Source organism: Halomonas sp. G11, assembly GCF_001663515.1.
In the GTDB taxonomy this organism is placed as follows: domain Bacteria; phylum Pseudomonadota; class Gammaproteobacteria; order Pseudomonadales; family Halomonadaceae; genus Vreelandella.
Window position 1 is genome coordinate 1 of sequence record NZ_LYXG01000043.1, and the last position, 56947, is coordinate 56947.

The 56947-nt window shown below is 58.9% G+C and carries 52 protein-coding genes and 4 tRNA genes (1 of these 56 cut by a window edge); 31 read left to right on the top strand and 25 right to left on the bottom strand.

Features of this window, described 5'->3' with window-relative positions; genetic code table 11:
* A partial coding sequence (gene dnaX / locus ADS46_RS17020; RefSeq protein ID WP_066322049.1) for a DNA polymerase III subunit gamma/tau occupies positions 1 to 1368 on the bottom strand: 1368 nt, incomplete at its 3' end.
* Positions 1369 to 1476: 108 nt separating this feature from the next.
* Complete coding sequence (gene grxD / locus ADS46_RS17025; RefSeq protein ID WP_066322052.1) at positions 1477 to 1827, bottom strand: Grx4 family monothiol glutaredoxin; 351 nt, start codon at positions 1825 to 1827, stop codon at positions 1477 to 1479.
* A 222-nt stretch (positions 1828 to 2049) separates the two neighbouring features.
* Here grxD and argF point away from each other — a divergent pair, with 222 nt between their 5' ends.
* Complete coding sequence (gene argF, locus ADS46_RS17030; protein ID WP_066322054.1) at positions 2050 to 2970, top strand: ornithine carbamoyltransferase; 921 nt, start codon at positions 2050 to 2052, stop codon at positions 2968 to 2970.
* A gap of 82 nt (positions 2971 to 3052) precedes the next feature.
* On the opposite strand, the gene ADS46_RS17035 is transcribed toward argF, so the two are convergent.
* A tRNA-Ala gene (locus tag ADS46_RS17035) sits at positions 3053 to 3128 on the bottom strand.
* Between the two features lie 243 nt (positions 3129 to 3371).
* Between ADS46_RS17035 and uvrY the strand changes: the two genes are divergently transcribed.
* The 7 genes from uvrY to nadB all read left to right on the top strand — a co-directional run bounded on the left by uvrY (position 3372) and on the right by nadB (position 8682).
* A complete protein-coding gene (uvrY, locus tag ADS46_RS17040; RefSeq protein WP_066322056.1) occupies positions 3372 to 4022 on the top strand; it encodes a UvrY/SirA/GacA family response regulator transcription factor in 651 nt (216 codons plus the stop codon).
* Positions 4023 to 4088: 66 nt separating this feature from the next.
* Complete coding sequence (gene uvrC / locus ADS46_RS17045; protein ID WP_066322359.1) at positions 4089 to 5903, top strand: excinuclease ABC subunit UvrC; 1815 nt, start codon at positions 4089 to 4091, stop codon at positions 5901 to 5903.
* A 96-nt stretch (positions 5904 to 5999) separates the two neighbouring features.
* Positions 6000 to 6548, top strand: coding sequence for a CDP-diacylglycerol--glycerol-3-phosphate 3-phosphatidyltransferase (gene pgsA, locus ADS46_RS17050; RefSeq protein ID WP_066322061.1), 549 nt, complete (start codon positions 6000 to 6002; stop codon positions 6546 to 6548).
* Positions 6549 to 6624: 76 nt separating this feature from the next.
* Positions 6625 to 6699, top strand: a tRNA-Gly gene (locus tag ADS46_RS17055).
* 12 nt (positions 6700 to 6711) lie between these two features.
* Positions 6712 to 6785: transfer RNA gene (locus ADS46_RS17060), tRNA-Cys, on the top strand.
* Positions 6786 to 6818: 33 nt separating this feature from the next.
* Positions 6819 to 6905: transfer RNA gene (locus tag ADS46_RS17065), tRNA-Leu, on the top strand.
* 196 nt (positions 6906 to 7101) lie between these two features.
* Positions 7102 to 8682, top strand: coding sequence for an L-aspartate oxidase (nadB, locus tag ADS46_RS17070; RefSeq protein WP_066322064.1), 1581 nt, complete (start codon positions 7102 to 7104; stop codon positions 8680 to 8682).
* Positions 8683 to 8691: 9 nt separating this feature from the next.
* Here nadB and ADS46_RS17075 read toward each other — a convergent pair whose 3' ends face one another.
* Positions 8692 to 9003, bottom strand: a complete 312-nt coding sequence (locus ADS46_RS17075; protein ID WP_082926136.1) for a hypothetical protein — start codon at positions 9001 to 9003, stop codon at positions 8692 to 8694.
* A 46-nt stretch (positions 9004 to 9049) separates the two neighbouring features.
* Positions 9050 to 9343, bottom strand: coding sequence for a succinate dehydrogenase assembly factor 2 (locus ADS46_RS17080; RefSeq protein ID WP_066322066.1), 294 nt, complete (start codon positions 9341 to 9343; stop codon positions 9050 to 9052).
* 205 nt (positions 9344 to 9548) lie between these two features.
* Between ADS46_RS17080 and ADS46_RS17085 the strand changes: the two genes are divergently transcribed.
* From ADS46_RS17085 to lapB, 3 genes are all read left to right on the top strand, one after another.
* Positions 9549 to 9845, top strand: coding sequence for an integration host factor subunit beta (locus ADS46_RS17085; RefSeq protein WP_066322076.1), 297 nt, complete (start codon positions 9549 to 9551; stop codon positions 9843 to 9845).
* A 125-nt stretch (positions 9846 to 9970) separates the two neighbouring features.
* On the top strand, positions 9971 to 10276 hold the full coding sequence (locus ADS46_RS17090; RefSeq protein WP_066322077.1) for a lipopolysaccharide assembly protein LapA domain-containing protein: 306 nt from the start codon (positions 9971 to 9973) through the stop codon (positions 10274 to 10276).
* Positions 10277 to 11476: a lipopolysaccharide assembly protein LapB gene (gene lapB, locus ADS46_RS17095; protein WP_066322080.1), complete on the top strand. Its 1200-nt coding sequence runs from the start codon at positions 10277 to 10279 to the stop codon at positions 11474 to 11476. It abuts the gene before it with no gap.
* Positions 11477 to 11483: 7 nt separating this feature from the next.
* On the opposite strand, the gene pyrF is transcribed toward lapB, so the two are convergent.
* The gene (gene pyrF / locus ADS46_RS17100) at positions 11484 to 12182 is read right to left on the bottom strand and encodes an orotidine-5'-phosphate decarboxylase (protein ID WP_066322086.1); all 699 of its coding nucleotides are present in this window, start codon (positions 12180 to 12182) and stop codon (positions 11484 to 11486) included.
* A 218-nt stretch (positions 12183 to 12400) separates the two neighbouring features.
* Here pyrF and ADS46_RS17105 point away from each other — a divergent pair, with 218 nt between their 5' ends.
* Complete coding sequence (locus ADS46_RS17105; protein ID WP_066322089.1) at positions 12401 to 12685, top strand: ComEA family DNA-binding protein; 285 nt, start codon at positions 12401 to 12403, stop codon at positions 12683 to 12685.
* Between the two features lie 54 nt (positions 12686 to 12739).
* Here ADS46_RS17105 and ADS46_RS17110 read toward each other — a convergent pair whose 3' ends face one another.
* The 6 genes from ADS46_RS17110 to ADS46_RS17135 are packed head-to-tail and all read right to left on the bottom strand — an operon-like array spanning position 12740 to position 20930.
* Positions 12740 to 14227: a bifunctional 2-methylcitrate dehydratase/aconitate hydratase gene (locus ADS46_RS17110; protein ID WP_066322090.1), complete on the bottom strand. Its 1488-nt coding sequence runs from the start codon at positions 14225 to 14227 to the stop codon at positions 12740 to 12742.
* An 11-nt stretch (positions 14228 to 14238) separates the two neighbouring features.
* Entirely contained in the window at positions 14239 to 15423 is a 1185-nt protein-coding gene (gene prpF / locus ADS46_RS17115; RefSeq protein ID WP_066322093.1) for a 2-methylaconitate cis-trans isomerase PrpF, read from the bottom strand.
* A 15-nt stretch (positions 15424 to 15438) separates the two neighbouring features.
* Complete coding sequence (gene acnD, locus ADS46_RS17120; protein ID WP_066322094.1) at positions 15439 to 18063, bottom strand: Fe/S-dependent 2-methylisocitrate dehydratase AcnD; 2625 nt, start codon at positions 18061 to 18063, stop codon at positions 15439 to 15441.
* Between the two features lie 11 nt (positions 18064 to 18074).
* The gene (gene prpC, locus ADS46_RS17125; RefSeq protein ID WP_066322096.1) at positions 18075 to 19202 is read right to left on the bottom strand and encodes a bifunctional 2-methylcitrate synthase/citrate synthase; all 1128 of its coding nucleotides are present in this window, start codon (positions 19200 to 19202) and stop codon (positions 18075 to 18077) included.
* A gap of 39 nt (positions 19203 to 19241) precedes the next feature.
* Positions 19242 to 20147: a methylisocitrate lyase gene (gene prpB / locus ADS46_RS17130; RefSeq protein WP_066322099.1), complete on the bottom strand. Its 906-nt coding sequence runs from the start codon at positions 20145 to 20147 to the stop codon at positions 19242 to 19244.
* 42 nt (positions 20148 to 20189) lie between these two features.
* Complete coding sequence (locus tag ADS46_RS17135) at positions 20190 to 20930, bottom strand: GntR family transcriptional regulator (RefSeq protein ID WP_066322101.1); 741 nt, start codon at positions 20928 to 20930, stop codon at positions 20190 to 20192.
* A gap of 272 nt (positions 20931 to 21202) precedes the next feature.
* Here ADS46_RS17135 and pabB point away from each other — a divergent pair, with 272 nt between their 5' ends.
* Both pabB and ADS46_RS17145 read left to right on the top strand, forming a co-directional pair.
* Positions 21203 to 22558 (top strand): aminodeoxychorismate synthase component I, encoded by a 1356-nt coding sequence (gene pabB / locus ADS46_RS17140; RefSeq protein WP_066322107.1) that lies wholly within the window; start codon positions 21203 to 21205, stop codon positions 22556 to 22558.
* Between the two features lie 117 nt (positions 22559 to 22675).
* Complete coding sequence (locus tag ADS46_RS17145) at positions 22676 to 23296, top strand: phosphoadenosine phosphosulfate reductase family protein (RefSeq protein WP_066322109.1); 621 nt, start codon at positions 22676 to 22678, stop codon at positions 23294 to 23296.
* Between the two features lie 19 nt (positions 23297 to 23315).
* On the opposite strand, the gene cysB is transcribed toward ADS46_RS17145, so the two are convergent.
* Positions 23316 to 24290 (bottom strand): HTH-type transcriptional regulator CysB, encoded by a 975-nt coding sequence (gene cysB, locus ADS46_RS17150; RefSeq protein WP_066322110.1) that lies wholly within the window; start codon positions 24288 to 24290, stop codon positions 23316 to 23318.
* A 255-nt stretch (positions 24291 to 24545) separates the two neighbouring features.
* On the opposite strand from cysB, the gene trxA reads away from it, so the two are divergent.
* Positions 24546 to 24929, top strand: a complete 384-nt coding sequence (gene trxA, locus ADS46_RS17155; RefSeq protein ID WP_139839338.1) for a thioredoxin — start codon at positions 24546 to 24548, stop codon at positions 24927 to 24929.
* Positions 24930 to 24973: 44 nt separating this feature from the next.
* Here the strand turns inward: trxA and ADS46_RS17160 are convergent, their stop codons facing one another.
* On the bottom strand, positions 24974 to 26077 hold the full coding sequence (locus ADS46_RS17160) for an AI-2E family transporter (protein ID WP_066322115.1): 1104 nt from the start codon (positions 26075 to 26077) through the stop codon (positions 24974 to 24976).
* Positions 26078 to 26282: 205 nt separating this feature from the next.
* Here ADS46_RS17160 and ADS46_RS17165 point away from each other — a divergent pair, with 205 nt between their 5' ends.
* Positions 26283 to 27116, top strand: a complete 834-nt coding sequence (locus ADS46_RS17165) for an SIMPL domain-containing protein (RefSeq protein WP_156524537.1) — start codon at positions 26283 to 26285, stop codon at positions 27114 to 27116.
* Here ADS46_RS17165 and serS read toward each other — a convergent pair.
* Complete coding sequence (serS, locus tag ADS46_RS17170; protein WP_066322119.1) at positions 27061 to 28338, bottom strand: serine--tRNA ligase; 1278 nt, start codon at positions 28336 to 28338, stop codon at positions 27061 to 27063. The two genes, ADS46_RS17165 and serS, sit on opposite strands and share 56 nt — an antisense overlap.
* A gap of 191 nt (positions 28339 to 28529) precedes the next feature.
* Here serS and ADS46_RS17175 point away from each other — a divergent pair, with 191 nt between their 5' ends.
* From ADS46_RS17175 to ADS46_RS17200, 6 genes are all read left to right on the top strand, one after another.
* Complete coding sequence (locus ADS46_RS17175; RefSeq protein ID WP_066322121.1) at positions 28530 to 28814, top strand: type II toxin-antitoxin system RelB/DinJ family antitoxin; 285 nt, start codon at positions 28530 to 28532, stop codon at positions 28812 to 28814.
* Positions 28811 to 29089: a type II toxin-antitoxin system mRNA interferase toxin, RelE/StbE family gene (locus ADS46_RS17180; protein ID WP_066322123.1), complete on the top strand. Its 279-nt coding sequence runs from the start codon at positions 28811 to 28813 to the stop codon at positions 29087 to 29089. Before ADS46_RS17175 ends, ADS46_RS17180 begins: the two co-directional genes overlap by 4 nt.
* 149 nt (positions 29090 to 29238) lie before the next feature.
* The gene (locus ADS46_RS17185; protein ID WP_066322125.1) at positions 29239 to 29829 is read left to right on the top strand and encodes a DUF4202 domain-containing protein; all 591 of its coding nucleotides are present in this window, start codon (positions 29239 to 29241) and stop codon (positions 29827 to 29829) included.
* A gap of 89 nt (positions 29830 to 29918) precedes the next feature.
* Complete coding sequence (locus ADS46_RS17190) at positions 29919 to 33017, top strand: FAD-binding and (Fe-S)-binding domain-containing protein (protein WP_066322127.1); 3099 nt, start codon at positions 29919 to 29921, stop codon at positions 33015 to 33017.
* Between the two features lie 77 nt (positions 33018 to 33094).
* Positions 33095 to 34174 (top strand): efflux RND transporter periplasmic adaptor subunit, encoded by a 1080-nt coding sequence (locus tag ADS46_RS17195; RefSeq protein ID WP_234346874.1) that lies wholly within the window; start codon positions 33095 to 33097, stop codon positions 34172 to 34174.
* A gap of 9 nt (positions 34175 to 34183) precedes the next feature.
* Positions 34184 to 37327 (top strand): efflux RND transporter permease subunit, encoded by a 3144-nt coding sequence (locus ADS46_RS17200; protein WP_066322129.1) that lies wholly within the window; start codon positions 34184 to 34186, stop codon positions 37325 to 37327.
* Here ADS46_RS17200 and trpC read toward each other — a convergent pair.
* From trpC to ADS46_RS17215, 3 genes are read right to left on the bottom strand one after another with little or no spacing between them, the layout of a single operon-like run.
* Complete coding sequence (gene trpC, locus ADS46_RS17205) at positions 37324 to 38127, bottom strand: indole-3-glycerol phosphate synthase TrpC (protein ID WP_066322131.1); 804 nt, start codon at positions 38125 to 38127, stop codon at positions 37324 to 37326. The two genes, ADS46_RS17200 and trpC, sit on opposite strands and share 4 nt — an antisense overlap.
* Positions 38128 to 38167: 40 nt before the next feature.
* Entirely contained in the window at positions 38168 to 39187 is a 1020-nt protein-coding gene (trpD, locus tag ADS46_RS17210; protein WP_066322133.1) for an anthranilate phosphoribosyltransferase, read from the bottom strand.
* Between the two features lie 35 nt (positions 39188 to 39222).
* Positions 39223 to 39795 (bottom strand): anthranilate synthase component II, encoded by a 573-nt coding sequence (locus ADS46_RS17215; protein WP_199825261.1) that lies wholly within the window; start codon positions 39793 to 39795, stop codon positions 39223 to 39225.
* A 304-nt stretch (positions 39796 to 40099) separates the two neighbouring features.
* Here ADS46_RS17215 and ADS46_RS17220 point away from each other — a divergent pair, with 304 nt between their 5' ends.
* Positions 40100 to 41017, top strand: a complete 918-nt coding sequence (locus ADS46_RS17220; RefSeq protein WP_066322137.1) for a metal ABC transporter solute-binding protein, Zn/Mn family — start codon at positions 40100 to 40102, stop codon at positions 41015 to 41017.
* 10 nt (positions 41018 to 41027) lie between these two features.
* Here ADS46_RS17220 and ADS46_RS17225 read toward each other — a convergent pair whose 3' ends face one another.
* Positions 41028 to 41696 (bottom strand): phosphoglycolate phosphatase, encoded by a 669-nt coding sequence (locus tag ADS46_RS17225; protein WP_066322139.1) that lies wholly within the window; start codon positions 41694 to 41696, stop codon positions 41028 to 41030.
* 149 nt (positions 41697 to 41845) lie between these two features.
* Between ADS46_RS17225 and ADS46_RS17230 the strand changes: the two genes are divergently transcribed.
* Positions 41846 to 43144: an NAD(P)/FAD-dependent oxidoreductase gene (locus ADS46_RS17230; protein WP_066322140.1), complete on the top strand. Its 1299-nt coding sequence runs from the start codon at positions 41846 to 41848 to the stop codon at positions 43142 to 43144.
* 22 nt (positions 43145 to 43166) lie between these two features.
* On the opposite strand, the gene rpe is transcribed toward ADS46_RS17230, so the two are convergent.
* Positions 43167 to 43862 carry a ribulose-phosphate 3-epimerase gene (gene rpe / locus ADS46_RS17235; protein WP_066322142.1) on the bottom strand — a complete coding sequence of 232 codons (696 nt, stop codon included), beginning with the start codon at positions 43860 to 43862 and terminating at the stop codon, positions 43167 to 43169.
* A 229-nt stretch (positions 43863 to 44091) separates the two neighbouring features.
* Here rpe and cysP point away from each other — a divergent pair, with 229 nt between their 5' ends.
* From cysP to ADS46_RS17255, 4 genes are read left to right on the top strand one after another with little or no spacing between them, the layout of a single operon-like run.
* Entirely contained in the window at positions 44092 to 45099 is a 1008-nt protein-coding gene (gene cysP / locus ADS46_RS17240) for a thiosulfate ABC transporter substrate-binding protein CysP (protein WP_199825262.1), read from the top strand.
* A 23-nt stretch (positions 45100 to 45122) separates the two neighbouring features.
* Complete coding sequence (gene cysT / locus ADS46_RS17245) at positions 45123 to 45977, top strand: sulfate ABC transporter permease subunit CysT (RefSeq protein WP_066322146.1); 855 nt, start codon at positions 45123 to 45125, stop codon at positions 45975 to 45977.
* Positions 45977 to 46804 carry a sulfate ABC transporter permease subunit CysW gene (cysW, locus tag ADS46_RS17250; RefSeq protein WP_066322148.1) on the top strand — a complete coding sequence of 276 codons (828 nt, stop codon included), beginning with the start codon at positions 45977 to 45979 and terminating at the stop codon, positions 46802 to 46804. Before cysT ends, cysW begins: the two co-directional genes overlap by 1 nt.
* Entirely contained in the window at positions 46801 to 47895 is a 1095-nt protein-coding gene (locus tag ADS46_RS17255) for a sulfate/molybdate ABC transporter ATP-binding protein (RefSeq protein ID WP_066322150.1), read from the top strand. Before cysW ends, ADS46_RS17255 begins: the two co-directional genes overlap by 4 nt.
* A 48-nt stretch (positions 47896 to 47943) precedes the next feature.
* Here ADS46_RS17255 and ADS46_RS17260 read toward each other — a convergent pair whose 3' ends face one another.
* Positions 47944 to 48561, bottom strand: coding sequence for an alpha-ketoglutarate-dependent dioxygenase AlkB family protein (locus ADS46_RS17260; RefSeq protein WP_066322152.1), 618 nt, complete (start codon positions 48559 to 48561; stop codon positions 47944 to 47946).
* 177 nt (positions 48562 to 48738) lie between these two features.
* Between ADS46_RS17260 and ADS46_RS17265 the strand changes: the two genes are divergently transcribed.
* On the top strand, positions 48739 to 49332 hold the full coding sequence (locus tag ADS46_RS17265) for a YajG family lipoprotein (RefSeq protein ID WP_066322154.1): 594 nt from the start codon (positions 48739 to 48741) through the stop codon (positions 49330 to 49332).
* 33 nt (positions 49333 to 49365) lie between these two features.
* Here ADS46_RS17265 and ADS46_RS17270 read toward each other — a convergent pair whose 3' ends face one another.
* From ADS46_RS17270 to ADS46_RS17280, 3 genes are read right to left on the bottom strand one after another with little or no spacing between them, the layout of a single operon-like run.
* Entirely contained in the window at positions 49366 to 50001 is a 636-nt protein-coding gene (locus ADS46_RS17270; protein ID WP_066322160.1) for a thiopurine S-methyltransferase, read from the bottom strand.
* Between the two features lie 21 nt (positions 50002 to 50022).
* On the bottom strand, positions 50023 to 50658 hold the full coding sequence (locus ADS46_RS17275) for a TIGR04211 family SH3 domain-containing protein (protein WP_066322163.1): 636 nt from the start codon (positions 50656 to 50658) through the stop codon (positions 50023 to 50025).
* Positions 50659 to 50706: 48 nt separating this feature from the next.
* Positions 50707 to 51033, bottom strand: coding sequence for a DUF1820 family protein (locus tag ADS46_RS17280; RefSeq protein WP_066322166.1), 327 nt, complete (start codon positions 51031 to 51033; stop codon positions 50707 to 50709).
* A gap of 370 nt (positions 51034 to 51403) precedes the next feature.
* Here ADS46_RS17280 and ADS46_RS17285 point away from each other — a divergent pair, with 370 nt between their 5' ends.
* Complete coding sequence (locus tag ADS46_RS17285) at positions 51404 to 53446, top strand: hypothetical protein (RefSeq protein WP_066322173.1); 2043 nt, start codon at positions 51404 to 51406, stop codon at positions 53444 to 53446.
* Entirely contained in the window at positions 53443 to 54201 is a 759-nt protein-coding gene (locus tag ADS46_RS17290) for a TlyA family RNA methyltransferase (protein ID WP_066322176.1), read from the top strand. Before ADS46_RS17285 ends, ADS46_RS17290 begins: the two co-directional genes overlap by 4 nt.
* On the opposite strand, the gene mscK is transcribed toward ADS46_RS17290, so the two are convergent.
* Positions 54198 to 56947: the 3' portion of a mechanosensitive channel MscK gene (gene mscK, locus ADS46_RS17295; protein WP_082926139.1), read on the bottom strand. The gene runs 556 nt beyond the window's last position; 2750 of the gene's 3306 nt are visible here — the last part of the coding sequence; its start codon lies beyond the right edge, outside the window; the stop codon is at positions 54198 to 54200. The two genes, ADS46_RS17290 and mscK, sit on opposite strands and share 4 nt — an antisense overlap.

Below are 56947 nucleotides of genomic sequence, written 5' to 3' on the forward strand. Positions count from 1 at the left end.
CTCTGGCTCTGGCTCTGGCTCTGGCTCTGGCTCTGGCTCTGGCTCTGGCTCTGGCTCTGAGGTCAGCGTTGGCTCATCCCGGGACGCGTCAAGCGCCCAGGGGGGCGCGGCTGACGTTTCTTCATCGTTGACCGACGCCGGAGGCGGCGGCGAATCTTCTGGCGTTGCTTCTGGCCGCTCGGTGACAGGTGCCTCTTCAGGCGCTTCGGGTGCCACAGGCGCTTCAGGCTGAAGCGGCAGCTTGGTTGTCGGCGGCTTGGGCACGCCCTGGGGGCGGAACGCCAGCATTCTCAGCAGGGTCATTTCCAGCGCACTGCGCAAATCGGGGGCGTGTTGCATATCACCACGCCCCTGGATACCGATTTGATAGTACAGCTGAATATCCTCGGCACTGAAACGCGATGCCAATTGCAGGATAATATCGCGGTCGCCGTGGCTGTTATCCACGGCGTCGGGCACCATCTGCGCCACTGCCAAGCGGTGCAATACCCCGGTCACATCATCCAGCACTGCGGCAAAGTCAGGGCTCTGCTCGGCTAGCTGACCGATTTCCGACAGCAAGCGGGCAACGTTAACCTCCGCCAACGCCTCTATCAGCGCAATCACGTGGCGGTGATCCAGGGTGCCCAGCATCGCCGCCACATCCGCATGCCTGACGGCGCCCTGACCAAAGGCAATCGCCTGGTCAGTCAGGCTCATGGCATCGCGCATGGAGCCTTCAGCCGCTTTACCCAACAGCCAAAGCGCGCTTTCGTCAAACGCGACGCCTTCACTGTTCAGTATGTGCGTCAGGTGCGTCACCACGCGTTCCGGCGGCATGTGCTTGAGGGTGAATTGCAGGCAGCGCGAGAGCACCGTCGCGGGAAGCTTTTGCGGATCGGTGGTCGCCAGCAGGAACTTGACGTGAGGGGGAGGCTCTTCAAGTGTCTTCAACAGCGCGTTAAAGCTGCTTGTGGAGAGCATGTGCACCTCATCGATGAGGTACACCTTATAGCGCCCTTGGGTCGGGGCGTATTGAACGTTGTCGAGCAGTTCACGGGTGTCTTCGACCTTGGTGCGCGAAGCGGCGTCCACTTCGATCAAGTCGACAAAACGCCCTTCGTCTATGGCCTGGCAGCTATCGCACTGCCCACAAGGGGTTGAGGTAACCCCCTCGTCGCCGCGACCATTGGCGGTGCAGTTCAGGCACTTGGCCAGTATTCGTGCGAGCGTGGTCTTGCCCACGCCCCGCGTGCCGGTAAACAGGTACGCATGGTGCAGACGACCCTGGTCAAGCGCATTGACCAGGGCGCGCTGCACATGGGCTTGGCCCACAAGCTCGTGAAAAGTACGCGGCCGCCATTTACGGGCCAGAACCTGATAGCTCATTGAGCATGACATCCTTGGGCGGTGTGGCTTCAGAGCCAAGACAAAAGGTTATTCTAGCGACTGCGCCACGACCCGCCAACCGTCTACCCAACGGGCCAGGCAAACCCCTCAGGCATTATCACCGCTTTCATTGGCAGCGGCGCGCTGCCCTGCCGCTTTAACCAGCGTTTCCAGCTCGCCGTTCTGGTGCATCTCGATCACGATATCGCAGCCGCCGACCAGCTCACCTTCGACCCATAGCTGGGGAAATGTCGGCCAGTTGGCAATTTTCGGCAGCTCGGCACGAATGTCTGGATTATCCAGCACGTTGACAAACGCGAAGCGCTCGCCGCAGCTCATCAGTGCCTGAACGGTTTGCGCCGAGAAGCCGCATTGCGGCAACTGTGGCGTGCCTTTCATGTAAATCAGGATCGGGTTTTCACTGATTTGACGCTGAATATTGTCGGCTGTGGTGCTCATACAGTCTCCTATAGAGATGGGCCTCGATGGTCGATTCGGCGGCGCACCGCCGGGCGACCTCAAGGCGATCGATAGATAATGCAGCATGCTTGAGGCATGGCGTTTTAATACCCGAGCATACTACTCAACCTTATGCGGTACTTGCCATTCTACGCGTGCCAACCACGTTGCGCATCCCCCAGGGCATCGCTAGGATAGGGTTTTTGCGCGGAGACTACCTTCATGGCGACACGCCATTTTCTGACGTTACTGGACTTAACGCCCGACGAACTGAACTATTTGATTCAGCGCGCCATCACTGTCAAGAGCAACTTGAAGGCACAGGGGCCACGCTATACGCCGTTGCCAAACCGCACGCTGGCGATGATTTTCGAGAAATCGTCAACGCGTACACGCGTTTCGTTCGAAACCGCCATGGCGCAATTCGGCGGCCACGCCCTGTTTCTCTCTCCCCGTGACACCCAACTGGGACGCGGCGAACCCATCGAGGACACCGCCCGCGTGCTGGCCGAGATGGTCGATGCCGTGATGATTCGTACCTTTTCCCACGCCGGCCTTGAAACCTACGCCAGCGCCAGCAGCGTACCGGTCATCAACGCGCTAAGCGATGACTATCACCCCTGCCAGTTGCTTGCGGATATCATGACCTGGACCGAGCTCCGCGGCAGTGTCAAGGGACGAACGGCGGTATGGATTGGCGATGGCAATAACATGTGCCATTCCTGGATCAACGCCGCACGTCAGTTCGACTTCCACCTGCGGATTTGCTGCCCCAAGGGGTATGAACCACGCGCCGACATCATGGCGGCCGCTGGCGACCAGGTGACGCTCCTGCACGACCCGCAAGCCGCCGCCGAGGGTGCCGACCTGATCACCACGGATGTCTGGGCCTCCATGGGCCAGGAAGAGGAACAGGCCAAGCGCGAGGCGGATTTCGCAGGGTTTCAGGTCACCGAGGCGTTACTTGATAAAGCCAGGCCTGACGCCCTGTTTCTACACTGCCTGCCCGCTCATCGCGGCGAGGAAATCAGCCACACCTTACTGGACGACCCGCGCGCCGTGGTTTGGCAGGAAGCAGGTAACCGCCTCCACGCCCAGAAGGCGCTGATCGAGTTCCTGCTACTCGGCAAGGTAAGTTCTTAGCAGCTCGGTAATTGTCATCCTGGGACAGGCCGCAAAAAAAACGCCCCATCGCTAAACCGATGGGGCGTTTTTAGAACATTAATGGTGGAGCCTAGCGGGATCGAACCGCTGACCTCAACACTGCCAGTGTTGCGCTCTCCCAGCTGAGCTAAGGCCCCACAGGCTGTCGTTGCAACAGCGAGGCGCATACTACGATGCCAGCTGTCGTTGGTCAAGGTTTTACGCATTTCACCGTTTACTAATTCTCCTTTGCTGACAGCTGTGGCACTCTATAGGGCGTACAGGGTCACATCGTCGAGTTAGCCTGCTTGTTCTGCGGCTGATGGGCGAAAGCGACACCGACCCAGCTTCTGGAATCCACCGCATGCAAGATGTGCCCTCTCAATGCAGGAGCTTGTCCTTTGATCAACGTTTTAATCGCCGATGATCACCACTTGGTGAGAACAAGTATTGCCCACCTACTGAACGATGAAACCGATATTCATATCGTTGGTGAGGCAGATGACGGTGAAAGCGCCGTTTCCAAGTGCCGCCAGTTGAGACCCGACATTGTGCTGATGGATATCCGCATGCCGGGGATCGGCGGCCTGGAAGCCACACGCCGTATTCATCGTGGGATGAAAGATATCAAGGTCTTGATTCTTACTGGACATTTAGAGGATAACGTCGCCCGGCGCATGCTGGAAGCGGGCGCTTCCGGCTTCTTGAGCAAGGGCACCAACGCCACTGAAATGGTTAGCGCCATTCGTGACGTCTTTCATGGTCGACGCTATCTCAGCCAAGAGATTGCCCAGCGCCTCGCCATGTTACACTTCCATACCGAAGACAGCCCATTCGCCCACCTGTCGCACCGCGAGCTGCAAATAGCGCTGATGATTGTCAACTGCCAGCGGGTTCAGGACATTTCCGACCGTCTCCATCTAAGCCCTAAAACAGTCAACACCTACCGCTACCGGCTGTTTGAAAAGCTTGAGGTGGCAACCGATGTGGAGCTAACCCACCTTGCGCTACGCCATAATCTGGTCGAAGGGTTTGATCAGGCAGAAGGTTAATCTCCCCGACCATTGTGCGGCAATAAAGGCAGCAACGCGGTTCGCGATAAACTGTCAAAAGACACTATGACCTTTGATGCGAAAAAGTTTTTAAGCACGGTAAGCACATCTCCCGGGGTTTACCGGATGCTCGACACAGAGGGCAACACCCTTTATGTCGGCAAGGCGAAGCGCCTGAACGCTCGCCTGGCCAGCTACTTCCGCGGCCAGCTCAACGCCAAAACCCAGGCCATGGTAGGGCGTATTGCGGATGTCCAGGTCACCGTCACACGCAGCGAAACCGAAGCCCTGTTGCTCGAACAGACGCTGATCAAGGAACTGCGGCCTCCGTACAACATACTGCTGCGTGACGATAAATCGTACCCATTCATCTTTGTCAGTGACCGCCACCCCTACCCTGCGCTTGAATACAAGCGTGCGCGCCAACGGCGTGGCGATGGACGCTACCTTGGGCCTTACCCCAGCAGTGGCGCCGTCAGGGAAAGCCTTGCCCTGATGCAAAAGATTTTCCGCATCCGTAACTGCGAAGATAGCGTCTTCGCGCACCGGTCGCGCCCGTGCTTGCAGTATCAGATCCAGCGCTGCAGCGCCCCCTGCGTGGACTACATCTCGGCCGAAGATTACCAGCGGGACGTTGAACACGCCGTGATGTGCCTGGAAGGTAAAAGCGAACATGTCACCCAGGAGCTGACCGCCTCGATGGAAGCGGCAAGCCAGGCACTGGATTTTGAAGAAGCCGCGCGCTTTCGCGACCAGATACAGCAATTGCGTCAGCTCCAGCAGCGCCAGTTTGTCGACACCGAAAGCGGCAATGCCGATATTTTTGCCCTGGCCCAGCGCCCGGGCGCCCTGGGTATTTCGGTACTGAGCGTGCGCGATGGCCGTTTGCTTGGTGCCCGCCATCACATGCCCAAAAACGATCTCGACCTGTCCCCGGAGATGCTGTTGACCGAGGTGGTGAGCCAGTACTACCTGGGCCAGCCGCATAATATCCCCAGCGAGGTGATCACCAGCCATCCGCTTGAAGATGCTCAGTTATTGTCGGATGCACTCTCCCAGCACGCTGGAAAACGCATCCGGGTCACCAGCCAGGTGCGTGGCCACCGCGCCCAATGGCAACATCTGGCCATGACCAACGCCGAGCAGCAACTCGCTTCCCAGCTCGCCAACCAGAGCCAACTGAGTGAGCGTTTTAGCGCCCTGCAACAGGCACTCGGGCTTGAGGAAACACCTCAACGACTGGAATGCTTCGACATCAGCCACAGCCACGGTGAAGCCACCGTGGCCTCGTGCGTGGTGTTTGACCAGCAAGGGCCTCGCAAGAGCGATTACCGCCATTTCCGTATAGAAGGCGTGGCGGCGGGCGACGATTATGCGGCCATGCAACAGGCGTTAACTCGGCGTCTCAAGCGGATCAAAAATGGCGAAGGCATAGCGCCGGATATTTTAATCGTCGACGGTGGTAAAGGGCAGTTGAACATGGCGCGCGAGGTATTGGGTACGCTGGACATCAGCTCGATCACTCTGGTGGGCGTGGCGAAAGGCACCACGCGAAAAGCGGGCCTGGAAAGCGTTTTTCTGGATACGCCTGACCACCCATTACCGTTAGACCCCGCATCCCCGGCATTGCACCTTATTCAGCACATTCGCGACGAATCGCATCGCTTTGCCATTGCGGGCCACCGCGCTCAGCGCGATAAAACACGTCGCACGTCGACACTGCAGGATATCCCCAAGGTCGGACCTAAACGGCGCCGTGAACTACTGCGTTTTTTTGGTGGTTTACAAGGGGTGCAAAAAGCCAGCCGCGCCGAACTCGCCCGTGTTCCCGGCATCAGCGAAGCGCTGGCCGAGAGTATTTATCGCGCACTCCACGGATAAAACGCATCGTGGACATGGATGCCTCAGGCCAAGGCAGATAGAATAGCGACGGACACCTTTGTTTTCATGACTCCACGGCAAGGATCGCTCTCCGCGATGAATATACCCAACATACTCACGCTCGCAAGAATCGCGTTTATTCCCCTGCTGGTGGTGCTGTTTTACCTGCCTTTCAGCTGGAGCATGCCCATCGCCGCCGGGATGTTCGCCCTGGCGTCCGTCACCGACTGGCTTGACGGCTACCTGGCGCGCCGCTGGAACCAGTCCACGCCGTTCGGGGCATTTCTTGACCCTGTCGCCGATAAGCTGATGGTCGCCGTTGCCCTGGCACTGCTGATCGAGCGTTTTGATACGGCGCTACTTACGCTCCCCGCACTGGTCATCATCGGGCGCGAAATTGTCATTTCAGCGCTACGCGAATGGATGGCGGAAATGGGCAAGCGTGGCATGGTCGCCGTATCCTGGGTAGGCAAGCTGAAAACCACCCTGCAGATGGTCGCCATACTGGTGCTGCTTGCCTTCCCTCCCGCGCATCCGCTGGCGCAGGTCGGCGTGCTTATTCTTTACGTCGCCGCCATGTTGACGCTCTGGTCGATGATCCAGTATCTGAAATCCGCCTGGCCTCATCTCAGTCGCTCAATGTAGGTCTCAACGCGAACCGGTAGCGGAAATGTTTGATTGACAAGCTAAACGCGTTGCGTATAATTCGCCCTCGAGTCGAGCGGGAATAGCTCAGTGGTAGAGCATCGCCTTGCCAAGGCGAGGGTCGGGAGTTCGAATCTCCTTTCCCGCTCCAACGACTCACCGAGGCTGGATGGCAGAGTGGTTATGCAGCGGACTGCAACTCCGTGTACGCCGGTTCGATTCCGACTCCAGCCTCCATCTTTCTGGTGCACCGATTCCCATCGCTGCGCTGCCCGGATGGCGAAATTGGTAGACGCAAGAGACTTAAAATCTCTCGGGGGCAACCCCGTGCCGGTTCAAGTCCGGCTCCGGGCACCACCCTGAAATCCCTCAAGTGCTTCCTCTTGTCAACGTCCTGATTTGGCTGTAATTGGCCGCGCTGGAAAATCCAGTACCTGCGTTATCGCCATCTGCCTGACACCGCGCTATGATACCTGCCGCCACCCCAAACGCTATCAGTCATTGCTGATCACGTTGACGCAAAGCCCAGGTCAAGCCCGCTAAGGAGTACCCCATGACGACGCCCACCTCAGAGATATTGATCATCGGTGGCGGCGTTGCCGGTTTAACCCTTGCCTTGACCCTTGCTGAAACGCACCGCGTTGCGTTGATACGCCCGGCTCAGGACGACAAGGGCGCCAGCCGCTGGGCACAAGGCGGTATTGCCGCGGTGCTTTCACCCGACGATCATGTGGATGCCCACGTCAATGACACCCTGATTGCCGGGGACGGTCTTTGTGACGAGCAGGCCGTTCGCTTCACGGTTGAGCACGGCCCGGCAGCCATCGAGTGGCTCATCGACATCGGCGTCCCTTTTACGCCCGATCATTCCTCCGGTGCGCGCTACCCCTTTCACTTGACCCGCGAAGGCGGGCACAACGCACGACGCATCATTCACGCTGACGATGCGACCGGGCGCGCCGTGGTCGATACCCTGCTGCAACGAGTCAAGGCACATGCCAATATCCAGCAGCACCATCACCTGAGCGTGGTGGGACTGCTACAAGACACCCAAGGGGCATGTATCGGCGCTTATGCGCTTGACGAGCACCAAGGGTGGCACGCCCTGACCGCACCGAACACGGTACTTGCCACCGGGGGCGCCAGCGGCCTCTACCAGCACACCACCACCCCCGCCCCCAGCAGCGGTGAAGGCATGATCATGGCCGCTGAGCTGGGAGCCACTCTGATGAACCTGGAGTTTCAACAGTTTCATCCCACCTGCCTGTACGACCCGGACGGCCCGGCCTTTCTGATTAGCGAAGCCGTGCGTGGCGAAGGCGGCCACCTGCTCAATTCGGCCGGCAAGCGCTTTATGCCGACCGTGGACGCCAGAGCCGAGCTTGCCCCTCGCGATGTTGTGGCGCGCGCCATCGACGCCGAGATACAGGCTCAGGCACTCCCCCATGTATGGCTGGATATACGCCATTTGGGGGTAGACGCTATCCAGCACCACTTCCCGACGATCAAGACGCACTGCGCATCGCGGGGGATCGACATCACCCAACAACCCATCCCCGTGGTTCCCGCCGCGCATTACAGCTGCGGCGGCGTGGCCACCGACCTCACCGGGGCTACTGGCGTGCCGGGGCTGTTCGCCATCGGCGAAACAGCCTGCACCGGGCTGCACGGCGCCAACCGCATGGCCAGCAACTCACTGCTGGAGTGCCTGGTGTTTGCCCGGAGTTGCGCCCACGCCCTTCAAAACACCGCCTCTGCCGCCAGGCAATACGACGTGAGGCTGCCGTCGCTTCTCGGCGCCGATGCGTTTATCGATACCCAGATCGCCGCATTGCGTAAACAGCTACGTGCCACCATGAGCCAGCACGTCGCCATTGTGAGAAGTAATGCTGGCCTTGCCGCCGCCAGCAAGGATCTCAACGAGATAGCCACGGCACTCGGCGAGCTAAGCACTGGCCAGATGACGGTCGAGGCACAGCGTTTGCAGCAGTTGGTCAACCTTGCACGGCTAACGGTCACCGCGGCACAGCAACGCCATGAATCGAGAGGCTTGCACTTCACAACGGACTGGCCCGGGCACGCTGAACATAGCCAACCGTCCCGCCTCACCCTCGAGCACCTACCCAAGGGTTAGCTGTCGCGTTTAACGACCGGGAGAGTGAAATAGGCGGCGCACTGCCCGGTGCGCCTCCCGAGGAACGCTATCGGGCCATAGCCAGACGCGCTGCTGCCCCACCTTCAGGCCCACCAGCCAGGGCGTCAGGTAGTCACAACTGACAGCCAATGATGCGTCAAGCTCGCCTTGCGGCAGCAACCAGCGGCCAAGAGGCCCTTGCGCGCGGGGCAGGAGATAAAGCGTGCCATGGGGCAGGCAATGAGTGCTGCGCCATAAGCACCCACCCCCCACTAATACCACCGCAGCGGCCATCAGCCACCCCACGATCGCCTGGCACATTAATGCAAGCCCAATCAGCAGGGTGCTGTGTAGCCCAACCCATAGCCTAGAGCGTGCGATAGGCAGAATTATCGGTGCTTTCGGCATGCTCGACGATCATCTTCACGATATGGCGCAGGACGGGATCGCCCGGCCATTCCCGGCGCATCAGCCAGACAAACAGATCCTGGTCTTCTTCATCAATCAGTTGCTGAAAGGCACGCTGATCACCCTCCTCCAGTTGGTCGTAACGCTGTTCCAAAAAGGGGATCAACAGTAAATCCAGCTCCCACATACCTCGACGTGAGTGCCAGTAAAGCCGCTTGCGGGCGATAGCGGCTGGGGATGTGTCGTCGCTCAACGTTGGCCTCTCTTGGGAAAAATGGAATGTGGGGTCAGTATACCTAAGCCACAGGGTCGCGCCAGGGCCGCGCTTGGCCTATGCTGATATTGATTGTAGTACCTTGTTTTATCTAAATTGTTTTATCTCCGATTGCGCAGTATGCTGAATGAGGTGACAGAAAGGCCGTATTGTTCGACCTTAAACGTCTGCAGGGAGCCAACCAATGACCAAATCTGAATTAATCGAACAAATTGCCATGCACCAGCCCGAGCTGTCGACCAAAGAAGTTGAGACCGCCGTTCGGATTATTCTTGACGACATGACCGACGCACTGGCGAATGGTGGGCGGGTGGAAATTCGTGGTTTTGGGAGTTTTTCACTTCATTACCGCGAGCCACGCACCGGTCGTAACCCGAAAACCGGCGAACCTGTCGAGCTTGACGGGAAGCACGTTCCCCATTTCAAGCCGGGCAAGGAACTACGCGAACAGGTCGATGCGAGCCGTGCATTGGGGTATTGACATAGCAAGGCATCATTGCCGTTTGCCAGGCATTAAAAGCGGATTCATGCCGTCTTTGGGATGACGTCGGGCAGCGACTCGTACACAATGGCACTACCGTGAAAGCTACTGACTAGGAACTTCTCATGCGTTGGATAAAAGGGCTGATTCTGGCCATCATTTTGCTGGTCGTACTGCTGGTGGGCATTTTGTTTGCAGTCAATAACCAGCAAGCCATTGCGCTGAACCTGATTTGGCTGGAGCTACCCGCCGTCTCATTATCCGTCTGGCTATTGGCAACGTTAACGTTTGGCGTACTGATGGGCATGCTGGCCATGCTTGGCGTGTATATTCGCCTCAAAGCCAGGTTGGCACGTAGCGAACGGCAGAACAAACAACAAAGCAAGGAACTCGACCAGCTACGCACGCAGGAGTTTAAGGAACTGGCTTAAATGCTGGACATACCGCTGCTGGGCGTTTTATTCGTCGCTATTGCGATTGGCTACGGGCTCGGGTTTCGCCAGGCGTCCCGACGGTCACGCGAGCGCTCGGGTTCTTCCCACAGTGGTCTCTCCCGGGATTACTTTGTCGGGCTCAACTATCTGCTCAACGAGCAGCCTGATGAGGCCATCAATACCTTTATCAATGCCCTGGATGTCAATAGCGATACGGTTGAGACCCACATTACGCTGGGTCGTTTATTTCGCTCGCGGGGCGAAGCCGACAAAGCGGTCAGCATTCACCAGAATCTTCTGGCGCGCCCGGCACTTTCCGATGCCACAAACGCGAAAGTTCAACTGGAGCTCGCGCGCGACTTTGTGGCGCTGGGTGTCCATGACCGGGCACAGCGGCTGCTCAGAACGCTGCTCGATCAGGACCACGACAGTGAGTTGCGCTACCCTGCCAAGCGGCTACTGATCGATCTGTTAGAGCGCGAAAAAGACTGGCAAGGCGCCTTGGACACCGCCGCTCCGTTGGTTAAACAGCAACCCAACATCCGCCGTGCAGCGGCCCACTGGCAGTGCGAACTGGCCGAGATAGAGACCGCCAATGCCAGCCGTGCGCTTGCCAAACGCCATTTGAAAAAAGCCCTGCAGCTTGACTCCCAGTGCGTCCGCGCCAACCTGTTGCTTGCCGGGCTTGAAATGGAAAATGCCCATTATCCGCAGGCAATCGGCTACTTGACGCGCATTCTTGATCAGGACAGCGCCCATCTTCCAACCATGCTGCCGGCGTTAAAGCGCGCCTACCTGCGCAATAACGATGAGGTGGGACTGGAAACCCACCTCCGCCAGCTGATTACCATCGTGCCCTACACCAGCTTAATCATCGAACTGGGAGAACTGATCCATCATCGGGATGGGGTCGATGCCGCGATTGGCGTTACCGGCGAACTACTCAGCCAGGCCCCCAGCTTGCGGGGACTCAACTATCTAGTTGATCTATATATCGAGAGCCAGCGCCTGCAGGGTAGAGACGCACCTGACACGCGGCTGGTTCTGCTCAAGCATCACACCGAAGCCCTGCTGAAGGATCGCCCCCGCCACCGCTGCCAACGCTGCGGCTTTACCAGCGATGCCTTGCAATGGCAGTGCCCCACTTGCCGTTACTGGGGCACAATCAAACCGATTATCGGCGTCGAGGGCGAATAACGGCTCTCTATACCAACTCTTGCTCGATAGCCTTCAGCGCGTCCATGGGATGTTCTGCCTGGGTAACCGGCCGCCCCACAACCAGGTGCGTGCTTCCCGCTTGTATCGCGTCCCTGGGCGTCATGATCCGCTGCTGGTCATTGGCCGCAGCGAAGGCAGGTCGAATGCCTGGCGTCACTTTCAAGAACTCGTCACCATATAGCGACGCCAGTTGCGTCGCTTCCTGAGCCGAACACACGACACCATGCAAGCCACTTTGCCTGGCGAGCTGAGCCAGCCGCGTCACCTGGTCACTAACCGATGAAGACACGCCGACATCCTCAAGGTCGCTGGCCTGCATGCTGGTCAGCACCGTCACCGCGATCAGATGGGTGGCGAGACGCTGTTGCGCCAGACGCGTTGCGGCAGCTTCCATCATTGCCCGACCGCCGCTGGCATGCAGGTTGACCATCCAGACACCCTGCTCTGCTGCCGCTTCTACTGCGCTGGCCACCGTATTGGGAATGTCATGGAATTTAAGGTCCAGAAATACCTCAAAGCCACGCCCGTGCAATGCTTCCAGCACGGCCGGGCCGCTGCGGGTGAATAGCTCTTTACCGACCTTGACCCGACACCGGGACGGATCCAACTGGTCGGCCATGCATAGCGCCGCGTCCAGCGAAGGGTAATCGAGTGCGATAATCAGCGGTGATTCAGTGACAGCCATACCAAGCTCCCCAGGTGTTTCGGCGCATTATATCAGTCCCTTCGGCTTGCTATGTAAGCCTTTTGCCATGCGTGTATAGCAAAAATCTTACATAACGTATGGCTAATTTCCGACAGCATCTTTCTGGCATCCGTTTATGGTGAAAGAGCGGGGCTTCCCCGTTAACGATGGGACTTATAACCACCACTAGAACTGAAACCGCCATAAAGGGGCTTACGATGAAGCTATCATTGAAAGGATTATTCGCCGCGTTACTCTTCAGCATCGGCATTGGGGTTGCCAGCACCGGCTTGGCTCAGGACATTGCGCCGATCAACGTCAACAGCGCCGATCCCGAATTACTCGATGAGCTGCCGGGTATCGGCCCCAGCCGAGCCGAAGCCATCATCGAAGAGCGTGAGGCAAACGGCGACTTCGAAAATGTCGATGACCTGACCCGCGTCAGCGGTATTGGACCGGCAACAGTTGACCGCATGCGCGATCAGGTAGCCGTTGAAGACTAAGATGACACCGCTAACCATCGCCCGATTGCGCCAGGGAATCGGGCGATTCGTCGTTTACGGCGTCATTTCCCATAGCGTCATAAAGCGGTTAACCGGCATGGACGCAAGCGATGCATGGTCTTCGCAGGCCTGGATAATCTGCTCGCAGCGATGCCCGGGAAACCGCGTGGCAAGGTGGCGCTGAAACTTCTCGAGTAACAGCGGCATGCCTTCGTCGCGACGCCGCCGATGCCCCAGCGGGTATTCCACAACGACCTTTTCCGTCGCCGTCCCATCATCAAAAAACACCTGTACGGCATTGGCAATCGAGCGCTTTTCATGATCCAGGTAGGCGTTTGAATAATCAGGGTTCTCTTCCACCACCATCTTTTCGCGCAGCTGATCAATCAGCGGGTGCGCGGCATGAAAGTCATCTTCATAGTGATCAGCGGTTAATGCCCCCTGCATCAGCGGGACGGCCACCATGTACTGCAGGCAGTGGTCGCGGTCGGCAGGGTTGGCGAGTTGGCCGGTTTTGGAAATGATCCGAATGGCCGCTTCGTGCGTCGTGATCACAATGCGCTCGATGGACGCCAGGCGATCTTTGACCTGCGGGTGCAGCGTCACCGCCGCCTCGCAGGCGGTCTGGGCATGAAACTCAGCGGGGAACGCCACCTTGAAGAGAATATTTTCCATCACGTAGCAGCCCAGCTCACGCTGGAAGCGCAGTCGACGCTCGCCTTCGGGCTTAAGACTGAGGTCTTTATTGCTATGGCTGAAGGCGATGTCGTAAAACCCCCATTGCGGCGCCGTCAATGCACTGGGAATGCCCATTTCGCCGCGCATGGCGATATCCGCCAGACGCACGGCCCGCGAAGTGGCATCGCCTGCCGCCCAGCTTTTCCGGGAACCGGCATTGGGGGCGTGACGATAGGTGCGAAGGCTCTGACCGTCTACCCAGGCATGGGAAAGCGCCGACAGCAACTGTTCACGATCAGCGCCCATCAGCTTGGCGACCACGGCGGTGGAGGCCACTTTTACCAGCACCACATGGTCAAGGCCCACACGGTTGAAACTGTTTTCCAGCGCCAGCACGCCCTGAATTTCATGGGCCATGACCATGGCGTGCAGCACATCCTCCATTATCAGCGGCGCAGCGCCTTCAGCCACTCGTTTCTGGGAAAGATGGTCGGCAACGGCAAGAATCGCGCCCAGGTTGTCAGAGGGGTGTCCCCACTCAGCGGCAAGCCAGGTATCGTTGTAATCGAGCCAGCGCACCATGGCACCGATGTCCCAGGCTGCCTTGACGGGATCCAGCCGTAGCGAGGTGCCCGGCACGCGTGCGCCATGCGGTACTGTCGTCCCCTCGACCAAGGGGCCAAGGTGTTTGGTACACGCCGGGAAACGCAATGCCAGCAACCCGCAGCCCAGCGTATCCATCAAACAGTAGCGCGCCGTGGTCAGCGCCTCCTCGGAAGGGGCACGAAAGTTGAGAACGTAGTCGGCCAGTGTTTGCAGTTCAGGGTCATAGTCAGGACGGTCATTAACGTCGGCGGTATGCATGTCTTATCCCCCTACTGGTTCAGCGTATCCCCCGGAACGCGCACGCTGCCTTCCATCAATACGCGCGCGCTGCGACTCATGACAGCTTTGTCTATTTGCCAGCGTCCGTCCACCAGACTTGCCTGAGCCCCCACCCGCAAACTGCCCGCGGGATGGCCGAAGGTGACCGCATCGCGTTCGCCGCCTCCCGCCGCCTCGTTGACCAGGGTGCCTTTAATTGCCGCCGCCGCGGCGATCGCGACAGCGGCGGTGCCCATCATGGCATGGTGGAGTTTACCCATGGAGAGTGCCCGCACCAGCAGGTCGATATCACAAGCATCAATCGTTTTACCGCTCGACGCCGTATACCCCGCCGGTGGCGCGACGAACGCCACTTTAGGCGTGTGCTGGCGGCTGGCCGCTTCATCCGGGTGTTTAATCAGCCCCATGCGGACGGCACCATGGGCGCGGATGGTTTCAAACATCGAAAGTGCCTTGCTATCGCCATTGATCGCCTCTTGAAGTTCGGTACCGGCATACCCAATGTCGGCGGCGTTGATAAACACCGTGGGAATACCGGCGTTGATCAGGGTGGCTTTGAGCGTGCCTACCCCCGGCACCTCCAGGTCATCGACAAGGCTGCCGGTTGGGAAAATGGCCCCTTCGCCGTCGGCCGGATCCATGAAGGCCACTGGAATCTCGGCAGCGGGAAAGGTGACCCCATCGAGCTCAAAGTCGCCGGTTTCCTGTACGTCTCCGTTGGTCACCGGCACCCGCGAGATAATCGTCTTCTGGATATTGACCTGCCAGATACGCACCTCGACCACGCCGTTTTCAGGGATCCGCTCAGGATCGACGAGGCCATGGGTAATCGCGAAGGGCCCCACCGCCGCCGAAAGATTGCCGCAGTTACCGCTCCAGTCGACAAACGGCTTGTCGATAGCAACCTGGCCGAAGAGGTAATCCACATCGTGCTCGGGCGATTCACTTTTCGACAGAATCACCGTTTTACTGGTGCTGGACGTTGCTCCCCCCATACCGTCGATTTGTTTCTCGTAGGGGTCGGGGCTGCCGATCACTCTTAGCAACAGCCTGTCCCGCGCCTCGCCGGGCTGCCGGGCGGCACCGGGCAAGTCATCGAGTTTAAAAAACACACCCTTGCTGGTCCCGCCACGCATATAGGTGGCGGGGATCTTGAATTGCGGCGCATGAGCCATGACGTTGCTCCCCGGCTAGGCGGCAGTGGATTCGAGAAAGTCCTGCGCAAAGCGCTGCAGGACACCGCCAGCGGTATAAATCGACACCTCCTCGGCGGTATCCAGACGGCAAATCACCGGCACGCGTTCGGTACTGCCACTCTGACGATGGATCACCAGCGTGAGCGTGGCGCCCGGCTGCGGGGTGCCCTCCACGTCGTAAATTTCGGTGCCGTCCAGCGCCAGCGTACGCCGCGTGGTGCCCTCTTCAAACTGCAGCGGCATTACGCCCATACCGATAAGGTTGGTGCGGTGGATACGCTCGAACCCCTCGGCAACAATGGTTTCGACCCCGGCCAGCGCAACGCCCTTGGCAGCCCAGTCGCGGGAAGACCCCTGGCCGTAATCGGCACCCGCAATAATGATCAGCGGCTGCTTGCGGGCCATGTAGGTTTCGATGGCTTCCCACATCCGGGTCACCTTGCCTTCTGGCTCAATCCGGGCAAGCGATCCTTGCACCCCATTACCCTGCTCATCTTGGACCATTTCATTGAATAGCTTGGGATTCGCCAATGTGGCACGCTGAGCGGTCAAATGATCGCCCCGGTGGGTCGCGTAGGAATTGAAGTCCTCCTCCGGCAAGCCCATCTTGTCCAGATATTCACCCGCCGCGCTGTTCAACTGAATGGCGTTGGAGGGCGACAGATGGTCGGTGGTAATGTTGTCCGGCAGAATGGCGAGCGGCCGCATCCCCTTCAAGCCCCGCTCTTTGGCCATGTTGCCCTCCCAATAGGGGGGACGACGAATATAGGTACTCTGGGGGCGCCATTCATAAAGCGGGCTGACCTGGGTGCGCGCGCTCTTCTGCAGGTCAAACATCGGGATATAGGTATCGCGAAACTGCTCGGGTTTTACCGACGATTTCACAATGGCGTCGATCTCGCTGTCGTCGGGCCAGATATCCTTGAGGGTGACCGGGTTGCCCTGGGCATCGTGTCCCAGAATATCCTTTTCGATATCAAAGCGGATCGTACCCGCGATGGCGTAAGCCACCACCAGCGGAGGCGAGGCCAGAAAGGCCTGCTTGGCGTGAGGGTGAATACGTCCGTCAAAGTTGCGGTTACCGGACAGGACGGCCGTGGCGTAAAGATCCCGGTCAATAATCTCTTCCTGAATCTTCGGGTCCAGTGCACCGGACATGCCGTTGCAGGTAGTGCACGCATAGGCCACCACACCAAAGCCCAGGTCTTCCAGCTCGCTCATCAAACCGGCTTCTTCCAGGTACATCTTGACGGTTTTCGAGCCTGGTGCCAGCGACGACTTGACCCAGGGCTTGCGGGTCAGACCGAGCTTGTTGGCATTGCGGGCGATCAGGCCCGCCGCCACCATGTTGCGCGGGTTGGAGGTATTGGTGCAGCTGGTGATTGCCGCGATGATCACCGCGCCGTCCGGCATTCGGCCCGCCTCTTCTTCAGCGCGGGCTTTATCCATATTCCCCGCGATGCCGCTCCTGGCAAGCTCGGAGGTCGGCAGATGGGCATGGGGGTTGGAAGGCCCCGCCAAGGTGCGCGTCACGCTGGATAAGTCAAAGCGCAGCACCCGCTCATATTCGGCGCTTTTCAAGCTGTCGGCCCAGAGACCGGTATGCCTGGCGTAGGCCTCGACCAGTGCCACCTGCTCGTCCTCACGCCCGGTGAGCTTGAGGTAGTCGATGGTCTGGCTGTCGATGTAAAACATGGCGGCTGTGGCGCCGTACTCGGGCGTCATGTTGGAAATGGTGGCCCGGTCACCCACGGTCAACGCATCGGCACCTTCACCGTAAAACTCCAGGTAGGCGCCGACCACGCGCTCGCTGCGCAGAAACTCGGTAATCGCCAGCACCATATCGGTGCCGGTCACGCCGGGCTGAAGCTTACCGGTAAGTTCCACGCCGACGATATCCGGCAAACGCATCATTGAGGCGCGGCCGAGCATGACGCTCTCCGCCTCAAGCCCACCCACCCCGACGGAAATCACGCCCAGCGCATCGGTCATCGGCGTATGGCTGTCGGTGCCCACACAGGTATCGGGAAAGGCCACGCCTTGCTGGACTTGCACCACGGGCGACATCTTCTCCAGGTTGATCTGGTGCATGATGCCGTTGCCCGGCGGGATGACATCGACGTTCTCGAAGGCCACTTTCGTCCAGTTGATGAAGTGAAAACGGTCGTCGTTGCGCCGGTCTTCCACCTGGCGGTTTTTCTCGAAAGCATCTTTTTCAAAGCCAGCGTGCTCAACGGCCAACGAGTGGTCGACGATCAACTGCGTCGGCACCACCGGGTTGACCTTCGCCGGGTCACCGCCTTTATCGGCAATGGCATCGCGCAGGCCCGCCAGGTCGACCAGCGCGGTCTGGCCGAGAATATCGTGGCAAACGACCCGCGCCGGGTACCAGGGAAAGTCCAGGTCGCGCTTGCGCTCAATCAGCTGCTTGAGAGCGTCGGTAAGCAACGCCGGGTCGCAACGGCGCACCAGCTGTTCCGCCAATACCCGCGAGGTAAAGGGTAGCGTTGCGTAAGCGCCAGGCTGGATATCCTCCACGGCTTGGTGCGCGTCGAAAAAATCCATTGCCACTCCGTCCAGCGTCACGCCCGGCAGCGGCTTGCGATAGTCAGTATTCATGGTCGCCTCACTTAGTCGCGCGCTTCGATGGGCACCCATTCGCTCTTTTCAGGGCCTGTATAGTCGGCGCTGGGGCGAATAATGCGGTTATTTTCACGCTGTTCGAACACATGGGCGGCCCAGCCGGTAAGCCGGGACATCACAAAAATCGGCGTAAACAGCTTGGTGGGGATGCCCATGAAGTGGTAGGCGCTGGCGTGGAAGAAGTCGGCGTTGCAGAACAGCTTCTTCTCCCGCCACATGACCTCCTCGCAGCGCACCGAGACGGGATACAACACCGTGTCACCCACGTCGTCGGCGAGCTTTTTCGACCAGTGCTTGATGATCGCGTTGCGCGGGTCGGACTCGCGATAAATGGCATGGCCGAAGCCCATGATTTTTTCTTTGCGCGCCAGCATGCCGAGCATCTCGCGTTCGGCTTCTTCCGGGGATGACCAGTTCTCGATCATCGCCATCGCCGCTTCGTTGGCGCCACCGTGCAGCGGCCCACGCAGCGAGCCAATCGCCCCGGTGACGCACGAGTGCATGTCCGAAAGCGTCGAGGCGCACACCCGGGCGGTAAACGTCGAGGCGTTGAACTCGTGCTCGGCGTACAAAATCAGCGAGACGTTCATCACCCGGGCGTGCAATTCGGAAGCCGGTTCGCCGCGCAGCATATGCAGAAAGTGACCGCCCACCGAGGCATCGTCGGTTTCGGTATTGATGCGCACGCCATCGTGGCTGTAGCGGTACCAGTAGCAGATGATCGACGGCAGCACGGCCAGTAGACGATCGGCCACGTCGTCCTGCTCTTCAAAGCTTTCTTCGGTTTCCAGGTTACCCAGCATGGATGTCCCCGTACGCATCACATCCATGGGGTGAGCGTCTTTGGGAATCTCCTCCAGCACATTTTTCAAGGCGCTTGGCAAACCGCGCAGGCTTTTCAACTTGGCGATGTAGTCATCCAGCTCGGCCTGGTTGGGCAGCTTGCCCTTCAACAGCAGGTAGGCGACTTCTTCGAACTTGGCTTTTTCGGCCAGTTCCTTGATATCAAAGCCGCGGTAGGTTAGCCCTGATCCGGTTTTACCCACGGTACACAGCGCGGTGGAGCCTGCGCTCTGGCCACGAAGTCCCGCACTGTTTTGTGGTTTATCCGCCATGTCATGTCTCCTGCTAGCGTGTCTTTTATCGGTTGTAAATTATTCAGCGTCTTTCTGCTCGGCAAATAGCGCGTCGAGCTTTTGCTCGAAGTCGTGGTAGTTCAAGAAGTCATAAAGCTCATCGCGGGTCTGCATGGTGTCCAGCACGTCTTTCTGGTGGCCGTTATCCAGGATGCTTTGATAAACGTTAAGCGCGGCGGCATTCATGGCACGGAAAGCGGATAGCGGATACAGCACCATCCGGCAACCCACCTCCCCCAGCGCCTGCTGGGTGAACAGCGGCGTGGCGCCGAACTCGGTAATATTGGCAAGAATCGGCGCGTTGACCCGCTCGCAAAACGCCCGGTAGTCATCCAGGGTATGCACCGCTTCGGCGAAGATGGCGTCAGCACCTGCTTCGATACAGGCATTGGCACGCTTGATGGCCGCGTCCAGACCCTCTTTCTGGAACGCATCGGTGCGCGCAATCAGGTAAAAATCCGGGTCGAGCTTGGCATCCGAGGCGGCTTTGATGCGATCGACCATTTCCTGCTGGGAGACAATCGCCTTGTTGGGGCGATGCCCGCAGCGCTTCTGGGCCACCTGGTCTTCCAGATGTACCGCTGCCACCCCCGCACGCTGCATTTCCTTGACGGTACGCGCAATGTTGAACGCCCCACCCCAACCGGTATCGATATCCACCAGCAAGGGCAAATCGGTAGCGCCGCAAATACGGTGAGCATCTTCCACCACGTCGTTCATGGTGGTCATGCCCAGGTCCGGCAGACCAAAAGAGGCATTCGCCACGCCGCCACCGGACAAATAAATCGCCTGGTGCCCTACCCGCTCGGCCATCATCGCCGTGTAAGCGTTGATGGCGCCAAGAATCGGCAGGGGCCGATTCGCCTCAAGCGCCGCCCGAAAGCGGGCACCGGGTGTTGAACCTGACAAGCTTGAATGGGACATGGGCGTAGACTCCTTTGTAATCCGACACGGGTATACGGCGTTTTACCCCGAGTGCGTCGATGATTGTTGTTCAAGAATGGTGGCATAACGGTCGGCGACATTGGCGCGGGAGGCGCTGACGTGGCGGCGCATTAATAATTCGGCCAGTTCGGCGTCGCCAGCTTCGATGGCATCGACAATGCGGTGGTGTTCCACAAAAGCCCGCTGGGGGCGCGCGCCGCTGGCGCTGAACTGGGTACGATAAAGACGCACGAGGTAGTAGAGATCGTCACACAGCAGGTTCATCAGCATCTTGTTATGACTGCCCTGCACAATACAGTAGTGAAAATCGAGATCGCCTTCGCGCTGATAGTAGGCTTCGCCACGCTTTAAGTCTGCCTGACCTTCATGAAGCGCCAGAACATCCCGCAAGCCCTGCACCTCTTCCGGCGACATGTGCTCGGCGGCAAGACGCGCCGCCATGCTTTCCAGCGCCTCGCGCACGTCAAAAAGCTCAATCAGCTCTTTCATTGAGAGCTTGACGACCCGGGCCCCGACATGGGGAACCCGCTCGATTAGGCGGTGTGCCTCCAGGCGGCGCATTGCTTCACGCAGCGGCCCTCGCGATATACCGTAGGTTTTCGATAAACCCGGTTCGGTAATCTTGCTCCCGGGGGCGAGTTCACCGCGAACGATGGCTTCCTGGAGCTGCTGGAAAACCCTCTCGGCCAGGGTGCGTACTTCTGGAGAAGCCGCATCATGATCCGATGAATCTTTATGTGTAGTCACAGCTGATAGCGTCATGATGAATTGTCGACAATTAGATAGTGGAGCAACTTTAGCCCTCCTAAAAACTACCGTCAACCTTGCTTATCGTTCGAACATATATGCCTTTTGTCGTACGACTTAGGGCAACAAGGTTTTACGATGTCAACAATCTGACGAAAAGCGGGGCACCGCTGACAACGATGTCCTGCATCATGCGATTAACGTGAGAAAGCCGTAGAGAAGATCGACTGGTGTCCTTGTTTAACGCCCTCTAAAATGCGTTGCCCACTCGGCCAGGCGTTTGCTTCATGACATCGGCGTTAACACTGACGGCACTGCCCTACCTACCCGACCCGTTGACGACATTCGCGACACTTCGCCAACGCTCAGGCGCGGTGTTGCTCGATAGCGGGCGCCCGCTGGCCAACGGTCGGTTTGACATCATGAGCAGTGATCCACTGGCGACGCTTGAAATCGATGCCAACGGCCAATCGAAGATCACGTCCGATCGACTCACTGCGCCTCTCGACTGGCCTGATGCGTTTGCCCCCCAGCAGTGGCTGCTTGACCAGTTGCCTGTACCATCACAAGACATGGGCGAGCTCCCCTTTGCGGGCGGTTTGATCGGTTACTGGGGGTATGACCTGGGCCGTGAGCAGCAGTCGATTGCCAGCCAGCAGCCGCGTGTCACCGACCTGCCCCAGGCCCGAATGGGGCTCTATGACTGGTGCATCACGCTTGACCACCAAACCCAGCAGGCCTGGCTCGTCGCCACCGCCGAGCGCCGCACAAAGGTCATGCGCTGGCTTGACCATCCAGAGCCAGCGACGGGGCCGTTTTGCCTGACCGCTTCTTTTCAGGCGGAACTCAGCCGCGCTGATTACCACCAGCGCTTTCATGCCGTACAGGACTATATTCGCGCGGGCGACTGCTACCAGATCAACCTGGCCCAACGCTTTTCGGCGTCTTACCAGGGCGATGAGTGGCAAGCCTATTTACGCCTGCGCCGCGCCACCCCCACGCCTTTTTCAGGATTCATGGCGTGGCAGGACAAAGCAGTGCTTTCGCTCTCGCCGGAACGGTTCATTCGTAGCCATCAGGGCCAGGTGGAAACTCGCCCGATCAAGGGAACGCGCCCCCGCGGCATTACCCCTGAAGAGGACAAAGCACTCGCCGAGCAATTGCTCAATAGCCGTAAAGACCGGGCCGAAAATGTCATGATCGTTGACCTTTTGCGTAATGACCTGGGCCGTATCTGCTTGCCCGGCACGATCAGGGTTCCTCAGCTCTGTCACCTGGAGAGCTATCCCAACGTTCATCACCTGGTCAGCGTCATCCAGGGACAGCTCCCCGACCCGCGTGCCGCCCTCGCGCTTCTCGCCGCTGCGTTTCCCGGCGGCTCGATTACCGGCGCACCCAAAATTCGTGCCATGCAGATCATCGATGAGCTGGAACCCTGCCAACGAAGCATTTACTGCGGCAGCCTCGGGTATGTCGACGTGCGGGGAAGCATGGACACCTCGATTGCCATTCGCACAGTGGTGGCCGATGCCGGTCGGCTTCACGTATGGGGCGGTGGCGGACTGGTAGCCGACTCCAACGTCGATGAGGAATACACCGAGACGTTGGACAAGATTCGCCATTTGATTAAAGCTCTGGAATAAGAAAGGATAATTTATATATCAAGAAGGAATATAAAAGCCAAACCAAACGGTATTGGGGCGACCTGCCTGCTCTTTGGTAGTCTAGCGACAGGATCTTTCCGACGATAAGGAGGCAGCATGTCCTCAGAACTTGACGCGATCAACAACGACTTTGCCAACAACCCTCAAGGATTAATCGAGTGGGCGATGGCGCAAGGCACACAGCCTATCTGCACCACCAATTTCCGCCCGTTCGAAGCGGTGATTCTGCACATGGTGACTCAGGTGCGCCCCGATATTCCCATCGTATGGATGGACAGTGGCTACAACACCGAGGCGACCTACCAGTTCGCCGATGAGCTCATCAGGCAGCTTGATCTGAATATCGTCAGCTTCCTGCCCAAGCGGACCCGCGCGCATCGCGAAGCGCTGGAAGGCCCCATGCCGGGTATTGATGACCCGCGCCATGATGCCTTTACCCAGGAAGTCAAAATCGAGCCTTTCGAACGTGCTCTGAGGGAAATGCAACCGGATGTATGGTTCACCGCCCTGCGGGCGGAAGACACCCCGGAACGTGCCAGGATGCAACCGGTCAGCCGCAATGCTGATGGCCTGCTGAAAGTCGCGCCGCTGCTTCAGTGGACGGCCAAGGATATGTATCAGTACCTGCAAGCCCACAACCTGCCCAACAACTTCGACTACTTTGACCCCACCAAGGTCGAGGAAAAGCGCGAATGCGGACTGCATCTACAGCACTGATCTCACACCGCAGGTCAGTTTAATACTCCGGCAGGTCCAGGTCGTCGAATAACGACTGCTCATGACGCGGGCCTGCGGTCAGCGCCTCTTCCACCCGGTCACGGGTAAGATGAGGCGCAAAGCGGGTCAGAAAATCGTACATGTAACCGCGCATGAAGGTGCCACGACGAATACCAATCTTGGTCGTGGAGCTTGCAAAAAGATGACGTGCATCCAGCGCAACCAGATCATCGTCCAACGCCGGGTCAACGGCCATGTGCGCCACAATACCTACCCCCATGCCGAGCCGTACGTAGGTTTTGATCACATCGGCATCTGCCGCCGTGAGCACCACGTTCGGTGTCAGTCCCTTGGCCTTGAACGCATCATCCAGTTGGGAACGCCCCGTGAAGCCAAACACATAGGTGACCAGCGGATGCTCCGCCAGCGCTTCCAGTGTCAGCGGCGCCTCCAGATGGGCCAGCGGATGGTCTTTGGGCACCAGAACACAACGGTTCCAGCGATAGCAAGGCAGCAGAATAAGATCGGTAAACAGCTCCAGCGACTCGGTGGCAATGGCGAAATCGGCCTGCCCCTCACTAACCATCTGGGCAATTTGCTTGGGCGTGCCCTGCTGCATATGCAGCGCCACATCGGGATACTTCTGGGTAAAAGCGCTGATAATGGGCGGCAGCGCATAGCGCGCCTGGGTATGAGTGGTGGCAATCGCCAGACTACCGCGCCGTTCGTCGCTGTGCTCCTGGGCCACATGCTTGATGTTCTCGGTCAACCGCAGCACTTGCCCGGCCAGATCGATGATCGACTGACCGGCAGGCGTCACACGGGTCAGGTGCTTACCACTACGCGCAAAAATCTCGACGCCCAGTTCGTCTTCCAACAGGCGAATTTGTTTGGAAATTCCAGGCTGCGAGGTGTAAAGACTTTGCGCGGTGGCCGAAACATTCAAATTGTGCCGATTCACTTCCCAAATGTAGCGAAGCTGCTGCAGTTTCATAGTGTCACCTAACCGGTCAATGCACGGATGATTGCGTTGAAACGGCAAGCGCTGCCGTTGGCACTTGGCTCACACAACCATTATTAGAATAAAAAAAAACGCTATAATGCCTTTATAGTATAAAAAAACAGCCTTGGCAGCACCTATTACTTTTTACTATTTTATCGATTTCGCGCCGATCGCATTTGCCACACCCCGTTTCGCCCGCTAACATTTGCCGACTTGGCGCGATGAAATGCGCTATGCAATCGCGTGATGACCGTTGCTCCATTTGAGGCAACGAAACAGCAAGAGCAACGCAAACGGGAGAAGCAAATGGCTACTAATGTTGATGTTACTAACGCCAATTTTGAGCAAGAAGTCCTCAACGCCGAACAGCCAGTCCTACTGAAGTTCTGGGCCCCCTGGTGCGGCCCCTGCAAAGTCATGGCCCCGGTGGTCGATGAAGTCGCCGACGAGCAAGGCGAAAACCTCAAGGTGGTCAGCGTCAACGTTGATGACGCCCCCGAGATCGCGGCAGAGCAAGGCGTGCGTGGCGTTCCCACCGTCATGCTTTTCAAAGCGGGCACCAAAGTGGCATCGCTGGTGGGCGCTCAATCAAAATCGCAGCTAACCCAGTTTATCGACCAGAACGCTTGACGTAACAAAACCGCCGACAGTGTCGGCGGTTTTGCTTGTTCAGCTCAGTGCCGCCTCAGCCAGGGCGGGCGGCGAGCGTCCTGCTTACTCGAGGTCTCTCCTTTCCGACTGCCCGGCCCCAACAAGTGCGCCATCCATCGCGTTTGCGGATGACTGTCCAGGGCTATCTTGAGCGTCATGGTCAAAACGACCGAGAGCAGCATCCCGGCAACCCCAAACACCCACCCCCATACCACCAGCGATAAAAACGCCACGAAGGTGGAAAGCCCCAGCGCCTGCCCCATGATCCGCGGCTCGACCAGGTTACCCAGCACGAAATTGATCCCCAGGTAAGCGGATGCCAGCAGCAATGCCTGCCAGACACCCCCATCCTGAGAGACCAGCAGCAATAAAACAGGCGGAATCGCGGCAATCGCAGAACCAATATTGGGAATAAAGTTGAGCGCAAAAGCCAGTACCCCCCACAGCAGCGGGAACTCGACTCCCACCATCAGGCAAGACAGCCATACCAAAATACCCGTCGCCAGGCTGATCACCGTCTTTACGGCAAGGTAACGTTTCAACGTCAGGCTGAATTCGCTGAAACGCTTCAAACTCGGCGCTGGGTTTTCCAGGGCTCGCGATACCTTATCGCGGAAATTCAGCGTTTCGAACAAGAGGAAAATAACCAGCAACGCGACAATGGTGCTCTGCATGAACAGGTTGCCAACCTCTCCCAGCAAGGTTTGCATCCAGGCTCCTTCACTATCCATTTCCAGCATCGAGCTAAGCTGATCCGGGTCTATTGCCAGGCCGCGAGACGCCAACGCATTTAATACATCCCAGTAGTGCTCATAAAGACGCGTTTCAATATCAGGCAGGGCTTGGATGAAGGTGCTGAAACTGTTCACTACCAGCAGGCCGATCATCGACAAAAACACCAGCATGAACATCAAGGTGAGAAACACCGCAAGCCGTAAGCTAAGCCCGCAACGATTCAGCCAATGCACGGGGGACGTGCATACCACAGCGATAAAAATGGCGAGCAGCAGGGGGACCAGCAGGTCCGCGCCCATTTTCATTCCCGCCATAATGACCACCAAAGCGGCCATGGCCAGCGTGGCATTCAATGGAATACTGCGGTAATCCTCATCCGATAACTTCGACATACGCCTCCATTTCTAAGCAACATCGCCTTCTAGACCAGAAGACAACGGAATTTAGCACCTAGCGTGCAAACTTCTAGCAACAACTATCAACCACACTGCCACGGCTGAACTTTCTTTAGCCTGCCGCATTCAAAGCAGAGTCTAGTCTTACTCGTTCTCCTCCGCCATGCGCCTGAGCGCACACGCATTTATAGGGATGTTGCCCATGAAATTTCGCTTGCCCTCTAAAACACCATTACGCCAAAGCCTGGTCGTCAGTGCACTGCTTACCCTGATCAGCATTCCGATGGCCCAGGCAGCCCCCACGCCGCCGAGTTTGCATGTCCAGGCTCAGTCCTTTGTTGAGGTCGCGCCTGACAAAGCCACCCTCAGTGCCCGCTTATGGGAAAAGACACCCGCGCTATCAAGCCTCGAAGACACCGACAGCGACGAATTGACCGCAGCGCGGGAGCGTCTTGAGCGCCGCGCCAGCGAGCTGATAAACACGATGGAAGATAGCGGCCTCGAGCGCGATGCGATCAGCGCCGGTTCCTTGAATATTTACCCTGAGCAGGTATCAGGCCCGCGTGGCAGTAATGGTGAGGGTGAAACGCTGCAACGCACGCGGCTCGAACGCCCGGTCACCGTCGAACTGACGGATATCGGACAGCTTGGTGACGTGCTGGACGCCTTGATGGATGCAGGCGTGAACGCCCTGGACGGCGTGCAATTCGACCTGCAGGACCGTGACGCCGCCAGCGACGAAGCGCTGGTCAAGGCCCTGGAGAAAGCCCGGCACAAGGCCGAGCTGATGGCCGATACGCTGGATACCGACCTCGGTCATGTTCAGCACATCGAAGAAACCCAGTCGCCCATCTTCCAACCCCGCATGATGTCAATGCGGGCAGAGAGCAGCGCCAGTGCCGATACCGGCCATAGCCCCAGCAGCGAATATCGCCCCGGGACCATCCGCATAGAAGCAGGCGTTAACGTAGAATGGGCCCTTAAAGGACCAGACGCTCCAGCCCGCCCAGATAGCGACGTAGCGGCTCAGGAATAACCACCGAGCCATCCGCCTGCTGGTGGTTTTCAAGCACCGCCAGCAGGCAGCGCCCGACCGCCAGCCCCGAGCCGTTCAAGGTATGCAACAACTGAGGCTTTTTCGCATCCGGATGACGGAAGCGCGCCTGCATGCGCCGCGCCTGGAAATCCTCGCAGTTGGAAACCGAGGAAATCTCGCGGTAGGTCTCCTGGCTGGGCAACCATACTTCCAGGTCGTAGGTCTTGGCCGCGCCAAAGCCCATGTCACCGGTGCATAGCGTCACCACGCGATACGGCAGCTCGAGCGCCTGCAGGATCGCCTCCGCATGGCCGCGCATGTCCTCCAGCGCCTGGTAGCTGTGTTCCGGCTCGACAATCTGCACCATCTCGACCTTGTCGAACTGATGCTGGCGAATCATGCCGCGGGTATCGCGCCCATGTGAACCTGCCTCAGACCGGAAGCACGGCGTATGCGCGGTGAGCTTCATGGGCAGCGCCGCCTGGTCGACGATCTCATCGCGCACAAAGTTGGTCAGCGGCACTTCCGAGGTGGGAATCAGGTGATATTCACGCTCATCGTCCAGGCGAAACAGGTCCTCGCCAAACTTGGGCAACTGGCCGGTACCGATCAGCGACTCCCGGTTGACCATGTAGGGCACATAACATTCTTCGTAGCCGTGCTGCTCGGTTTGGGTGTCCAGCATGAACTGCGCCAGTGCGCGGTGCAGGCGTGCTACCGGCCCGCGCATCACTGCAAAGCGTGCGCCGGTGAGCTTGGAAGCCAAATCAAAATCGAGATAGCCTGACTGCTTGCCCAGATCGACGTGATCCTGCACCTCGAAATCGAATGCACGAGGCGTGCCCCAACGGTGCAGCTCGACGTTATCGTCTTCGCTTTTGCCTTCCGGCACGCTGTCATGAGGGATATTGGGAATCCCGCTGATCGCATCGTCCCACTCGGCCTGCACCGCTGCCAGCTGCTGTTTCGCGGCATCCAGGCGCTCGCCCAGGTCACTGACCTCGTCCAGCAACGGCTGAATATCCTCGCCGTTGGCCTTGGCCTTGCCAATCGCCTTGGAACGGGTGTTGCGCTCGTTCTGCAGTTGCTCCGTCTGGGTTTGCAGCTCGCGACGGCGCGATTCCAGCGCCTGCAGTCCCTGTTTATCCAACACAAAGCCCCGGCGGGCCAGTTGTTGCGCCAGCGCATCAAGATCACCGCGCAGCAGTTTCGGATCGAGCATGAGGTATCCCTTGGCCTGAATTCAGTAAACCACGGCGCAAAACGCCGACAACAAAGGCAACTATTGTAGGCAAAAGCGCGTGCGGGGGCTATGGGTGCCTAGGAGAGGATCTTGAAAAGGGAATAGCCCGCGTCATGTTTCAGTCTTTTGTGCTAACATATGTACACACACAAACAGGATGGGCAGTCACCATGGACACCAGAATTCAGTTTCGGGTTGATGAAGAGACAAAACGCTTAAGCCAGCAAATGGCTGAGAGCCAGGGCCGTACATTAAGTGATGCCTGCCGCGAATTCACCGAGCAATTGGCCGAGCAGCAACGCAAGGCGTTATCTCACGATGCATGGCTAACCCAGCAAATAAATCTAGCCTTCGAGAAGCTCGATGGTGGCAAGGCTTCCTTTATTGATCACGAACGTGCAAAGGTACAAATGGCTGAACGCAAAGCCAACATTCGGGGTCGGGCAAACAAATGATCTTGTGGGAAGAAGAGGCTCTGAATGACCGCGAGAAGATCTTCGAATTTCTTTACGACGTCAATCCTGACGTCGCTGAGAAAACCGACGACATCATTGAAGCGAAAGCTGAGAGTCTACTTGATCAGCCATTGATGGGTGTGCAGCGGGATGGCATTCCAGGCAGATTGCTTATCATCCCGGAGATTTCGATGATTATTTCCTACTGGGTCGATCATTCCTCGATTCATATCATGCGGGTACTTCACCAAAAGCAGAAGTTTCCAAGCGACTGATTTTTTGTAACTGTACGTCTGGAAACGATTCACTCACTGCCAGGCTCCCCTCACTTCACCTACCTGTAGCAGTTGAGATTCTCAACGTTTCTCGGCAACCTGATGATGATTGAAATTTCATCGCCCATTTCTTGCCGAGCTCCAACACCATGCCTACCGCTTTTAAACAAACACTAGACGCCATTGATGCGCTGCATGCCCAGGACCCGCGCTCCACGACGCTTGTCGATGGCACCGCCATGCCCCAGGAGCTGGCTTATGCCCAGCGCATGAGCAAGTGGCTTGCGCACGTATACGATTCGCCCGGCGAGTTGTTGCAGTTGGCAGTGCGGGCCCAGCATTTGCAGCGCTGGCAGGTGCCCCGGGAAGACTACGACAAAGGCCGGGTGGGCTATTTGACCTGGCGGCGCGACCAGGGCAAGCGTGCAGGCGAGACCACGGCCCAACTGATGGAAGAGGCCGGGTACAGCGCCGAGGACGCCAAACGCGTCGCGGCAATGATCGGCAAGAAAGGTCTGGGACGCGACCCTGAGGTGCAGGCACTGGAAGACTGCGCCTGCCTGGTATTTCTGGAAAACTACTTCGCCGATTTCTCGCGCAAGGTCGAGCACGATCATATGGTGCGCATTGTGCAGATGACCTGGCGTAAAATGTCCCCGCGTGCCCACGAGCTGGCGTTGGCGCTGCCCATGTCCGAATCATCTTCCACGCTCGTCAAGGAAGCACTGGGCGAGGCATAACGCCGCCGCCCAGGTGCAGGCCGTCGGCCACTGCGGTAAAGTAGTCGCCTTCTCTTCATCCGCTTTCAGCAGTGACGGCTTGCTCAATTATGATTGCATCTCTGGATTCGCGTACCGCACCACTCGAACGCCTGGGCACTCACTATGTGCGCTTTCTCGAGGCGCTGAAAACGCGCGGTTTTGAAGGCGAGATCGCGCCGGATTACGCCAACCGGACAGTACTGGCGACGGACAACTCGATTTACCAGCGCCTGCCCCAGGCCGCGGTCTTTCCCAAGCACGCCGAAGACCTGGAGCGGCTGGCCAAGCTGGCAAGCGAAGTCCCCCATCGCGATATCGTGCTCACGCCCCGGGGCGGCGGCACCGGCACTAACGGCCAGTCGCTGACCGACGGCATCGTGGTGGATGTTTCCCGCCACATGGACCAGATTATCGAGATCGACGTGGAGAATCGCCGGGTGCGCGTCCAGGCGGGCGTGGTCAAAGACCAGCTCAACGCAGCACTCAAGCCACACGGGCTGTTTTTTGCCCCGGAGCTGTCGACTTCCAACCGCGCGACGATCGGCGGCATGATATCCACCGACGCCAGCGGCCAGGGCAGCTGCGAGTACGGCAAGACCCGTGACCATGTGCTCGAGCTCGACACGGTGTTGCTGGGGGGTAAGCACTTGCACAGCCGCCCGCTGAGCGTTGAAGAAGAAACCACGGAATGCCAGCAGGACGGCATCCTCGGCCGGGTTCATTCCACCGCCGCCGAGATTATCGACCAGCAGCGTGAACTGATCGAGACCACCTTCCCACCGCTCAACCGCTGCCTGACCGGCTACGACCTGGCCCACCTGCGGGAGCAGGACGGCCAGCTCAACCTCAACAGCCTGCTGTGCGGGTCGGAAGGCTCGCTTGGGTTTCTGAACGAAGCCGTATTGAATGTCCTGCCGATTCCCAAGCACTCGACGTTAGTGAACGTTCGCTACGCCGGTTTCATGGAGGCCCTGCGGGATGCCAAGGCGCTGATGGCGTCAAATGCTCGCCCAACGTCCATCGAAACCATCGACGACACCGTGCTGCAACTCGCCATGGACGACTTCGTCTGGAGCAGCGTGGCCGAGTTTTTCCCGGCCGGGGACACCGCCATTCGAGGCATTAACCTGGTCGAGTTCAACGACGACGACCCCGATGCGCTGGCCCGGCGGGTTCGCGCATTCACCGAGCATTTGCGCCACGATGCCAGCGTCGAACGGCTGGGCTATACCCTGGCCGAAGGCCGCGGGCAGATCAAGACCGTCTACGGCATGCGCAAGCGCTCGGTGGGCCTATTGGGCAATGTCCAGGGCGAGAAGCGCCCGCTGCCGTTTGTGGAAGACACCGCCGTGCCGCCGGAGCACCTGGCCGACTATATTGCCGAGTTTCGCGCCGCACTGGATGCCCGGGGGCTCGCCTACGGCATGTTTGGCCACGTGGATGCCGGAGTGCTCCACGTTCGCCCCTCGCTGGATATGAAAGACCCGGCTCAGGAAGCGCTGATTCGGGAGATTTCCGACGAGGTGGTCGCCCTTACCCAGAAATACGGGGGGCTTCTATGGGGTGAGCATGGCAAGGGCATACGCTCCGAGTACGGCCCCAAGTTTTTCGGCAAGCTCTATCCCAGCCTGCAACGGGTCAAGGCCGCCTTTGATCCCTATAACCAGCTCAACCCCGGCAAGATTGCCTCGCCCTCGGACAAGGGCGAGCTGATTGCCCGGGAGCACGACCCGGAGCTGCTCGCCATTGACGGCGTGCCGATGCGTGGCCAGCTCGACCGCACCATCGACGAGCGGGCCTGGCAGGCCTACGACGCCGCGGTCTACTGCAACGGCAATGGCGCCTGCTACAACTACGACGTCGATGACCCCATGTGCCCGTCATGGAAGGCCACCCGCGATCGCCGCCATTCGCCCAAAGGCCGCGCCAGCCTGACCCGCGAATGGCTGCGCCTGCAGTCCCAGGCAGGGATCGACGTGGTGGAAGAGTCGCGCCAGAAAAAAGCCGAAGGCGGCTGGGGCTTTATCAAGCACTTCCCGCGGCGGGTGATCAACACGCTGAGCCGCAAGCAGCACCACGATTACTCTCACCAGGTTTACGACGCCATGGCCGGTTGCCTGGCGTGCAAATCCTGCGCGGGACAGTGCCCCGTCAAGGTCAACGTGCCGCAGTTCCGCTCGCAGTTTCTGGAGGTCTACCACGGCCGCTACCTGCGCCCGCTGCGGGACTATGTCATCGGCGGCACTGAATGGATGTTGCCAGCCTTTGCCAGGATTGCCCCGCTGTATAATGCCGTGCTGGGTCAGCGCTGGGTGGAAAAACTCATGCGCAAAGGCATGGGGATTAGCGATTCCCCCGCGCTGTCCCGCGCCAACCTCAAGAAAAAACTGCGCGCCTGGGGCGTGGCGGAAGCCACCCCCACGTCATTGGCCCTACTCACCGAACAGCAGCGCGCCAACAGCGTAATCATCGTCCAGGATGCATTTACCAGCCACTTTGAAGCCAAGCTGGTGATGGATATTGTCGAGCTGTTGTCACGCCTCAACCTGCGGGTCTTCGTGATGCCTTATTCGGCCAACGGCAAGCCACTGCATGTGCAGGGTTTTCTAGGGGCGTTTGAACGCACGGCGCAGAAACAGGCCGAGCGGCTGCGCACACTGGCGCACTTTGATATTCCGCTGGTGGGTATCGACCCGGCGATGACCCTCACCTATCGCCAGGAGTACGTCAAAGCGCTGGGCAATGAGGCCGTACCGGAAGTACTGATGCTGCAGGAATGGCTGGCCACCCGGCTCAACACCCTTGCGACCCGCCCGCTGGAGGTGAATGATCCAGGCTTCAAGCTGCTTTCTCACTGCACCGAAAGCACCAATGCGCCGGGTAGCCCCAAGGCGTGGCAGCAGGTGTTTGCCGCCTTCGGGCTGGAGCTCGAGTTGGTCAGCACCGGCTGCTGCGGCATGTCCGGCACTTATGGCCATGAAACCCGCAATACCGCTACATCCAGAACCATTTACGCCCAGTCCTGGCAACCCCAGGTAGACGCCGATGAAAATGCGGGCAAGCTCCTGGCCACCGGCTACTCCTGCCGCAGCCAGGTGAAGCGTTATTCGGCACAAACGCTCGAGCATCCCCTTCAAGCGCTGCTGAGCGCCCTCAAGCGCGGATAACGTTGATCTCACCAACGCCAGCAGACCGTTCTATTATGGCATGCTGGCAAATTAGTCGAGTTCAATGGTGGGCTATCTTGCGACGATTTCGGGCTATCGGCCAAACAGTCAAGGCATGCGCCGCGGCGCTGACCTTGCTGATGACCACAGGAGGCGCGGCCACGGCTCAGCAAGCGCGGGTGGAAACCCAGCGCGTCGAGGCCACCCCGCGTATCGAGATGCTCCGTTTGAACGGTAGCGTCAGCGCTCCACGCACGTCGCAGCTCTCAAGCGCCGAGTCAGGCCTGGTAAGCACTTTACACGTGGACCTGGGGGCACGGGTCCGCCAGGGTGAGCGCTTATTAACCCTGGATAGCCGTGAGGCTGAACTTGAACGCCAACGTACCCAGGCCAATGTTGACCAGGCCCGCGCCGAACGCGACGATGCCCTACGACGCCTGAACGAAGCCAACCAGTTGGTAGCAGAGCAGAACATCGCGGCCAGCGAACAGCGCCAGCGACAAAATGCTCTCGCCGCCGCCGAGGCGACCCTGGCAGCTCAGCAGGCCGAGCTCGCGCTCTGGGCGCTACGCGTTACCCGCCACGCGATAACGGCGCCGTTTGATGCGCTGATCACCCAGCGGGACATTCAACTCGGCGAGTGGGTCTCCCCCGGCGACACCTTGATGACACTGGTTGATGTCGATGCCTTGACGGTTGATTTCCCGGTACCCTTCTCTGCCTACGCGCAAATGGACAACGCCACCCTCGAGATGCGCCAGGAAGGCGACGACCAGTGGTATGCCGTCCAGCCCCAGGCACAGGTACCTCAGGACACCAGCAGCCGCCAATTCCTGCTGCGCGCTGACCCAGGCGACGCACTCGCACTGTTGCCCGGCATGGCCGTTGAAGGTCGCCTGCGAATCGAGGGAGAGCCCGGCCCCAGCGTTCCCCGCGATGCATTGATCCGCCGCCCGGATGGCAGCGTCAGTGTCTGGCTGGCCCGTCAGCAGGACGACGAGTGGCGCGCCGTTGAGCAGCGCGTCGACATCGGCAGCGGCTTTGAGGGCGATGTTGCCGTTCATGAAGGTGTCGAGGTCGGCGACCGGGTGATCGTGGTGGGTAATGAACGCCTCGAACAGGATCAGGCACTGACCCTGAGCGACGACGAGGAGTAACGCCCACGCATGTTTGCCGCCATTATCCGCCACGGTATTCTGGTCAGCGTGGTCACGCTGATTCTGTTGATTGTGGGCATCGCTGCCATCTGGCGGATCCCCGTGCAGATGATTCCCGACCTGGAAACCCGGGTGATCGGCGTCGAGACCCAGTGGGCGGGCGCCAACCCGCAGGACATCGAAAAAGATATCCTGATCGAGCAGGAAGAATACCTGCGTAACGTGCCCAACCTGCAGCGCATGGAGTCCACCGCCAGCAGTGGCAGCGCCGAAGTCGAGCTGGAATTTCCCTTTGGCGTCGACCTCACCGAAACCCTGATCCGGGTCAATAATGCCCTGAGCCAGGTGCCCTCCTACCCCAACAACGTCGACCAGCCGCGCATCGTCGCCAACTCGTTTTCGGCCAACGCCTTCATGTATTTCAATGTCGGCCCACGCGAAGGCAACCCTCGCCAGCTCGATATGCCCGCCATGCGTGATTATCTGGAAGATAACGTGCGCCCGCGCATGGAAAGCGTCAACGGGGTGTCGGAAGTCAACGTGTCCGGCGGTGCCGAACGGCAGATGCAACTGCTACTCGACCCGGACGCCCTCGCCGCCCGCAACCTAAGCATCAGCGATATTCAAAGCGCGCTGGAAGAACGCAACCAGGATGTATCCGGCGGTAATCTGGAAAGTGGCAAGCGTCGTTATCTGCTGCGCACCGTGGGGCGCTTTGAAGACGTGCAAAGCCTTGAGGCGCTGATCCTCAGGCGCCAGGGCGATGAAATCATCCGCCTCGGTGATGTCGCTGAAGTACAGCAATCCTACGCTGAACTCACGTCACGATCGTATAACGCCGCTGGGGAGCCGGTGCTCAGCGTCCAGGTCCGCCGAGAGCCAGGCGCCAACGTGATCGATATCAAGCGTGACATGCTCGCAGAAGTCGAGGCACTGAACGAGGGCCTGCTGGCCGAACAAGGCATGCAAATCACCCTCTCCAGCGACGACGTACGCTACGTGGAGTCGTCGATTGCCAATGTCTGGGTCAATCTTGGCCTGGGGGCGCTGTTCGCTACCCTGGTGATGTATGCCTTTCTACGTTCAGCGCGGGCCACTTTTGCCGGTGTTATCGGTATCCCCATCTGTACCATTGCCGCTTTTCTGGGCCTGCTACTGGCAGGACGCACCCTGAACGTAATTTCCCTGGCCGGGGTCGCCTTTGCCATTGGCATGACCATCGATAACACCATTGTGGTGCTCGAAAGCATTGAAACCCAGCGCCGCCGCGGGCTGGCACGTTTTCAGGCGGCGCTTGAGGGGGTCAAACAGGTCTGGTCGGCAGTGCTCGCCTCAACACTGACGACGATTCTGGTATTTGTGCCGATCGTCTTTATCGAGCAGGAGGCCGGGCAACTCTACTCCGATATCGCCGTGGCCATATCCACCTCGATCCTGGTCTCGATGGTCGTCGCGATTACCGTTATCCCCACCCTGGGGGCGCATATCGATTTTCGCGGGCGCGAAAATAGCGACACAACGCGCCCGCGCTGGATGAGCGCCTGTTTGTGGGTAGTGAACAGCATGATCCAAAGCGCCGGGCGGCGCCTGGCCGCCATCGTGCTGGGTGTCGTCGGCGGCGTGGCGATCTTTGTCTGGCTGACGCCACCCGCGGAGTACCTGCCCGAAGGCGAAGAAGCCAAGACCTTTGCCAGCATGAATGCCCCTGCCAGTTACAACCTCGCCACCATGGACGAAATCGCGCAAACCCTCCAGCGTGAACTCGAACCCCATGTAGGTGCCGACCCGGCCGCCTTTGAGCGCGGCGACACCGACGTTCCACCGATCCGCACCATGGGCATTCAGGCCGAAGCGCAGAGCCTGCGTATTATTGCCGAGACCATCGACCCCAATCATATTGAAGCGCTAATGGACGCGCTGACCGAGCGCTACGAGGCCTACCCGGATATGCGCGCCTTTGCCGCCCGCGGTTCGATCATTTCCAGCAACGATGGAGGCACGCGCAGCATCACCCTGGATATTGCGGGCAGTGATCTGGAAACGCTTTACGCCACGGCCAACCGCCTCTATGAACGCGCGGAGGCGACCTTCGACAATCCGCGTATTCAGTCGCGCCCCTCTGCGCTCGATCTTGGCCAGCCACTGATCGAGGTCTACCCTGACTGGGCACGCGCCGCTGAGTTAGGCTTCGACACAGACGCCCTCGGCACCGCTATCGCGGTGCTGACCAACGGCGCCTATCTGGATGATTTCTATCTGGACGATGAGAAAATCGACCTTTACGGCTATGGTCCGGACGCCGGTGACATTGAACTCGACCAACTGGCCAGCCTGCCGCTTCATACCCCGACCGGCTTCAACGTACCGCTCAATGACGTGGCCACTATTGAAGAAACCGTGGGCACCGCCACCATCCGCCGGGTCGATGGTCGACGTAGCGTGACCCTGGACGTGATTCCACCGCGCAGCGTGGCGCTCGAAGCAGGGATTGAACGGATGCAGCGCGAGGTGATCGCGCCAATGCGCGACGCAGGGGAGCTGCCGGGCGATATTGACGTGACGGTAACAGGTGCAGGGGATCAACTGGACGCCACCCGCCAGGCGTTAACCGGTAATGGCTTGATCGCGCTGGCGATTGTCTATCTGCTGCTGGTGGCGATTTTCAGCCACTGGGGCTACCCGCTGCTGATTCTGGCGACCATCCCCCTCGGCGCGGCCGGTGGCATCGTCGGGCTATGGCTGATGAATACCGTGGGCGCGGTGCTGCCGCGCGTTGGTCTGAACGCCATCAGCCAGCCGTTTGACATGATCACCATGTTGGGCTTCCTGATACTGATGGGCACCGTGGTCAACAACCCGATACTGGTCGTCCATCAGGCACGCACCAACCTGCGCGAGACGTCCATGGGCGTGCGCGATGCCGTCTTCAATGCGGTAGAAAGCCGTTTGCGACCCATTGCCATGACCACGCTCACCACCCTGTGCGGGCTCTCGCCACTGGTCTTTTTACCCGGCGAAGGCACCGAGCTTTACCGCGGTGTCGGTGCCGTTGTGCTGTTCGGGCTGCTCGGCACGGCCATCGTCACCGTGACCTTCCTGCCTGCGCTGACCGTGGCGGTGCTGAGCTGGCGGACGAAGCCTCGGCAGGGCTAGAAAAACAGCCGACTGAGGGCGTCACCTGGGTCGGCTTCACGCATGAAGACCTCACCTACCAGAAAACCGTTAATTTCGTGGTCACGCATCAACTCCACGTCGTCCCGGGTATGGATGCCCGATTCGGTGATCACCGTCACCCCCTCTGGAATCCCCGGCAGCAGTTCCAGCGTGGTGTTCAAACTGGTCTCGAAGGTATGCAGGTTGCGGTTGTTAATCCCAATCAGCTTGAGATCCAGCGCCATGGCACGTGTCAGTTCGTCAGCATCGTGGACTTCTACCAACACGTCCATCCCCAGAGCGACGGCTTGCTGGTTCAGGTCGCGTAGCTGGGCGTCGTCGAGGGCGGCCACAATCAATAGAATACAGTCCGCGCCGATGGCGCGCGCCTCGGAAACCTGGTAGCCGTGGGTAATGAAATCCTTGCGAATCACCGGCAGCGAACAGGCATCACGCGCGGCAATCAGATAATCTTCGTGGCCCTGGAAAAAATCGGCATCGGTGAGAACCGATAGGCACGCCGCACCGCCCTGGGCGTAGCTTTTGGCGATATCCGACGGATGAAACGCCTCACGAATCACCCCTCTGGAAGGCGAGGCTTTTTTGATTTCAGCGATGATGGCCGGGTCGCCAGCGGCAATGCGTCGGTCAAGCGCATCAATAAAGCCCCGGGGGGCGCTCTGCTTTTCAGCCAGCGCCAGCAGGTCGGCTTCCGAGACGGCCTGGCGGCGCTCGGTCACTTCCTGGTCCTTGCGGTCCAGAATGCGCGTTAAAATAGTCGGCGTTGCCTGTTGAGTCATGAGGGTCTCTTCTTGTTTAAAACTTACCTTGTTTAAGGGCCTACTGTTTAAAAACGCTGGTGAAGTGGGACAATTCTTTAAGCTTTTCAAGCGGTAACTTGGAGGCCTGGGCATCCTGGGCCAACATCACGCCCTCTTTCAAGCTATCCGCCACGCCCGCGCAATACAGCGCCGCGCCAGCATTCAGCGCGACCATGTCCGCCGCCGCATCCTCACCGCTCAGTGCCGCTTTTACCAGCCGCAAGCTATCTTCCGCGCTGGTGGCCTTGAGGGTGGCCAGGCTCTGACGCTCGATGCCGAAGTCCTCGGGATTAATGGTGTACTGGGTAATCTCGCCGTCTTTTAGCTCCGCCACCTGGGTCGGGGCGGCCAGCGAAATTTCATCCAGGCCGTCTTCGGAATGCACCACCAGCACGTGGCGGCTGCCGAGCTTCTTAAGCACTTCTGCCATCAGCGGCACCAGCGACGGCGCATAGACACCCAGCACTTGATTGGGCGCGCTGGCCGGGTTGGTCAACGGCCCGAGGATATTAAACAGCGTACGTACGCCCATTTCACGGCGCGGGCCGATGGCATGGCGCATCGCCGGGTGGTGATTGGGAGCAAACATGAACCCGACCCCCACTTGTTCGATACAGCGGGCAACCTGCTCAGGCTTTAGGTCGAGGTAAATGTCCGCCACGTCGAAGAGATCGGCACTGCCAGACGACGATGACACGCTGCGGTTGCCGTGCTTGGCCACATGAGCGCCAGCGGCAGCAGCGACAAAGCTGGCGGCGGTAGACACGTTGAACAGGTTGGCGCCATCACCGCCGGTGCCGACGATATCCACGATGTTGTCGACATCCAGCTCAACCCGCTTCATCAGGTCCCGCATCACCTGGGCGGCAGCGCTGATTTCGACAGCGCTCTCGCCTTTCATGGCGAGCCCCACCAGCAGACCGCCAATCTGGGCATCGGACGCTTCACCGGTCATGATCTGGCGCATCAGCGCGTGCATGGCATCGAAAGAGAGGTCTTCGCGGCGCATCACCGCGTTAATTGCGTCTCGCATTTGCATGAACAGGAAAGCCCCTAAAGCTGTATTACCGGCGATCAGCCGCGTTGTAAAAAGTTGGCCAGTAGCGCATGACCTTGACGGGTAAGGATGGATTCAGGATGAAACTGAACGCCTTCAACATCGAGCTCCCGGTGGCGCAGGCCCATGATAACGCCTGGCGTCACGTCGTCATCCGCAGTCAAGGCGGTTATCTCCAGGCAGTCGGGCAGGCGTTGCTTGTCCACCACCAGCGAATGATAACGGGTTACTTCCAGCGGATTTTCCAGGCCGACAAACACCCCTTGGTTATCATGCTCCACCGCTGAGGTCTTGCCATGCATGACCTCCGGGGCGCGCACCACATGGCCGCCGTAGACCTGGCCAATGGCCTGATGCCCCAGACACACCCCCAATACCGGCAGTGTGCCAGCAAAATGCTCAATGGCCGACAGGGAAATTCCCGCCTCGTTGGGCGTACAGGGGCCTGGTGAGATGACCAGATGCGTTGGAGCGAGTGCAGCCATCTGCTCGATGGTGATCTCGTCATTACGGTAGGTCACGACATCAGCGCCCAGCTCGACCAGGTACTGGACGATGTTAAACGTGAAGCTGTCATAATTGTCGACCATAAGGACGCGCTTCGCGACCTTCCCCTGCGCCATTGGCTACTTGCTCCGTCAAGGTAAAACGATCATTAATAACTGCTCTACCGCGATGATACCCCAACCCGATGTATCAGTGCAGGGGTTAAGAAGGCGACCGGGGGACGTTAACGCCGGGACACCCACGGTAACACGCTATGCTGTTAAAATATGGCTTACCAGCCTAGTGATAATGTCACGTTTGCGGTGCGCCTCTAAGCTAACAGGCGCTAGTATCGCGGCATAACAATCTTTATTATCAGTCGCTTTTAAAGAGAGTCAGGAGCGTGGGATGCGTAACAACGTCATGAAATGGGGGCTGCTGCTGTTGGCATTGATGGTCGCCAGCCCCTCGGCCACGGCGCAAACCTCGCTTCGGGTGGTGGTGTCATTTTCGGTGATCGCTGATCTGGTCAAGCGCGTGGCGGGCGACGCGGTTAGCGTGGATGTGATCGTCCCGCCCGATGAAGACGTCCACCGCTGGGAGCTGACCCCGCCCAATGTGCTGGCACTGGAAGAAACCGATCTGGTCATTTACAACGGCTTGGAATTGGAGCCTTGGCTGCGCGATGTAAAAGCCATCGTGGAAAATGATCTGCCCATGGTGGCCTTGGCAGAGAATGCAGACTACCCGGCGCTGCCGCTCACCTCTGGCCGTTATCAAGGCTACGCTAACCCCCACATGTGGATGGCCCCCGAAGGTGCCGCCGCCTATGTGGACGTTATCGCCGACACCCTGTCAAAACATGCACCGGACCATGCTGACACCTTCGATCAACGCGCCGCTGATCTCAAGCAGACGCTGAATGAGCTCGATGCCGAGCTTGAAGAGCGCTTGGGCGGTATTCCCCAGACCAACAGAACGCTGGTAACCAGTGAAGCCGGCCTTGCCTACTTCGCCGATGCTTACGCGTTCGATTACGATGCCTTATGGGGCGTTAACCACGAAGCCATGGGGACGGCCGCTGCGATGGCTCGCATGCAGGCCAAGCTGGCCGAGAAACGACCGCCCGGCCTGTTCTTTGAGAGCACCACGCCGAAGATTCACATGGACGCCCAGGCACGTTATGCCGATCTTCCCCTGGCAGGACCGCTCTACGTGGATGCCCTGAGCGGCAGTGACGGCCCGGCATCCAGCTACGCTGACATGCTGCGCCACAACGCGGAACAGTTGCACGCCACCTTGGGCGGTGCCAGGGAAGAAGACTAGCAGCCTCCCATCAGGCGATCATTTCGTCGAGTGACGTGAGTACGGCATCAGGGTCGCTGTGGCTGATCGGTGCGCCGTGATTATAGCCATAGGGCAGCGCCAGGGTCGTAAACCCGGCGGCTTTACCCGCTTCGATATCATGACGTGAGTCCCCCACCATCATGCAATCGCCGGGGGTCACACCGCAGGCTTTAGCCGCGTACAACAGCGGCAACGGGGAAGGTTTTTTCTCCGCCAGGGAATCACCGCCCAGGCACAGAGCAAAGCAGCCGTTAAGCTCGAAATGCTCCAAAATAGGCGCAATAAAGCGCTCTGGCTTATTGGTGATCAGCACCAGCATATAGCCTGCCTCGTGCAGTGTTATCAGCGTTTGTTTCACGCCGGGGTATAAGGCGGTCAGCTGATTCGGGGCCGCCGCGTAATGGTGTAAAAACCCCGCGTAAGCACGATCAAAAAGCAGGGCCTCGGGTGACGCGCCCAACGCCCAGGTTAATGCGCGCTCAACCAGCACGGCCGCGCCGTTTCCCACCCAGTCGCGAACCTTATCTACCGATGGCATTGTCAATCCCTGGTCGGCCAGCGCATGGGCAACCGCGACCGTTAGATCGGGTACCGAATCGATGAGCGTGCCATCGAGGTCAAAAGCAATCAGACGCTTGCCGTGAAGAAGTGGGTGCAAGTGGCCATCCTTATCTGCGTGAATAGTCAACGAAAGCTCGCTTCAGAGCCAGCCCTGAGAGTCGGCTTTGCTATATGAACCGCGGCTTACATTCGTCACTACCGCGAGAAACCTCTATGATGAATATCATTTAAGTCAAGGAGTAAGACATGAGCCTTCCTACCATCGTGATCGTTGGCGGCGGTGCTGGCGGTCTGGCGCTGGCAACCCAGCTGGGACGTAAGCTTGGCAAGCCTGAGCGGGCCAATGTGGTCTTGCTTGATCGCAATACGACCCACGTCTGGAAGCCGCTACTGCATGAATTAGCCACCGGGGTACTGAATTCCAGCATGGACGAGGTTGATTACCGCGGCCATTCGTCGGCGCATCATTACCGCTATCAGCGTGGCTCGCTGTCCGGCATTGATCGCCAGGCCAAGCAGCTGCATCTAGCGCCTGTTGTGGATGAACAAGGTGACGAGGTCCTTCCCGCAAGACAGCTGGGCTACGACTACCTGGTCATGGCCCTTGGCAGCGTGTCCAACGACTTTGGCACGCCAGGGGTTGCCGAACACTGCCATTTTATCGATTCGCCCCAGCAAGCCAAGGCGTTTCAACGCGATATGATCAATACCTTCCTGCGCTACACCGACCCGACGCTGCGCCAGCATCCCCAGTTGACCATCGGTATAGTGGGCGGTGGCGCCACCGGGGTGGAACTGGCCGCCGAACTGTTTGACGCCTCAAGGATGCTCAACGCCTACGGGGTGACCGCCACCGACCACCAGCAGATCAGCGTCCACCTGTTAGAGGCCGCGCCCCGCCTGCTTCCCGGACTCTCCGAGCGTATCAGCCAAACCGTCCAGCAGGAACTGGAGAGCATGGGCGTGACGATCCACGTAGGCACGGCGGTCAAGGAGGCACAGGCTAACTGTCTTGTGACTGGCGATGGCGACGTGATCGAAACCGATCTCAACGTCTGGGCGGCGGGCATCAAGGCACCGCCGTTTCTCGCCGAGCAGGGGCTTTCGACCAATAACAAAAATCAGATCAAGGTGGCGAAAACGCTGCAGAGCGTCGATGATCCGGCGATTTTTGCCCTTGGCGACTGTGCCGACTGCCCCCAGGGAGATGACAGCGCCGTACCACCGCGTGCCCAGGCCGCTCACCAGCAGGCCAAGCTCCTGGCCAAGAACCTGATCAACCAGCTGGAAGGCAAGCCGCTTCGCGAGTTTCACTATCGGGATCACGGCTCGCTGGTATCGCTGGCCCGCTACGATGCCGTCGGCAGCTTGATGCGCAGCTCTGCATCACGCGGGCTATTCCTGGAAGGCTGGCTGGCACGCCGAGCCTATGCGTCACTCTACCGTATGCACCAGCTATCGATTCACGGCGCGCCAAAGACTGGCCTTGCCTGGCTGGTCGATAAGCTCAATCGCTACCTGAAACCTCGTATGAAGCTGCATTAGGTCCTGGTATCCAGTACGGGGATCAAGTACTGGCAATTGCCTCGCGTAGCTGCCGGATCACGGAATCATAGCCGTGCGGGTCACTTTGCTGGTGTGCATTAAAGATCGCCGACCCGGCGACAAAGGTATCCGCCCCGGCAGCGGCAATCTCGGCAATGTTATCGGCCTTGACGCCACCGTCGACTTCCAGGCGAATCTCGCGCCCTGACGCATCAATCCGCGCGCGCGCATCGCGCAGCTTATCCAGCGTCCCGGGAATGAACGACTGCCCGCCAAAACCGGGGTTGACGCTCATCAGCAGCACCATGTCGACCTTATCCATCACGTAATCAAGATAGGACAGCGGCGTTGCCGGGTTGAATACCAGCCCGGCTTTGCAGCCGCTGTCGCGTATCAGTTGCAGCGAGCGGTCGATGTGCTCGGAGGCTTCCGGGTGAAAGGTGATATAGCTGGCTCCCGCCTCGATAAAATCGCTGATCATGCGATCCACCGGCTTGACCATGAGGTGCACATCAATGGGCGCTGTCACGCCGTGTTGGCGTAATGCCTTGCAGACCATCGGGCCAATGGTGAGATTGGGCACATAGTGGTTATCCATGACATCGAAGTGGACGATATCCGCCCCCGACGCAAGCACGTTGTCCACCTCTTCGCCAAGGCGGGCAAAGTTGGCGGAAAGAATCGAGGGGGCAATTAAACAATCACGCACAGACGTCATATCAACATTCCTGCTTTGCCAAAGTAAGTAAACGACGGCCATTACCGCTTTCAGAGGGCTGCATATTACCAGATGCGTCGCGCAACGGGTTTGTCAGGCATTGTCTTTAATTTATATTCCAAAAAAGAATATAAAACACAATTGTAATTCCACAATCCTAGGTTTAAGCTTGCTAACTATATTATCAACACCAGTTGCCAACACTGGCTTGGTTATTAAGGAGCTTATGATGTCATTTTCCGTTTTGCGTCGCAGCGTCTTGGCGCTGGCCATCGGCGCCACGCTGTCAACTCCGGCCGTTGCCCAGGAGCGTGAACTGCTGAACTCTTCTTACGATATTGCCCGGGAGCTGTTTGCCGAGATCAACCCCAAGTTTGAAGCCTGGTGGGCAGAAGAACACGGTGAAGACGTTGAGGTTAGCCAATCCCACGGCGGCTCCTCCGCTCAGGCACGTGCGATCATGCAAGGGTTGCGTGCTGACGTCGTGACGTTTAACCAGGTGACCGACGTTAACGTTCTTGCTGAAGCGGGACTGGTCGACGAAGACTGGCAGGATGCGTTTGAAAATAACGCTTCGCCCTACTACTCCACCACCGCCTTTTTGGTGCGCAAGGATAACCCCAAGGATATCGAGAACTGGGACGACCTGGTGAACGAAGACGTTGAAATCGTTTTCCCCAACCCGAAAACGTCGGGCAACGGCCGTTATACCTACCTGGCCGCCTGGGGCTTTGCCGACGAGCAGTTTGACGGCGACGAAGAGCAGATTCAGGACTTCATGCGTACCTTCCTCGCCAACGTGGAGGTCTTCGACACCGGCGGTCGCGGCGCGACGACCAGCTTTATCGAACGCGGGATCGGCGATGTGCTGATCAGCTTCGAGTCCGAGGTGAACAACATCCGCAAGGAATATGGCAGCGATGATTACGAAGTGATCGTACCGCCTACCAGCATCCTTGCTGAGTTCCCCGTGGCCGTCGTGGGCGAAAACGCTGAGCGAAACGGTAACAGCGACCTTGCGCAAAGCTACCTGGAATACCTCTACCGTGAGGACACCCAGCGGCTGCTGGCGGGCTTCAACTACCGTGTTCACCATGAGGCGGTGGTCGAGGAATTTGCCGATCAGTTCCCCGAAACCGACCTGCTGAAAGTCGAGGATGTCTTCGGTAGCTGGCCAGACGCCATGGAAACGCACTTTGAAGGCGGTGGCATGCTCGACCAGCTTCAGCGCCGTTAACCTTTGATTCACCGGACTGAGCCATGAGCCACCTCGCCCTTCGACACTCCGGCAGCGCGCGCGTGCTGCCGGGTTTCGGTCTTTCCATGGGTATCAGCGTACTGTTTATCTCGCTGGTACTGCTACTGCCCATTACCGGACTCTTCGGCCAACTCGCCGGACTGAGCTTCGCCGAATACTGGGCAATCATCACTGAAGGCCGTGTCGTCGCCAGTTATATGGTGACCATTGGAGCGGCCGCCGTCGCGGCGTTGGTCAATGCCGTCTTTGGTCTACTGCTGGCCTGGGTGCTGGTCCGTTATGACTTCACCGGTAAACGACTGCTCGACGCGCTGATGGATTTGCCTTTCGCCTTACCCACGGCAGTGGCTGGCATTACCCTGGCCACGCTCTACGCGAGCAGTGGCTGGATGGGCGGTTGGCTGGAGTCACTGGGGTTTCAGGTTGCCTATACCTGGGTCGGCATTGCCCTGGCCATGGCGTTCACCAGCATCCCGTTTGTGGTGCGCACCGTACAGCCCGTACTCGAAGACATGCCCGCCGAAGTCGATGAGGCGGCGATGTCACTGGGTGCCACTGACGGTGTCGCGTTTCGCCGGGTCATCATGCCTCACTTATGGCCCGCACTGGTGACCGGTACAGGCCTTGCGTTTGTGCGCTCACTCGGCGAGTTCGGTGCCATTATCTTTATCGCTGGCAATATGCCTTACGAAACCGAGATCACCGCGCTGATGATTTTCGTCAAGCTGCAGGAGTACGACTACGCGGGGGCTTCGGCAATCGCCTCGGTGGTGCTGTTTGTTTCGCTTGCCCTGTTGCTTGCGATCAATGTCTGGCAGGGGCGCTTCATTCGTCGCTTGCATGGAGGTAAGGGGTAATGCGTCGGATTGGTGATGCACCACTTGTCCGCCGCCTGCTGATTGCAGCGGCGGTGGGCCTCTCGGGGCTTTTTCTACTGCTGCCGCTGGTCGCCATTTTCGCTCAGGCCTTCTCGCAGGGTGTCAGTGTGTTCTGGTCAAACGTCAGCGACTTCTACACCCTGCACGCCATTGGCCTGACGCTGGGCATTGCCCTGCTGACGATCCCGGTTTGCCTGGTGTTCGGGGTGGCGCTGGCCTGGCTGGTAACGCGTTTCAGTTTTCCTGGCCGACGCCTGCTACAAACGCTGATTGATATCCCCTTCGCGGTGTCGCCTGTCGTTGCCGGGCTTATCTACCTGCTGTTATACGGGCGCAACGGCTGGATCGGCAGCTGGCTGGACAGCTACGATATTCAGCTGATGTTCGCCTGGCCGGGGATACTGATGGTGACCATCTTTGTCACCTGCCCCTTCGTCGCCCGGGAACTGATCCCCTTGATGCAGGCCCAGGGCTCGCGCGAAGAAGAAGCGGCCGTGACGCTCGGCGCTTCAGGGTGGACGATGTTCCGGCGCGTCACCCTGCCCAACATCCGCTGGGCACTGCTTTACGGCATCATTCTCACCAACGCCCGCGCGGTGGGTGAGTTTGGGGCCGTCTCGGTGGTATCCGGGGCGATTCGTGGCCAGACCAACACCCTGCCCCTGCACCTTGAGCAGCTTTATCAGGATTACAACGCCGTGGGGGCTTTTGCCTGCGCGGCCTTACTCGCATTGATTGCCCTACTGACGCTCGCCGCCAAGGCGGGACTGGAATGGCGCGCGTCGCGCCGGGAGGCATTTGCATGAGCATTCGCTTACACAATATCGCCAAACATTTTGGCGCGACTCAAGCCCTGGAGCCGATCAACCTGGATATCCAGGAAGGCGAACTGGTTGGCCTGTTGGGACCCTCCGGCTCGGGCAAGACCACTCTGCTGCGCATCATTGCAGGGCTTGAAAACGCCGACCAAACACCGACCCCGGGCAGGATCTTATTCGGCGAGCGCGATGTCACCCACGTGCATGTCCGTGACCGGCGGATTGGCTTCGTGTTCCAACATTATGCTTTGTTCCGCCACATGAGCGTCTACGACAACGTCGCGTTTGGCTTGACCGTCATGCCACGTGCCAAGCGGCCCTCTGCCCAAGACATTCGCGCCCGGGTGTATCGTCTGCTCGAAATGGTCAAACTCGAAGCCTTTGCCCACCGCTACCCGGCGCAGCTCTCCGGCGGCCAGCAACAGCGCGTTTCACTGGCCCGTGCGCTCGCCGTCGAGCCGGATGTGCTGCTGCTTGACGAGCCGTTTGGCGCGCTCGATGCCAAAGTACGCCAGGAGTTGCGCCGCTGGCTACGTCATCTGCACGAAGAGTTCAACTTCACCAGCGTGTTTGTTACCCACGACCAGGAAGAAGCCCTTGAGCTTTCGGACCGCGTCGTCGTAATGAGCAATGGGCGTATTGAGCAGATCGATACGCCGGAAACCCTCTACCGGGAACCCCAGAACCGCTTTGTGTTTGAGTTTCTCGGCGACGTCAATTACCTGGAAGGCAAGGTACACAACGGCACACTCACCTGCGGCGACGCGCACCTGGCGGTGGACCTGCCGGACGGCGACGCAGAATTGCTGCTGCGGCCCCATGAGATCCGCCTCGCCGAGCAGCCCACCCCGGAGAGTCACCTGCCGGTGACGATCACCGCGATCTCCCCCGTGGGCGCTGAAGTCCGGGTGGAACTGGAAGCTGACTGGCTGGCAGAGCCCTGGCTGGCGACAGTCCGTCATGCCGACTTCAACCGCCTGGCATTGCGCCGTGGGCAAAGGCTTTACGCCCATCCGCGGCATTGGCGACGCTTCCCCGAAGCGACGGAAAACGCGGTGGTGCAAACTCACCTTGCCTAGAAAACGGCTGCCCCAAACGGGCAGCCGTTTTCTGGTGGATTCCCTCCCTTAGAAGCGCATCTGCCTAAACGTCAGATTCACCCGTGGGTCCGTCGACTTCTTGGTTTTAGGCAGGCTATGCAGCCAGTTTTTCTGGGTACTGCCTTTCATGATCAACAAGCTGCCGTGCTCAAGGCTCAGCGACACCCGTTCGCCGGTGACTTTATGCTTGAAGGAAAATCGTCTCGCGCTGCCTAGCGTCAACGACCCGATCGCCCCCTCTTCAACCAGCTCTTTTTCGCCATCGCTGTGCCAACCCATGCCTTCATCGCCCGAGCTGTAAAAATTACACAGGCACGAATTGAAGCTATCACCGCTGCTTCTCTCCACCCGCTGTTTTATCTCGCGCAAGAAATCAGGCCACACCAACGCCGTCCTGGTATACCCAGAGTACGTATAAGAGACGGGTTCATCCGCGTACCAGGCCACCTTCCTCTGGGTCACGATCTCTTTGCCAAACATGAACGCACGATCATGCGCCCAGCTCAGTTGACGGATGCATTGCGCCAGATAACGATCCGCCGAACCGGTGTCGAGGATTTTTCCGTGGTAATAGGCTTCCCCGTCCTGCGGCAGCAGGTTGATCAACTTCATTTCATCGTTTTCGAACAGGTCCGTATACGCCATCGCAATGCCTGGTTGGTGTCTATGGAGCGAAGCCAGCTTTGCACTACAGAGAAGAGTGGCTCACGGCCAGCGGTTAAAAACAACTTGGCAAACCCGCATCCCCTGGACATACCGCTTGCACACTAGCAGCGTTATACTGGTATTTTAATGACAGTTTCAACCACAGCGGAGAACCCCATGCTACGGCGTCATTTGCTCACTTTATCTGCCACCTTGCTGGCCACGGTGTGGCTGGCGGGCTGTGCAAGTCCCCACTACCTGCAGCTTTCCCCCGAACGCACCGCCAAGGTTCCTTCGGTCGGCCAGGGGCAGGAAGTCACTGTTCTGGCGCAGGACGGACGCGACAGCGAAGTGATCGGCAACCGTGCAGGCGGCGGCATGTCCACCGCGCAAATCACCGTCAACAGCCATGAAATCATCCCGCGCTTGCAGCAGGAAGCCGAGCGTGCGGTGGCCGATATGGGCTTTACCCCGACCCGCGAAACCGCCGATGGGCGCCCCAGCCTGACGCTGGAGCTGGCAAGCCTTACCTATGCGCAGGGCAACAGCGATCAGCCATTGATCGACGAAGCTCGGATCGAGGGGGTGCTACGCGCCATCGCTCGCAATGACGGCACTACCTATACGGGCACCTACACATCCCGCCGCAACCAGGAATACGCGGTCAAACCTGACAAGGATACCAATACGCGCATGCTTAACGATCTACTCAGCGATGCGCTGAATCGCGCCTTCAGTGACCAGGACCTCGGTCAACTACTGGCCCGCTAAGCTTGGTCGCTGTTGATTTAGTGCGTCAGCTGTTTAAGGCTCCAACGGCCCTCGACGCACTAAATGCCATACGGTTTCCGATAGCCCGCGCTCATCCGGCTCGGCCTCTTCCAGCAGCGACACCCGGAAGTTGGGCATAAACAGCGCCTCGACTTCCTGAGGCGGGACGCTATAAGGAGGCCCGCCGCCTTCGCCCTGATGGGACACGCTCACCAGCAGCCCCTTGGCCCCCGGCGGCGTCAGTTGGGCAAGATGAAACGCATAACGCTGGCGCGTTGCTTCGGGCAGGGCGATCAACGCGGCGCGGTCGTAAAAGGCGCCGATTTCGCTCGCCTGCTGAATGTGCAAGTGAAAGAAATCGCCACACCAAAGCTCGATATTGCCTTGGCGGCTTATATTGAACCCCGCCTGCTGATAACGCGATACCGGGGCCGATGACTGGGCAAGAAACTGCTCGATTGCCTCGGGCGCCAACTCAACACCCAGCACGGGATGCCTCGCTTCGGCAAGCCAACGCATATCCAGCGTTTTACCGCAGAGAGGCACCAGTACCTTGGCGTGGTCAGGCACGCCCAGCGATGGCCAGTAATGTGTCAGCGCTGGGTGTGGCTGGGTCAAATGAAAGCCAATACGCCCTTCCTGCCACCGAGCCCGCCAGAGATCAGTCATTTTTGGTCGCCCAAGCGTTAATTAAAACCAGCGATCGCGTTTTTTACGCCGCCGTGGCAGGTGAGGCACGATAAGCCCGACAACCAGGCCTGCCCCGGCAACGCCCCCGCCATACATGAAGTAACGCAGCAGCAGGTCTTCTTCCTGGGTATCAAGCCGTGCTTGCAAGGCGCGCACCTGCTCGCTCGACTCGTCAACATTGCGGCTCAGCTGGTCGTTACGCGTTTCCAGTTCATCAATGCGCTGCTGACGGGCTTCCAGGGTATCGCGCATGGTGGCTACGCGCTGCTCCCATTCCTCGTTGATACCGTCTAACTCATCGGTAAGCGCGGCCACCCGTGACTCGAGTTCTGGCAGTTGCTCTGTGGCACTGGGCGTTTCCTGGAGCTCATCGCTCAAAATCCATACGGCATCGCCCCCGTCACCGCGCACGCGGGTGTAATCGCCGCTGGTTTCAAGCACCTCAACCTGTTCGCCTGCATTCAGCGTTCCCACAATGCGGTAGCCATCCGTGGGGCCACTGCGCACATAGGTTGAAAGTTCATCGGTTACCCAGGCCTCATTTCCCGATTGAGCAACCCCATTGACACACCAAACACTGACTAATACACCGGCGGCAACCGCCCGGTAACGATGACAAAATTGAGCTATCTGCATGACGTAATGTCCTGATTAAGTCACTGCCCCTCGGCAGCACTAACGTGTCTAATCTCCGCGCGGTGGGAGCGAAAACGGACGAGGAAACTCCGCCACCTGCGCGTCGCTTTTAACGGCTTTCAAAGGCCCCTCGCGCTCCACTTCATCAATACGCACGATTGCGTTGAGCGGAAGGTAACTTCGCTTGACGCCTTCGAAGGTGCGCTGCAATTTTTCGCTTGCAGGGTCGATTACCACCCTCGAGGCATCTTCAAAGACAAACTCCTCGACTTCAATAAAGCCCCAGAGTTCGCTTTGAAATATCTCGCGCACGTATAAATCCCAAATTTCACCCTGCTGGTGCACCACCACTCGGTAAATCGGCTTGGCCGCCATCTTGGCCTTTTCCTCTTGCCGCTGAAACGTTCATTTAGCGGTGAAGCTTAACATATTCCAGTCTGCCAGCGTTTGCTGGACGGACAACCGTTACATGGCCGACATCACCGCTTGAGTGTAGGGTAGGAATGCCTGCTTGACGTTTTCTCTCCCAACCGGCGCGCATTACCCATGCCCAGGGAGCCAAACAGGTGCTGCCCCACGCTGGCTGGCGCCTCAATGTCATCGTCGAAAGTATCCCATTTGGTACCCACCGGGGACTGGTCTACGTTAAGGTTGAGAAAGCACATTCGCTTCGCGATCTACTAAAACATCAAGAAGATCTCGACTTCTATGTATAATCCCCGCTCACCCGGGACGAGGAGTCATCGTGACCACCGATCAACAGCCAGCGACGCCAGACGATAAGTTAAACGGGCTGCTGACCAACTTTGACGACGCCGTGCGCCTGCTTTCGCAAGCGCCTGCGTCCTCGAAACCAGCGGAACTACCGCGCGTCTTGGATACAGCTCGCGAACTTTTAATGCTGGATGGCGGCACTCAAGCGCTCGAACAGCGTGCGCAAGCGTTTGAGGCGGCGGGCGTCTTCTTGGGTTCCGACTGGGAAACCCCCCAGTACCTGGTGCCAACCCTGACCACGTTTGCGCTTAAAAGCACCGACCCCAACGTGGTGGTCATCGAGACGCTCAGCGAGATTCGTTTACTCGCTGTCGCAAAAGGCGTTTATGCACACCCATTGGTATCGGAAGAGTTTGCCCATCATTACCTGACCCAGGTCATTGCCATCAACCTATGGCTGCTGTTTACCGCGCCAAGCGAAGCTGAACGCGAACAGCAGGGCCGCCTGGCCGTCATTCCACGCCAACTCTTCCAGTATCTGGCGGAACGGATTGGTTACGAACACATCATCGACCAGTTGATTGACGAGATCTGGCGTATTCTCAAGCAGCGCCCTATTCAGGTCGAGTCTATCAAACAGATGATTACCCAGATCTCCCTGTGCCAGGCAAACCCCGAGATCGACCTGGGATCTAGCGGCCAGGGTGCCGACAGGCTGGTCAGCTCGCTGTTCGGGCCAACACAGGCATGTCGCGAAGACCCGGGTATTGATATCTACCGTGAGCGGCTGGATGGCATGGACCAATCGGCTCTACAGGCTGAAGCAACCGGATTTGCCCGTGCCATGCACGACACCGGGCTGGTATCGCCCTACCACGCGGTCCTGCTGCGTCACTTGCTCGAGGAGGGGGATCATCTGGTGTCTGAAGCCTTTGGTCTCTCGTCAACCGGCCGTGATTGCCTGCTGTGTTACCGCGAGCTGGTCCATGCGCTGATTCGCGGCAGCGTTTATCCCGCCACGGCCCAGGCCGTCTACGGGCTGGCCCTGATGCTCGAGCGAGGGATTCTTTACCAGCCACCGGTGGCACCGGCCATGTGGCGCCAACTCAACCTGCCTATTTCCGAATGGTCCCAGGCCCGGCTGAATATTGCCTATGGCGAGTCCGCGTCACCAAGGGCTCGTTTGCTGGAAGGCGTGCTGTGCATGCTGGGCTTGCCGTTAGGTGTTGGTCAGGGCAATAACCCGACCTGTCAGTCGGCCCGCGCGTTATCAATGTGGGCTTACAATGACCCGGATTACTTATTGCAGATGGTCGCCTGGGCCGCACGGGATGACGAGATCATCATGCACTTCGAAGGCCAGGCCATCTCTTCGATGGCGAGCCTGTCGGGTGTGGCCACCGAGCTACCCATAGATCTTGACCCCGTTTCGTTGATTGTGGTGCCTCACCTGGACCGTATCTACGCCGAAATGGGTCGGCGCTGCGTTGGCCGTGAAGGCGACCCCCACCGCTGGGTGAATCCGGAATTTCACGGCTGGTGGTCTGGCCGCGGCTTTCGTATCAATGTCGATGTTGCGACCGGCCAGTTAATCGACTTGAATGATTTCATTCTTCATTTTTACGCCTGCTACCACCCTTACTACAATGGCAACCAGCCGCTGATTCATCCGCAGCCTGCCGGGATCGCCGTCACAGACAGCGCCGCCCGTTTCATTGGCTGGCACGCCATTACCATCCTGCGCGCCTCGCTTGACCCTAACGACGTGATGCGCGTTTATTTTTACAACCCCAATAACGACAGCGGTCAGGATTGGGGCGATGGTGTCAAGGTCAGCACCGCGGGGCACGGCGAACGCTTCGGTGAAGCGTCGCTGCCGTTTTCGCAATTTGTTTCGCGGCTTTACATTTATCACTTTGACCCGCTTGAGCGTGGTGAACTGGCGACAGTCACCGAAGACGAGCTGGATACCGTTAAACGTTACCTGCAGCAAAGCTGGGGGGCAGAACGACTACCCGCCACGGAGCTGCAAGCCAACGAAGGCCCTCACCATACCCCACCCAACGATCCATGATGCGACTTGACCAACTGCTCGTCAGCCAGGGGCTGACGAGTTCACGTACCCGTGCGCAGCGCCTTATCCGCAATGGCCGTGTTTCGCTCGATGAGACGAAGCAGGCACTGACCAAACCCAGCGAAAAATGGCCCGAAGATACCCGCCTTTACGTTGCCCCGGACCCTGAGGAGCGCTTCGTATCACGCGCTGGCCTCAAGCTGGAAGCCATGCTTGACGCACTTGAACTCCGCCTCGACGGGCTTGGGGTCCTGGACGTCGGCCAGTCAACCGGCGGGTTCAGCGACTGCGCTTTGCAAGCTGGCGCGCGCCACGTGATTGGTGTCGAAGTGGGCCATGACCAGTTGGACGTACGCCTTCGAAACGACCCACGGATCACCTGCCTGGAAGGTATCAATGCCCGCGCCATGCGTGAGGAAGAGGCCCTGCAACAGGCACTCGCCGAGCACCCCATCGACCTCGCCGTCATGGACGTGTCGTTTATCTCGCAAACCCTGATCCTGCCTGAAATAGCCGCCCTACTGCCTCGCCATGGACGGTTGATATCGCTGGTAAAGCCGCAGTTCGAGCTGACGCCGAAAGCACTGGACAAACGCGGCGTGGTCCGCGATGCCGCGAATTATCAAGCGGTAGAGGAACGCTTGCGGGAAGCATGTCAGTCACTGGGCTTCACCATCCAGCATTGGCAAATCAGCCCGATCACCGGCGGCGACGGTAACCGCGAGTTTCTGCTTTACGCGCAAAAAAACGATTAGTCACTGGACGCGGTCGGGGGTGACGTTAGCGTTTCCACCTTCACCGACTCCCCCGACGCCCGGTGCAGCCAGACATCCATTTGTTCGAAGGCTATGCGTACGCCCGCGTCGCGGAACAGTGCATCCACCCGGCAGTTGATTTCATCCGCGGCAAACAGCCGATCCAGCAGATCGTTGACAAAAATACGCAGTTCAAAGTTGAGGCTATGGGGCCCATAGCTCATGCAGAACACCTGCGGCTCGGGGTCGGCAAGCACTCGGGCGTTTTCATCCGCCGCCTGACGCAGCAAGCGGTGCACCGTCGCCAGATCCGAACCATGGACCACGCCGTAGGTCAGCACCACGCGGGTCACGTTGTCCGAGAGCGACCAGTTGATCAATTGATCGGTCACGAAGGTTTTATTGGGAATGATGATTTCTTTGCGATCAAAATCGGTCACCGTTGTCGCACGGATGCGAATACGGCTCACCGTGCCGTGCAGGTTACCCAGGGTGATGGTGTCGCCAATCCGGATGGGCCGTTCGAACAGGATAATCAGCCCGGAGATAAAGTTGGCAAAGATCTCCTGCAGCCCAAACCCCAGGCCCACACTCAAGGCCGCTACCAGCCATTGTAATTTGTCCCATGACACGCCAAGCGTGCCCAGGGCCGACACGATACCGGTACCGACAATGGTGTACGACAGCAAGGAACTGATGGCATAGGCACTGCCCTGCTTTAGCGTCAGCCGGGACAGCACCATGACTTCCAGCAGCCCCGGCAGATTGCGCGCCAGAATAAACGTCAATGCGACCACCAGCAGCGCACCAAAGAGGTCGGAAATCGACAACGCACTGTCGACCAGTTCACCGTCGGTGTTCTCCCATAGCGACACCTGGTCCAGATAGCCCAGCACTGAGAGCAGGTCTGCCCAGACCAGATAAAGCAGGCCACTGAAGGCAATCAGCAAAATCAGCTTGGAGAGGCGCAGCGACTGGGTATTGATCTGTTCCATGTCCAGCGGCGGCTCTTCCACCACCTCCAGGCCGCCTTCGGCGCCCTCCTGAACCTGGGCGCGTCGCCTTGCCAGTGCACGCCGATAGGCCAAGCGTCTTGCCGCCACGGCCAAACTACGCACCACCGTGGCTTCTACCACCACCCACAAACCCAGCAGGTAGAGCGTGGCAACAAAGCGCCCCACCAGCCGCAACGCCGTGTATTCGTATCCCCACACCACCAGCCCCAGCAGGACGACAGGCACTGCCGACATGGCCAAACCGAGTAGCAGACGAAACAGGCGCACGCCAAAGATGGGCACATGGGCCAGGATCAGCCTGGCCAAGCACACGCTCATCGCCAGCAGCCCCAGCGTCAACAGCCCCATGGCAACGGGTCGTTGGGCGAGCGGGGTCTGAAGACTGTCGGCCAGTGTCGAAATGGCAATCACCGGCACCAGCGCCACGCCAAGCCCGGCCAGCAAACGCCGCAGCCGGGCGTTATAGGCAGGCGACCAGGTAAAGTGCTGCTCAGCCACGCCATCAGCCACCAACAGCCGTCGCCCCCAGGCGACAACCGCCCAGCTCAACGCCAACTGCAACAGAGCAGGAGCCAGGTTCGCGGCCAGCAGACTCTCGGTGGTACCCAGGGCCACCCCCATTCCCGCCAGTGCCAACGGCCCTGGCACCGCCAGCAAGGCGTTGAGGAAAACGGCTCTGGGTGTATGCAGTTGGGTATCGCTTTTGAGTCGTCCGATCTGACCATGGAGTCTCGCCAGGCGCGCCTTGATCCGGCGACGCAGAGCGGCCAGCAAAAGTCCGGCGGCAAAAAAGGGAACGCCGCCCAACATTTCCCAATCCAGTGATGGCCAGCGATTCGGCAAGGCAGCGCGCCACTCGCCTTCCTGCCACTCGGTGCGGAGATGTTGAGGTAGCTGCCGGAGCCAGTTAACGTCCAATGGTCGGCTATTGGCCACCCAGAACAACTGCTCATCAATGGTGCTGCGCAATGCTTGAGTAGTGGCCAACAATTGCTGTTGATTGAGCTGTAGCTCGACAGCAACACTTAACAACCGCCCATAGACCTCTTCAAGCTCATCGACCAATTCGCGGCGCGACTGGTAGAGCCTTGATAGCGTATTGATCAGCGCGGGGGTCGGTTCGACATTGGCATCCTCGAGACGTTGCCTGGCCAACCGCTCGGCCTGGCGAAGCTGGTCGCGCTGGCGAACCAGATCGAACTGCTTGAGGCGCAAGTCGGCTATTTCATCCTGCAGATCGCGACGGGGCTGGACGTTGGGCAGCGACTGGCGCTGTTCGCGCAGTATCCGTGACAGCAACTGGCTGCCGCGAATGGCTTCTATCTGCTCATTCAAACTGCGCTGTAGCTGGCGCACGTGTTCGAGCTGGCGCTGGGCATCGATATTGTCGCGCACCAGGCTGTTATCCCGCTCGCCCGCCTGCAATAACGCCAGACTAAGCGATTGGTTACGCTGTTGGGCCTGCACCACAACAGGGTGACCCGCGGCAATCAGGGGGTCTCTCTGGGCAGCATCGGCAATCGCCTGCTCCGATGCCAACCGTCGTTCCCGGTCTATAACGTTTTGCAGCAGGTTAAGCCGCTGCTCCTGTTGATCAATTTGCAGCATCAACAGGTCCCGACGCTGCTGTGCGAGATCGCGCAACCGTCCATTGGCGCTCAATTGGCGCTGATAAAGCGCCACCTCGCGATCGGCGACGGCCCGCTCGAGCCGCAATTGAATCATGCGCG

Coding starts and splice junctions, on each gene's coding strand:
- grxD (WP_066322052.1), bottom strand. CDS start 1,827: ATGAGCACCACAGCCGACAATATTCAGCGTCAAATCAGTGAAAACCCG.
- argF (WP_066322054.1), top strand. CDS start 2,050: ATGGCGACACGCCATTTTCTGACGTTACTGGACTTAACGCCCGACGAA.
- uvrC (WP_066322359.1), top strand. CDS start 4,089: ATGACCTTTGATGCGAAAAAGTTTTTAAGCACGGTAAGCACATCTCCC.
- pgsA (WP_066322061.1), top strand. CDS start 6,000: ATGAATATACCCAACATACTCACGCTCGCAAGAATCGCGTTTATTCCC.
- nadB (WP_066322064.1), top strand. CDS start 7,102: ATGACGACGCCCACCTCAGAGATATTGATCATCGGTGGCGGCGTTGCC.
- ADS46_RS17075 (WP_082926136.1), bottom strand. CDS start 9,003: ATGTGCCAGGCGATCGTGGGGTGGCTGATGGCCGCTGCGGTGGTATTA.
- ADS46_RS17085 (WP_066322076.1), top strand. CDS start 9,549: ATGACCAAATCTGAATTAATCGAACAAATTGCCATGCACCAGCCCGAG.
- ADS46_RS17090 (WP_066322077.1), top strand. CDS start 9,971: ATGCGTTGGATAAAAGGGCTGATTCTGGCCATCATTTTGCTGGTCGTA.
- lapB (WP_066322080.1), top strand. CDS start 10,277: ATGCTGGACATACCGCTGCTGGGCGTTTTATTCGTCGCTATTGCGATT.
- pyrF (WP_066322086.1), bottom strand. CDS start 12,182: ATGGCTGTCACTGAATCACCGCTGATTATCGCACTCGATTACCCTTCG.
- ADS46_RS17105 (WP_066322089.1), top strand. CDS start 12,401: ATGAAGCTATCATTGAAAGGATTATTCGCCGCGTTACTCTTCAGCATC.
- ADS46_RS17110 (WP_066322090.1), bottom strand. CDS start 14,227: ATGCATACCGCCGACGTTAATGACCGTCCTGACTATGACCCTGAACTG.
- prpF (WP_066322093.1), bottom strand. CDS start 15,423: ATGGCTCATGCGCCGCAATTCAAGATCCCCGCCACCTATATGCGTGGC.
- acnD (WP_066322094.1), bottom strand. CDS start 18,063: ATGAATACTGACTATCGCAAGCCGCTGCCGGGCGTGACGCTGGACGGA.
- prpC (WP_066322096.1), bottom strand. CDS start 19,202: ATGGCGGATAAACCACAAAACAGTGCGGGACTTCGTGGCCAGAGCGCA.
- prpB (WP_066322099.1), bottom strand. CDS start 20,147: ATGTCCCATTCAAGCTTGTCAGGTTCAACACCCGGTGCCCGCTTTCGG.
- ADS46_RS17135 (WP_066322101.1), bottom strand. CDS start 20,930: ATGACGCTATCAGCTGTGACTACACATAAAGATTCATCGGATCATGAT.
- pabB (WP_066322107.1), top strand. CDS start 21,203: ATGACATCGGCGTTAACACTGACGGCACTGCCCTACCTACCCGACCCG.
- ADS46_RS17145 (WP_066322109.1), top strand. CDS start 22,676: ATGTCCTCAGAACTTGACGCGATCAACAACGACTTTGCCAACAACCCT.
- cysB (WP_066322110.1), bottom strand. CDS start 24,290: ATGAAACTGCAGCAGCTTCGCTACATTTGGGAAGTGAATCGGCACAAT.
- trxA (WP_139839338.1), top strand. CDS start 24,546: ATGACCGTTGCTCCATTTGAGGCAACGAAACAGCAAGAGCAACGCAAA.
- ADS46_RS17160 (WP_066322115.1), bottom strand. CDS start 26,077: ATGTCGAAGTTATCGGATGAGGATTACCGCAGTATTCCATTGAATGCC.
- ADS46_RS17165 (WP_156524537.1), top strand. CDS start 26,283: ATGAAATTTCGCTTGCCCTCTAAAACACCATTACGCCAAAGCCTGGTC.
- serS (WP_066322119.1), bottom strand. CDS start 28,338: ATGCTCGATCCGAAACTGCTGCGCGGTGATCTTGATGCGCTGGCGCAA.
- ADS46_RS17175 (WP_066322121.1), top strand. CDS start 28,530: ATGGACACCAGAATTCAGTTTCGGGTTGATGAAGAGACAAAACGCTTA.
- ADS46_RS17180 (WP_066322123.1), top strand. CDS start 28,811: ATGATCTTGTGGGAAGAAGAGGCTCTGAATGACCGCGAGAAGATCTTC.
- ADS46_RS17185 (WP_066322125.1), top strand. CDS start 29,239: ATGCCTACCGCTTTTAAACAAACACTAGACGCCATTGATGCGCTGCAT.
- ADS46_RS17190 (WP_066322127.1), top strand. CDS start 29,919: ATGATTGCATCTCTGGATTCGCGTACCGCACCACTCGAACGCCTGGGC.
- ADS46_RS17200 (WP_066322129.1), top strand. CDS start 34,184: ATGTTTGCCGCCATTATCCGCCACGGTATTCTGGTCAGCGTGGTCACG.
- trpC (WP_066322131.1), bottom strand. CDS start 38,127: ATGACTCAACAGGCAACGCCGACTATTTTAACGCGCATTCTGGACCGC.
- trpD (WP_066322133.1), bottom strand. CDS start 39,187: ATGCAAATGCGAGACGCAATTAACGCGGTGATGCGCCGCGAAGACCTC.
- ADS46_RS17215 (WP_199825261.1), bottom strand. CDS start 39,795: ATGGTCGACAATTATGACAGCTTCACGTTTAACATCGTCCAGTACCTG.
- ADS46_RS17220 (WP_066322137.1), top strand. CDS start 40,100: ATGCGTAACAACGTCATGAAATGGGGGCTGCTGCTGTTGGCATTGATG.
- ADS46_RS17230 (WP_066322140.1), top strand. CDS start 41,846: ATGAGCCTTCCTACCATCGTGATCGTTGGCGGCGGTGCTGGCGGTCTG.
- rpe (WP_066322142.1), bottom strand. CDS start 43,862: ATGACGTCTGTGCGTGATTGTTTAATTGCCCCCTCGATTCTTTCCGCC.
- cysP (WP_199825262.1), top strand. CDS start 44,092: ATGTCATTTTCCGTTTTGCGTCGCAGCGTCTTGGCGCTGGCCATCGGC.
- cysT (WP_066322146.1), top strand. CDS start 45,123: ATGAGCCACCTCGCCCTTCGACACTCCGGCAGCGCGCGCGTGCTGCCG.
- cysW (WP_066322148.1), top strand. CDS start 45,977: ATGCGTCGGATTGGTGATGCACCACTTGTCCGCCGCCTGCTGATTGCA.
- ADS46_RS17255 (WP_066322150.1), top strand. CDS start 46,801: ATGAGCATTCGCTTACACAATATCGCCAAACATTTTGGCGCGACTCAA.
- ADS46_RS17260 (WP_066322152.1), bottom strand. CDS start 48,561: ATGGCGTATACGGACCTGTTCGAAAACGATGAAATGAAGTTGATCAAC.
- ADS46_RS17265 (WP_066322154.1), top strand. CDS start 48,739: ATGCTACGGCGTCATTTGCTCACTTTATCTGCCACCTTGCTGGCCACG.
- ADS46_RS17270 (WP_066322160.1), bottom strand. CDS start 50,001: ATGACTGATCTCTGGCGGGCTCGGTGGCAGGAAGGGCGTATTGGCTTT.
- ADS46_RS17275 (WP_066322163.1), bottom strand. CDS start 50,658: ATGCAGATAGCTCAATTTTGTCATCGTTACCGGGCGGTTGCCGCCGGT.
- ADS46_RS17280 (WP_066322166.1), bottom strand. CDS start 51,033: ATGGCGGCCAAGCCGATTTACCGAGTGGTGGTGCACCAGCAGGGTGAA.
- ADS46_RS17290 (WP_066322176.1), top strand. CDS start 53,443: ATGATGCGACTTGACCAACTGCTCGTCAGCCAGGGGCTGACGAGTTCA.